This window comes from Colwellia sp. MB3u-45 (genome assembly GCF_014077005.1).
Classification (GTDB): Bacteria; Pseudomonadota; Gammaproteobacteria; order Enterobacterales; family Alteromonadaceae; genus Cognaticolwellia.
This window is the reverse complement of the sequence record NZ_JACGVC010000043.1, coordinates 57,672-115,342: the sequence shown is the minus strand read 5'-3', so window position 1 is coordinate 115,342 and position 57,671 is coordinate 57,672. Positions and strand designations below refer to the sequence as shown.

The window sequence follows — 57,671 nt, the reverse complement described above, 5'->3', positions numbered from 1 at the left end:
GTTTGCTGATGGGTTGCAGCAACAAACGAAGGTTTCTAGCCAAGCTTCCAAATAGTAAATATCAACAATAGGTGGTTCTGTGGTCATTTTATTTCTCCGCGCTTTTTAAGTTAGTCGTTAAATTAGTTGTTGAATTAATACTTAAGTTCAGCAACGACTGCCATAAGGTACTACGGGCATTGTTGTCTAGGCATCTACAGTTATGGCCTGTTAAGGCGCCTGAGCTAATTAATTTTGCTAACAATAAAGCTGAAATTTCAACTTTGACTTTACCTCTACAGCCTTCATTTATCTGTCTTGATCCCATTATTCATCCTTAATATTTTTGATAAAACAGCTTTGTTAAAAACAATAATTGAAAACACAATTAAATGCAAATGATAATTATTATCATTTGAAGGTATCTCTGTTTTGGTATTAATAGGTTAAGTGAACGGTTAGAAAACAAGCTAGGTTATATTGAGGCGTGCCCTGCAATAAGTTATTCGCGTGAGCACTTAACCAAGCGTTATAAAGATGTTGTTGCAGTAAACAATATAAACTTTGTGATTCAAAAAGGTCATTGTTTTGGCTTGCTCGGACTCAAGGGTGTTGGCAAAACTACTGCCATAGAAATCATGAAAGGTATTATCAAAGCGAGCAAAGGCCAGTGTTTTATTATGCTAAGCCCATTGATGAGTCAATATCGCAAAAAGTTGGCATTGTATTTCAGCATACCGCCTTACAGACTTTGTTACGATGAAAGAAACCTTAAATCTATTTAGTGGCTAGTGCGCGTAAAATGATCACTGAAGCGGCAATATTAGCGGATATCAGTTACCATGTAGCCATTTTGATGCTAATGAACGCGGTCTTTTTAATCTTAGGGGCTTATTTGTTTGGCTGAAATACTGAGCGCTAGTTAATTGAAGATTAACGGCGGATTTTAACTCAAGTCTGAGGGTACTATAACGTTATGTTGTTAAAGATAGTGGGAATATTTTTTGTGGCATTAGCTTTTATTGGCGCTTTTTTACCTTTATTGCCCACCACACCTTTTTTATTGGTTGCCGCCGCCTGTTTTGCTAAGTCGTCGCCGCGATTGTATAACATGCTATTAGCCAATAAAGTGTTTGGGCCATTGATTTATCATTGGCAGCAATCTCGTTGCATTCCAAAACGCGCAAAAGTGCTAGCCTTAAGTTCAATGGTTGTTGCTGTATTGTGGTCGGGTTATATTTTGCCTACGATTTGGTTAAAAGTGTTAGTGGTTGCCTTGGTTGTCTGGCCATTTATTTTTCTTTGGCGTTTACCTACTTCTAATAGCAATCTGTGAATGCCATTAAATGACCATAGGCCAGCAGGTAAATCGCCTGAAAAAGCTACCCCTGAACAAGTAGCCAAAAGCTCAGGGGGAAGTAAATGTTGAATATTGCAGGTTAAAGCACTAAGCCAGTGCTTTAACCACCAGCTGCGCTAAATGGGGCGGTAAGGTTAAGCTTAAGGCAATTTCTTGGCCTTGCGTTGACATTTTTCGCCAGGTCAGCTGTAAAATACGAATGATTTTTTCTTCTTTATGTTTAGCGGCCAAGGCATCAAAATAGTATTGTAAAAACACTAAGCAGGCTACGTCTTCCAAGGTTTGGCTTTCACTGTTCGATTTTAAGTTTTCTTTACGAATAATCGTCGCGCTGGTTTCAGCGGCCTCTTCACTATAGCCATGCTCAAGCATTATGGCTTTAGCGGTAGCCGCATGAAAAATACCTAATTCTTTACGCCAGGTTAAATACCCTTTTTTGCCAATGGCGAAGTCGGTACGTTTTAAGTGCCAGCGTTTTACGTGTTGTGCACGAACCGCAACCTGTAAATTTTCACTGGCATCTGGCCAATATTTTTCAAGGCAAGCTGTCATGTATTGACCGTACAAAAGCTCTTTAGGTTGGCTAATGCCGTCAACAATCGTGGTGTTGATATCGGCTTTATTTATGGTGTCGATAGCATCTAATACTTTTTGTAGTTGAGTCATAATGATTAATTTTTATTTTTTGCAAAGGAAAACACCAGTTTACCCCGTTTTTTAATATATACAATCATGCTTTAAGGCCAATATTGAGTATTTAAATGAAATTTTGTGCAACTAGATGCCTTGATCATATTGTTGTGTACACGGCTTTTCAGTATAATGTTTTCCCGTCCTACTAAATTTATTTGTTAACCAAACATCAAATCAATTTAGTGCAAAATTTCTGTTTTTCCTGACTCTGGGTATCGCATGACAACTAGATATATTTTTGTTACTGGCGGCGTTGTATCGTCTCTTGGTAAAGGTATTGCTGCAGCATCACTAGCCGCAATTCTCGAAGCACGTGGTTTAAAAGTTACCATGCTTAAGCTTGACCCTTATATTAATGTTGATCCGGGTACAATGAGCCCAATTCAGCATGGTGAGGTTTTTGTTACCGAAGACGGAGCAGAAACCGATCTAGATTTAGGTCACTACGAACGTTTCATTCGAACCAAAATGACCAAGCGTAATAACTTCACTACGGGCCGTATCTATCAAGATATTCTAGCGCGCGAGCGTAAAGGTGAGTTTTTAGGTGCCACTATTCAAGTTATTCCTCATATTACTAACGACATTAAACGTCGAGTGATTGAAGGTGCTGAAGGCTACGATATTGCCATGGTTGAAATTGGCGGCACTGTGGGTGACATTGAATCACAACCCTTCTTAGAAGCTATCCGTCAGTTAGGGGTAGAATTAGGCCGAGAACGTGCGATGTTTATGCACTTAACCTTAGTGCCTTATATTGCTACCGCCGGTGAAATCAAGACTAAACCTACCCAGCATTCTGTGAAAGAATTACGTTCAATCGGTATTTTTCCAGATATTTTAGTTTGTCGAAGTGAGCGTGCTATTCCCGCTAATGAACGCGCTAAAATTTCACTATTTACTAATGTCGAAGCAAAAGCGGTTATTTCATTGCGCGATGTTGACTCTATTTATAAAGTGCCCGCCTTACTTAAAGCGCAAGGCGCTGACGAGTTAGTGGTTAAGCGTTTTGGCCTTGATGTTCCCGAAGCTGACTTATCTGATTGGGAGCAAGTACTTTATAAAGAAGCTAACCCATCAGGTGAAGTGGTTGTTGGTATGGTCGGTAAATATACCGAATTACCTGATGCATATAAATCAGTTAATGAAGCGTTAAAGCATGCCGGCATTAAAAACCAAGTAAAAGTTAAAATTCAATATATTGATTCACAAGATGTTGAGTCTAAAGGGGTTGAGCTTTTTAAAGGTTTGGACGCTATTTTAGTCCCTGGTGGCTTTGGCGAACGTGGTGTTGAAGGTAAAATTTTAACCGCACAATATGCGCGTGAAAATAAAATACCTTATTTGGGTATTTGTTTAGGTATGCAAGTGGCATTGATTGAGTATGCCCGTAATGTTGCCGGTTTAACTGACGCACACAGTACCGAATTTAATACCAAAACACCTTACCCAGTTGTTGGCTTAATCAACGAATGGTTAGATGAAGAAGGTAAAGTTGAATACCGTAATGCTGAATCTGACTTAGGCGGAACCATGCGCTTAGGCTCACAATTGTGTCACATTATGAAAGGTACCAAGGCATATGACGTATATGGTAGTGAAACAATTTATGAGAGACACCGTCATCGTTTTGAGGTAAATAATAACTACCGTGAACAATTAAGCAAAGCAGGTTTAGTGTTCTCGGGATTATCTGCGGATAAAACATTAGTTGAGGTGATTGAAAATCCTAATCACCCTTGGTTTATTGCTGGGCAATTCCATCCTGAGTTTAATTCAACTCCTCGTGATGGTCACCCGCTTTTTGCTGGCTTTATTGCCGCCGCTTTTGAACATCAAAAGCAGCAAGCAAGTTAAATCAAACTCATGAAAACCGTAGCTTATTGCTACGGTTTTTTTTAAGCAATTTTAACCTTTAATTTAACGTTTATAACCTGCCTAGTCTAGCTAGTAAGGAATAAGGAACATAATGTCTAATATTAGTAAAATTATCGCACGCGAAATCATGGATTCTCGTGGCAACCCAACAGTTGAAGCTGACGTGTATTTAGAGTCGGGTGCTTGGGGTCGAGCTGCTGCTCCTTCTGGCGCATCAACTGGCTCTCGTGAAGCACTTGAATTACGTGACGGCGACAAATCACGTTACTTAGGTAAAGGTGTATTAAAAGCCGTTGCTGCGGTTAACAATCCGATTGCTAACGCATTGAAAGGCAAAAGTGCTTTAGAGCAAGCAAACATAGATCAAATCATGATTGATTTAGACGGCACAGAGAATAAAGAAACCTTCGGTGCTAATGCTATTCTTGCTGTTTCTTTAGCGAATGCAAAAGCGGCTGCAATGGAAAAGAAAGTACAATTATTTGAGCACATTGCCGATCTCAACGGTACGCCAGGTCAATACTCACTACCTTTACCTATGATGAACATTATCAATGGCGGCGAGCATGCTGACAATAACGTTGATATCCAAGAATTTATGGTACAACCGGTTGGCGCGAAAAGCTTTAAAGAAGCGCTACGTATGGGCGCTGAAATTTTCCATGCTTTGAAAAAAGTATTGTCTGCAAAAGGTTTAAATACCGCTGTGGGTGATGAAGGTGGTTTTGCCCCTGATTTAGCCTCAAATGCTGATGCCTTAGCAGTCATTAAAGAAGCGGTTGCCGCGGCAGGTTACGAATTAGGTAAAGACGTCACCTTAGCGATGGATTGTGCTGCTTCTGAATTTTATGATGCAGAAAAAGGCATTTATGACCTAAAAGGTGAAGGCAAGCAATTTACGGCCAACGAATTCTCTGATTTTTTAGCAAGTCTTTGTGAGCAATACCCGATCATTTCAATTGAAGACGGCTTGGACGAGTCAGACTGGGATGGCTTTAAATACCAAACCGATCTACTTGGCGATAAAGTGCAAATTGTTGGTGATGATTTATTTGTCACTAATACTAAAATATTAGCCCGTGGTATTGAGCAAGGTATTGGTAACTCTATCTTAATCAAATTCAACCAAATTGGTACATTAACAGAAACCTTAGCAGCGATTAGAATGGCGAAAGACGCTGGTTTTACCGCCGTGATCTCACATCGCTCAGGCGAGACTGAAGACTCAACTATTGCTGATTTAGCCGTAGGCACAGCCGCAGGACAAATCAAAACCGGTTCTTTATGTCGTTCAGACCGTGTTGCTAAATACAATCAGTTATTACGCATTGAAGAGTTTTTAGGTGATAAAGCTATATTTAACGGCTTGTCTGAAGTCAAAGGCCAATAATCATAAACTTTTTGTGTGATGACGCTTATGTTTGCCAGTTGGGTTATTACGTGTGGTAGCAAAATCCCGCGGCTAATTTAAGCGATATTGAATATTAAAAAACCACTCAAATGAGTGGTTTTTTTGTGACCATCAGGCTTTAAGCCGACTCTTAATTTTGGTACGACTTACCTTGCCTGCACCACAGTGTTCAAATATAGCGCCTTTACTGAATGTTATACTTGTGAATAAGTCGTCGGATTTGCCAGTATTTATGATTTTAGCACAATCATCATTATGATCTAAAAATAAAGCTCATGAAATCAGTTTGTTATGTTTGGCCTGTATCTTGCTGATGCTGATGTTGTATTTTAAGCCATAGAGCTAAACCATGAAAAAAGCTGTCCTTATTATTTTGTTATTGCCACTGCTTTGGTATCTCTTGCCTAAGCAGAAAGCGCTGAGCGATGAGATAGAAAATATTGAAAAATATATCCCTGCTTTGATGCAAGAAGCCGCTATTCCCGGTTTAGCCATAGCTAAAATTTCAAACGCTAAAGTCACTTTTTTACAAGTGTATGGTAAAGCTAATGTCGAATTGAACACAGCAGTGACACAAAATACGTTATTTAATATAGCCTCTATTAGTAAGCCGATTATGGGCTTGGTGTTGTTGCAGTTGGTAGAACAAGGAACATTAGCTTTAGACCGAGACATTAACGACTATCTGCCATTTAAAATCGATAATCCTCATATAACTCATGAAAAAATAACCCTAAGACATTTGGTTACCCACACCTCAGGTATCGCGGATTATTATGATGTTGACAGTTATGCCATTAATAAAGATGCTGATATTTCATTAGAACAACACCTTAAATCCTTGTTAACCCCAACAGGAAAAAACTATAACCAAGGGCAATATTTTTTAAATAATGCCCCAGGTGCTAAAAGGAAATACAGTAATTTAGCCGCCGGCCTAGCCGGATATTTAGTCGAAGTAACAACCGGTATCACCTTAGCCGAATATAGTCAGCAACATATCTTTCAGCCATTAGGTATGCAGGATACCCGTTGGTTATTACATGATTTGTCACTAGCACAAATTGCTGTGCCCTATGAGGTTGAACAGTGTATTCCATTTCTGGCTATTTGCAGTGACACTGAATCGGCCGAGTTAAACTTGTTTATTAGTGGTTATTTTAATCCAGCTTCAGAAAGTAAGCGTTTTGTCGCTTATCCTCACTTTGGTAACCCACAATATCCAGATGGTGGTATACGTAGCAGTATTAAAGATTTGAGTAGGCTGTTAGTTGCTGTGCTAGAAAATAAAGACCCATTGGGTAATAAGCTGCTGTCAGATGCTATGTATGAAGAAATGCTAAGGTTACAATTACCTAAGGATATTTCTGATAAACAACGTTTTTTTTGGCGAGATAATAGCATGGGATTAATCGGGCATATGGGCGCTGATTTAGGGGTTTTTACTGCCTTATATTTTGACCCTAATAAGAAAGATGGTTTTATTATTTTGATGAATAGAGGTATGGACAATAATGCTGCGATAGCGATGAAAAAAATAGCTAATAAACTGGTCGCAATGCCGTAGTTAACGAATAAACAGGGTTACCAATCGCACACTTGAGTTTTTTCGACCACTTTTTAAATACTATATTCGATGTTTGTTATCGCAACAAAAATTGAGCTAAACACCTTAAAGATGCTGCAGATAGCACCTTTAAGTCGCTGAGTTATAGTAACTACTTAGTGCCAAAAATTTTATCACCCGCATCACCTAAACCTGGCAATATATAACCTGCATCATCTAAGTAGTCATCAATAGCTGCGGTATAAAGCTCAACATCAGGGTGTGCTTTTTCTAACGCGGCTATACCTTCTGGCGCAGCCACTAAAACTAGGGCTTTGATATGGTTTGAACCACGCTCTTTTAATAAGTCGATTGTGGCTATCATAGAGCCGCCTGTCGCTAGCATGGGGTCAATCACTAGGGCGAGACGTTCTTCAATTTGCCCCGCTAATTTTTCAAAATAAAACACTGGCTCTAGTGTTTCTTCGTTACGATACATACCAACAACAGAGATACGTGCGCTAGGAATCAGCTCTAAAACGCCGTCCATCATGCCTAAACCTGCACGTAAAATAGGGACAACGGTGACTTTTTTACCTTTAATTTGTTCTACTTGAATTTCACCATTCCAACTATTGATGGTTCTAGTTTCTAATTCAAGGTGCTTAGTGGCTTCATAGGTTAATAGACAGCCAACTTCCGAGGCAAGTTCGCGAAAACGCTTGGTACTTATATCGGCTTCACGCATTATGCCGAGTTTGTGTTTAATTAGGGGATGCTTTACTTCAATTACGCTCATTATTTACTCCAAAACTGGCGGGGAAACTATTTTTATATTATACCCAAACCACTTGTAAATGCTCGTTTGGTCTAAAATTTAAACTCATGTTGGTGCAGATTTGTTTAACCGCTGTCGTACATCTTTAAAAAATACCGTTAAAAATAATAGCCCTGTATAAGTCGTTAGTACCCGTCATGCTATAGGTAAAACAATGCGCAGATCAGCTTTAGCGATTTTATCTTTAACCACAATCAAGTATGCTTAAATTATCAGCGTTAATTCAAGTAGTCATTAAATTCATGGTCATTCAATCATTATTATGGCAATCACAGCAGCAGTCATCAGACTTTGCTGAGCTGTGTAATGCCCTTTATGAACGAGAGTTAATCACCTTAGCCCGCAATGAATGTTTAGCGCTAGCAAGTTTACAAGGCAGAATTAAAAGCTTACCTCATTATGTTAAACGTACAGCATTCGCGTTATTAAAGGCACAAACACCACTGGCATTAGATATTCAAAATGCCAGTTGGTTAGCTAAGCAAGTGGCTAGGTCACCTGAAATAAGCCAATTGTCGGCTTATGATGAAACTGTTACTGCTTGGTATAAGAGCCAAGAGTTAGTGCATGGTTTAGTAGTGCCTATCGCGTTAAATGGCCATATTGTGCTCGATTGTATCGACCGAATTGATTTAGAAAAACAGCGATTTCGAACCAATGTTTATGGCTGGTTTTACTTAATGGATAACGAAACGGTCAGCGCTGCAAGTAACAGGGCAAAAAATGAGGGTGACAGAGCAAGTGAGGCAGACATTGAAGCAGATAGTGAGGCAGAGAGCGAAGTAACTCGTCATAAAGTGAATTTACTCAAGCCAACGAAAAAAGTAATGAGCGCAGCCTGCGCTGGGCATCGTTGGAAAGATGGTCAAAAACTGCAGCCCATTATGCCTTCATTGCGAGAATTATTATTGTCTTGCACCATTAATTGGCGTAATTTCAAACAACCTAGGGTAAATTTGCCTGACAATTGATTTTAAATCTTGTTGGGTGTTTACAGCAGACGGTACGTATTTATAATAGCGTATCAATATTATCTCTTCGATATCAACTTTAGATACATTATGCGGCTGATCACGACAGTTTTACTACTTTTTCTGGTACTTTTGCAATACCGACTTTGGTTTGGTAAAAACAGTGTGCCTGATTATCTAGTATTAGAAGAAGAAGTAACTCGCCAGCTCGCCAATAACAATAAGCTAAAGCAACGTAACAAATTACTTTATGCTGATACTGACGATTTAAAATCTGGCACGGAAGCGATTGAAGAACGTGCTCGCCATGAATTAGGTCTGATCAAACAGGGCGAGACATTTTTCCGCGTCATTCCTAATGATGACGATGCCGACAAGAAGGAACGATTGCGATAATGAGTAACTTATTAGGGCATTTTACTGTCGTAGTGCCCGCTGCAGGTGTTGGCAAACGCATGCGTTCGTCTTGTCCAAAACAATATTTAACCATTGAAAACATAACTATTTTAGAACATACCGTTCAGCGTTTACTCAGCCACGAGGCAATTTCTCATGTCATTATTGCCCTAGGTGAAAACGATGAATATTTTCCTAGTACCAGTTTAGTTAATCATAAAAATATTACCTGTGTTACGGGTGGCAAAGAGCGTGTTGATTCGGTACTTGCCGGTTTAAAATATTTACATGCTGGTCAAGAACAATGGGTGTTGGTGCATGATGCCGCCAGGCCTTGTGTTCGACATCAAGACTTAACTCGCTTAATTAACTACTGTCTTAAAAACGATCATGGCGGCTTATTAGCAAGCCCTGTTCGCGATACCATGAAGCAAGCGAATACCGAGCAATTAGTAGCAAGCAGCTTAGATCGTAGTCAAATGTGGCATGCGCTGACGCCACAAATGTACAAAACGCTTGAACTAACCGCAGCTATTACTGCGGCTTTAGCAAAAGGGATCAGTATTACCGATGAATCATCAGCGATGGAAGCATCGGGTTTTGCAAGCGGTTTAGTCAATGGCAGCAGTGACAATATAAAAATTACCCAGCCAGAAGATTTGTTTTTAGCTGAATTTATTCTTAACCAACAAAAAATAATTTACAATCAGAGGTAGTATGCGAATAGGTCACGGGTTTGATGTTCATCAATTTGGTGGTGCAGGGCCATTAGTTTTAGCGGGTGTTGTTATTCCGTATGAATTTGGTTTTATTGCTCACTCTGATGGTGATGTGGCTATTCATGCCTTATGTGATGCCATTTTAGGGGCATTATGTTTAGCCGATATTGGTAACCATTTTCCTGATACTGATGACCAATACGAGAATATATCGAGCCGTATTTTATTGCGCCATGTGGTTGGCTTAATGCAAGGAAAAGGCTACGGCTTAGGTAATGCGGACATTACTGTTTGTGCGCAAGCACCAAAAATAGCACCGCATCTTTTAGCCATGCGTGAATGTTTAGCACAAGATTTACAAGCAGATATCGAACAAGTCAATGTCAAAGCAACTACCACTGAAAAGTTAGGCTATGTGGGTCGCAAAGAAGGCATTAGCGTGCATGCTGTTGTCCTATTGATCAAAACTGAACCTAACAGTAAGTTAAATACAGTTGCAGAGCCGATTAAGCAAGACAAAAGAAAAGTACCAAAGCCCGCTGTTCAAAGTGAATTGAAAGCACCAGAGCCAGCCGTTCAAAGCGATAAGCCAGTAGCTGAGCCAAGCCAATCTCCCTTGCCTGAATTTTCCTATTTATATGGTAAACCAAAATCGACCGGCTTGTTGCGTCGTCATAGGTCAGACTTTAAAGTATTTGAACAAATTCCCTTTGAACCTTGTGGTGAAGGTGAACATCTTTTTATTCATATTCGAAAAACTGGCGCCAATACCGCTTTTGTTGCCAAGCAACTAGCGCAATATTTTTCCGTGAAAGAATCGTTAGTTTCCTATGCGGGTTTAAAAGATCGCTTTGCGGTCACTGAGCAATGGTTTGGTGTGCATGTGCCCGGTAAGCAAAGTTATGATTTAAGTGACTTAAACATCGAAGGTGTTGAAGTTTTATCCTATAAACGCCATAACAAAAAATTGCGTATTGGCGGTTTAGACGGTAATCGTTTTGAAATCACCTTACGTGACGTGACTGAAATTGACGAGCTAATAAGACGTTGGCACGTAGTGACTAATTTTGGCGTACCAAACTATTTTGGTGAACAACGCTTTGGTATCAATGGCGGCAATATTGAAAAAGCCTTAGGCTTATTCTCCGGTCAAAAAGTTAAAGACAAGAAAAAACGTGGTATGTATTTATCGGCTGCACGTTCATTGATTTTCAACCAAATGGTTGGCCAACGCATCGAACAACAAAAATTCGACCGCTTAATGAATGGTGACGTCTTGATGTTAGCGGGAACACAGTCGGTATTTCTCGCTGATGTCATCGATGAAAGTCTACAAGCACGATTAGTTGAACATGACCTAGATATTACGGCCTCTATGTGGGGAGCGGGCGAATTAATGACCACAGGCGATGCGCGTATTTTTGAGCAAAGCATCGGCGATGGCCAGCCAGAATTTTGCGAAGGTTTACCGCGTTTTGGTTTGAAGCAAGAACGTCGACGTATTCGCTTAACGATTAAAGACACTAACATTAGTGTAGATAACGATGTTGTAACCTTGTCATTTTTCTTGCCATCAGGTGCTTATGCCACCACCATTATGCGTGAGTTAATCGACTATAAAGATATGACCGAGCGGGTTGATGTTAGTGCAGCCAGGCACACAGCGGCTGCAACTAAAACCCAGACTAGCGCAGTAGATAACAACAAGGAGTTAAAAAGCTAACATGAGAATATTACTGAGTAATGATGACGGTGTTCATGCTGATGGCATTAAAGTGCTTTTTGACGAATTAGCCAAAATATTTGATGTAACCGTAGTTGCGCCCGATAGAAATTGCAGTGGCGCAAGCAATTCGTTAACACTACTGAATCCATTACGAGCGCAGACATTAGAAAATGGCTTTATTTCTGTCAATGGTACACCCACTGATGCCGTGCATTTAGGTGCCGCCCAATTAATGCAGCCAAAACCTGATTTAGTGGTGGCGGGTATTAATCACGGTGCTAATTTAGGTGACGATACCATTTATTCTGGCACGGTAGCCGCGGCAACAGAAGGGCGCCATTTAGGTATGCCTGCAATAGCGGTATCACTAGTGTCTTCAGATCCCAAACACTTTCAAACTGCTGCCGTTGTTACCGCCAAGTTTATTGAGCGCTTGCAGTTGCACCCGCTGCCAAGTGATCAAATTATTAATATTAATGTACCTGATGTGCCGCTAGATGAATTAAAAGGTATTCAAGTCACACGGTTAGGTAACCGCCATAAAGCGGAAACCATGAAAAAGGTGCAAGACCCTTGGCAACGTGATATTTATTGGTATGGCCCATTAGGAAAAGAACTTGATGCTGGCGTGGGGACTGATTTTCATGCCATAGCCAATGGTTATGCATCAATTACCCCATTAACCATAGATATGACCGCTTATAAAAGCCTGGCAAAAATGACCGAATGGATTAATGAACTTTCACTATGAGACAAAGTAATATCAATACCCGAGTAGGCAGTAATATCGGCGGAAAGTCGAGTCGAAGTGGAGAATTACTGGCACAAAAACTATTGGCTGAAGGCATCAAAAATCAACAAGTATTACAGGCGATTGCCCGTTCGCCTCGGCATATTTTTGTGCCTGAAATTCTAGCGCATAAAGCCTATGACAATACGGCATTACCGATTGGCCAAGGGCAAACCATATCACAACCCTATATAGTGGCAAAAATGTCAGAGCTGCTACTTGCTGATGGCGTGCCAGACAGCATTCTAGAAATAGGTACGGGCTCTGGCTATCAAACCTCCATATTGGCGCAGTTATCAGCCAAGGTGTTTACTGTTGAACGTATTAAGTCGTTGCAATGGCAAGCAAAACGAAGATTACGCACGATGGATTTACATAATGTGGCAATGAAACATGGTGATGGTTGGCAAGGTTGGCACAGTAAATCCCCGTTTCAAGCCATTATAGTGACGGCGGCACCCAAAGAAGTGCCAGCGGCATTACTAGCCCAGCTAGCTGATGGCGGTCGCTTGATCATTCCTGTTGGTGAACAAAACCAAGTTTTAAAATTAATTACTCGTCATGGCGATGAATACAAAGAGCAGCAAATTGAAGCTGTTCGTTTTGTTCCTCTGGTACCTGGCGCTTTAGGATAATTTGTGAAAATATTTTCTGCATTATATGAATGGACACTTAAGTGGGCTGAGCATAAGTTTGCCCCTAGAATTTTAGCGATACTGACCTTCGCTGAGTCGGTTTTTTTCCCTATTCCACCCGACGTTTTATTAGCCCCTATGGTACTGGCGCAGCGCGATAAAGCCTGGCGTTTTGCCACCATAACTACCGTTGCTTCAGTGCTTGGCGGAATGGTAGGTTACGGCTTAGGTTATTTGATGTTTGAACCTTGGATCCAACCCTTAATTACTGAGTTTGGTTATCAGGCGCGCTTTGATAAAGCCATGTTGTGGTTTAGTGAATGGGGTGTGTGGGTGGTATTTATTGCTGGTTTTTCTCCTATCCCTTATAAGTTATTTACCGTGAGTGCTGGCTTTTTAAATATGGCATTTTTACCCTTCTTATTAGCGTCATCGATTGGTCGCGGCATGCGATTTTTCCTGGTAGCTGGTGTTATTCGTTGGGGCGGAGCGCCGATGGAACAAAAAATTAGACAATGGGTTGATGTCTTAGGTTGGTCGGTTGTTAGCGCTATTATTATTGCCTATATTGCGACACGATAAGGACGTTATTTTTGTTATGACGAGATGGATGCAAGGTAACTTATTTAGCACTAATAACCTACTAACGCTAATAATGATATTAGCGTTAAACGGCTGTTCAAGTCGTAATAAACCTGCACCTGTTGTTGACGTACAAGGCTCTCTTCCTCTTAGTCAAAGACTCAAAAATAGCGTCAGTGGCACTGAGTATATCGTTAAGAAAGGTGAAACTTTATATTCAATAGCATGGCGTGCAGATGTCGATATTCGTACCTTAGCGAAGATCAATAATATCAAAGCGCCATACAATATTTATCCGCAACAAAAATTAAAGTTAACAAAAAGTAAATCTAATGCTAACTTAAAAAGTCAAAAAAATAAGACCTTCAATACGTCAAAACAAAAAGTTATAAAAAAACCTATTGCACAGAAGAAAAAGCAGGAGTATGGTAAAAATGTAGCTGATCAAAAAAGCATCAAAAAAGTTCAGCAACACACTGCATTTTCACAAAAAATTAGAAAATGGCGGTGGCCTGCGAAAGGAAAAGTTATTCATAATTTTTCCACCGCAAAGCAAGGAAATAAAGGAATCGACATTGCGGGGCGACGCGGTGATTCGGTGAAAGCAACTGCAGATGGAAAGGTAGTTTATGCCGGTGATGCGCTACAAGGATACGGCAAGTTAGTCATCGTTAAACATAACGAAGATTATCTCAGCGCTTATGCTCATAACGATCACATTCTAGTCAAAGAACAGCAAGTTGTAAAAGCCGGTCAAGTGATTGCCAAAATGGGTGATACTGACGCTGAAAGAGTCATGCTTCATTTTGAAGTTCGCTTTCGCGGGAAATCAGTTAATCCTATGAAGTATTTGCCGAAACAATAATAATAAAAATTTACCAATAATAACTCGAGGTTAATGTGAATAATTAGTCAGTAAATTTAGCTAATGCTAAATAGGGAGATATAACATGGGCATAAAAAAACAAATAGAATGTTCTGATCTTGCAGTGAAAGAAAAGCCAAAAAGCACTGGGGTAGAAGTACCTGAAGAGAGCCCGTCTAATTTAGATGCAACACAAATATATTTAAGTGAAATAGGATTTTCACCATTATTAACCGCCGAAGAAGAAGTCTACTTTTCTCGCCTTGCCTTAAAAGGTGATGAACGCTCTCGCAAACGTATGATAGAAAGTAATCTTCGTTTAGTGGTAAAAATTGCTCGCCGTTATAACAATCGTGGCTTACCTTTATTAGATTTAATTGAAGAAGGTAACCTAGGCCTAATACGTGCTGTTGAAAAATTTGATCCGGAACGAGGCTTCAGATTTTCAACCTATGCGACTTGGTGGATTCGACAAACCATTGAACGCGCCATTATGAATCAAACTCGCACTATTCGATTACCTATTCATGTGGTCAAAGAACTTAATATTTACTTACGCACAGCCCGTGAGTTAGTGCAAAAGCTTGATCATGAGCCAACGGCTGAAGACATTGCTTCTGAGCTTAACGTACCCGTGGAAAGTGTTAGTAAAATGCTGCGCTTGAACGAACGTATTGCTTCAGTTGACTCGCCATTTGGCGGTGAAGGTGAAAAAGTTTTATTAGATGTTATTCCAGATGAAACAGCTGGTAGCCCGGAAACAAAATTACAAACCAATGATATTAAACATAGCATTGTCGATTGGCTGAATGAACTTAACTCTAAACAACGAGAAGTACTAGCAAGAAGATTTGGCTTGCTAGGCTATGAAGCCGCAACATTAGAAGATGTAGGTGTCGAAATAGGCTTAACACGCGAACGTGTGCGCCAAATTCAAGTTGAAGCATTAAAACGTCTGCGTGATATTTTAAGTCAACAAGACTTGTCGATTGAAGCGCTATTTCGAGAGTAGTGCGATAGTCAAAAGTTCAGTGAATAAAAAAAAACCAGCGATAGCTGGTTTTTTTTAAGGTTACATTTCATGAGTAATGTAGCTGCCTATGCACTTACATCAGGAGGTCATTTTAAGACCTAATTACCATCGGCAGCCGATGTTTTTTGTAGGTCGGACTTCAGTCCGTCAACCGTGTAGCGAGTAATTAACTCGATGGGCCAACAATATTAGCAGCAGCTGTTTTTTGTAGGTCGGACTTCAGTCCGTCAACCGTGTAGAAAGCAATTAACCCGATGGGCCAACAAATATCAGCAGCAGCTGTTTTTTGTAGGTCGGACTTCAGTCCGTCAAACGTTTAGCGAGCAATTAACTCAAAGGACCAACAAATATCAGCAGCAGCTGTTTTTTGTAGGTCGAACTTCAGTCCGTCAAACGTTTAGCGAGCAATTAACTCAAAGGACCAACAAATATCAGCAGCAGCTATTTTTTGTAGGTCGGACTTCAGTCCGTCAAACATTTAGCAAGCAATTAACTCGAAAGACCAAAAAATATCGGCAGCAGCTTTTTTTTGTAGGTCGGACTTCAGTCCGTCAACCGTTTAGCGAGCAATTAATTCGATGGGCCAACAATATCGGCAGCAAATATTTTTCGTAGGTCGGAATTTTGCCAACAACGCTTAAATTTTATTTAACTTGATGAACTAAAGTCCAAGATTGAAGCTACATAGTGCCAAGAGTGACAATATAGGGTGAGTAATCCTTCTTCTAAGTCGGTATTGATGCTGTCAGCTCGCACAGATTAAAGCCGATCTACACTTTAATCTGTGCCGCCAAAAATAGGCATGCTAATGTAAATAGTCCCCTTTTTTAAATTAATTCTTTTAATTTATATAATAAATCTAAGGCCATTTTAGGGCTTAAGTCGTTCACCTCTGTTGCACTTAGCTGTTCAACAACCGGGTGTTGGCTATCCATGAGAGACAGTTGTTCAAAAGCTTGGGGAACAGCACTCATCACCGAAGGTGCTTGCATATTTTCAAGTTCAGCTAAACGTTGTTTTGCCCGCACAATGACACTTTTTGGTACGCCAGCAAGTTGCGCCACCTGTAAACCAAAACTCTTACTTGCAGCACCTTCTTGCACTGTGTGCATAAAGACAATGCTGTCACCATGTTCAACAGCGTCTAGATGAACATTCGCTAAAGTATCAATTTGTTCAGCCAGTAAGGTTAACTCAAAATAATGGCTAGCAAAAAGCGTGAAAGCTTTCGTTTTTATCGCTAGCATTTCAGCACAGGCCCAAGCCAGTGATAAACCGTCATAGGTACTAGTGCCTCGACCAATTTCATCTAACAAGACTAAACTTTTATTGGTGGCATTATGCAAAATGTTAGCGGTTTCTGTCATTTCTACCATAAAAGTTGAACGACCACTGGCTAGGTCATCAGAAGCGCCAATACGGGTGAAAATTCTATCTACCATGCCTATTTGGGCGGCACTTGCTGGTACATAACAGCCTATATGTGCCAGTAGCACAATTAACGCTGTTTGGCGCATATAGGTAGATTTACCGCCCATGTTAGGGCCAGTAATAATCAGCATTTCTCGGCTGCTGTTTAGCACTACTGGATTAGCAATAAAGGGCTCAGCGGTCATTTGTTCTACAACAGCATGACGTCCAGCTTCGATATTAATACCGCTGGCTTCTTGCAGTATAGGTTTAACATAATTTAAGCTTTCGGCCCGTTCGGCAAAAGTATTTAAGACATCAATTTCAGATAGCGATTGCGCAAGGAGCTGCAATTTTTCTAACTCAGGTAATATTTGCTCAAATAACGCTTCATACAAGCGCTTTTCAAGGGCAAGAAATTTACTTTGCGCGGAGAGCACTTTCTCTTCATGTTGCTTCAATTCGTTAGTAATAAAGCGTTCGTTATTTTTTAAGGTTTGTCGACGAATATAATCATCAGGTACATCAATGGCAGAGGTGCGACTCATTTCTATATAGAAACCATGGACTCTATTATAGCCAACTTTGAGTGATTGAATGCCGGTACGTTCTTTTTCGCGTGCTTCAAGTTGGGCTAAAAACTCGGTTGCACCATCGCTTAAATCTCGCAGCACATCTAATTCGTCATTATAACCTGGGGCGATAACGCCACCGTCACGAATTAATACCGGTGGGTTTTCCACAATAGCTCTTTCTAATAGTGCTTGTGTTGTCGGTATAGGCTGACACTGTTCAACCAATGTCGCTAAATGCGGTTGAGTACAGCTATTCATAAGTGTTTGCAAATCAGGTAAATGCATTAAGGCATTGCGTAAACGTGCAAAGTCGCGCGGGCGAGCTGATCGCAAAGCAATACGGGAAACAATACGTTCAATGTCACCAAATTGCTTTAAGTTAGCGTTGAGTTCAAAGGGTAAGTCTTGCTGTAAGATCTCTTCAATTGCATTTTGACGATTATTTAGTGTATTTAGCTCGCGCAGTGGAAAGTGTAACCAACGCTTTAGTAATCTAGAACCCATGGGGGTAGCGGCTTTATCAAGAATTGCGGCTAGGGTATTTTCATTACCACCTTGCAGGTTTTGGGTTAATTCCAAATTACGGCGAGTGGCGGCGTCAAGGATAACGGCAGTCGATGAGCTTTCACCAATAATGGCTCTAATATGCGGTAGTGCAGTACGCTGACTATCTTTAACATATTGAAATAAACAACCTGCAGCAGCGATACCTAGCGGTTTATCTTCAACGCCGAAGCCCGACAATGACTGAGTACCAAATTGTTTATTGAGTAAGGTTTTACTGGTGTCTAAATCAAACTCCCAATCGGGGCGTCGACGCAAACCTTTGCGACCAGCAATAATGCTAGTGGCGACTAATGATTCGGGATATAACAATTCTGCCGGTGATAAACGTTGTAGCTCGGCTTGAACTTGCTCTTCAGTTTTAGGCTCAACCAGCACAAAACGGCCACTGGTCATATCTAAATAAGCTAGGCCAAAACCTTGAAGTGTTTGATGAACAGCAACAATCAAATTGTCTTGTCGGTCGCTAAGCAGCGCTTCATCACTGACTGTGCCAGGTGTAACCACACGTACTACCTTTCGCTCTACTGGGCCTTTGCTAGTCGCCGGATCGCCAATTTGTTCACAAATAGCGACTGACTCACCTAATTTGACTAACTTAGCTAAATAGCCTTCCACCGCATGATAAGGCACGCCAGCCATTGGAATAGCATTACCGCCAGTTTTTCCACGTGCAGTTAATGAGATATCAAGCAAATCAGATGCCTTTTTAGCATCATCAAAAAAAAGTTCATAAAAATCCCCCATACGATAAAAAATTAAAATATTAGGAAATTCCGCCTTAATAGTCAGGTACTGACGCATCATAGGGGTGTGAGAGGAAAGGTCTTTTGTTATTGTTGTCATTGAACTGCCGTAACTAAAATTGATGAAGGTATTAAGGGCATAGATTATGCCATAATGCAGGCGATCAAATCTTTCTATTTTTGAGAAAAATGCTCAGTAAGCTAATCATATAAAACCACTATTTAACGACTAATAACTGTATTAGTAACTTTTCAAGTTAAAAATTTATAAAGTTACTTATGTTAATAAAACCGTTATTTTTCAATAGTTAAAATTTATAAATTATTTTATTTTTATATCTAAATAAAATAATTTAATAAAAACCTTGATACTGTACGACTATACAGTATACTTTGCTTCATCAAAACGAATTAAGCACCTAAACCCCTCGTGGAGTAGTAAATGGACGATAACAAAGAAAAAGCATTATCAGCTGCCTTAAGCCAAATCGAACGTCAATTTGGTAAAGGCTCCATCATGAAGTTAGGTGACAATAACACCATGGACGTTGAAACAATTTCTACCGGTTCATTAGGATTAGATATTGCTTTAGGTGCTGGTGGCTTACCTCTAGGTCGTGTTGTTGAGATTTATGGTCCAGAGTCAAGTGGTAAAACAACGCTGACCCTTGAAGTTATTGCTGAAGCACAACGTAATGGTAAAATTTGTGCATTTGTTGATGCTGAGCATGCACTTGACCCTGTTTATGCGGCAAAATTGGGCGTAGATATTAACGAATTGTTGGTTTCTCAACCGGATACCGGTGAGCAAGCGCTTGAAATTTGTGACATGTTAACTCGCTCAGGTGCTATTGACATTATTGTAGTCGACTCGGTGGCTGCGTTAACACCAAAAGCTGAGATTGAAGGCGATATGGGTGATTCACACATGGGCTTACAGGCTCGTATGTTATCGCAAGCCATGCGTAAATTAACCGGTAATTTGAAAAAATCAAATACCATGATTATTTTTATCAACCAAATTCGTATGAAAATTGGTGTAATGTTTGGCAGCCCAGAAACCACAACAGGTGGTAACGCCTTAAAATTTTATGCTTCTGTGCGTTTAGATATACGCCGTATTGGCGCCGTTAAAAATGGTGACGAAATTATTGGCAATGAAACACGTGTTAAAGTGGTTAAAAATAAAATAGCGCCACCTTTTAAGCAAGCTGAGTTTCAAATACTATATGGTGAAGGTATTAATAGTTTAGGCGAGTTAGTTGACCTTGGCGTTAAAAATGAAATGGTTGAAAAAGCCGGCGCTTGGTATAGTTATAAAGGCGACAAAATTGGTCAAGGTAAAGCAAACGCAGCTAAGTATTTGAAAGAAAACCCTAAAATAGCAAAAGAAATTGATACACGTTTACGTGAAGCGTTATTATCAAAAAATAAACTGCCTGAAGAGGCTGAAACAGATAAACCAGCTAAAGCAGCTAAAACAACTAAAGCCACTGAAGAAGTTGTTAAATAATTCTTAGCGAGTTTTACTTTTAATGAAAAGCCACTGTAAAGTGGCTTTTTTTTAATATAAAAAGTGGTGTATGATCAGAAAACTGCCAATCTTAGCCATCTTGTTAGTTACTCCAGCATTACTCTAATGACATGTTTTCATCTAAACATATGACTGCACAGCATATTCACCGGCATGTCAGTCGATGTTAAAAGCTACGATTTTGACCGATACACTGAGTAAACAGATACAAATTTGACGTTTTTTAACTTTGCCTAACTTGTTATAATAAATTAAAGACCCGTGACCAGCTCTCAATAACTTTAAGGTTTACCATTGCTTAATAATCACTCTCATTATTCCCTGCTTGAACATTACTTAAATCATAGCGAAAAACTTGAGTGGGTAATTGCCACTATAGTAAATAAAGCGGGCTCAAGTTATCGCTCCCCCGGTGCTATTATGCTGGTTAATAGCGTGGGACAATCGCTTGGTTTAGTCAGTGGCGGCTGCTTAGAGGCCAATATTGTTTTACATGCGAAAAAAGTATTTGATAGCAAGCAAGCCCATTACGTTGTATACGATATGCTAGAAGAAGATGGTTATGCAGCAGAGCTAGGCGTAGGCTGCAAAGGTAAAATAGGCGTATTATTACAATATGTCACAGCTGCACATCAAGTATTATTTGCCGAGCTTTTTAAGCGCATGCAAGAGGGGCAAGCAAGCTATTTACAACAAACATTTTTAACTGATGAATCAACACCGCAGGCGTTAAATAACATCAGTTTGTTTGATAATATTGGCCAGTTATTAATAACAACAGCTCAGGGGCAAGAAAGCGTTAAGCATGATGTCCTAAGGCAGATGATAAAACAGGATACAGCGCACAGCAATATCACCATTGGCGAAGATCAGCTGTCGATAACCAAAATATCGGCACCAACTAATTTATGGATTTTTGGTGGTGGCTCAGATGCCATTCCTTTAGTGTCGATGGCGGCGCAGATGGGCTGGCGGGTAACGGTTGTTGATCATCGCTCTAGCTATGCCCGCAGCAGCAGCTTTAAGCAGGCCTCAGAAATCTTTAGAATTCATCCCAACGACTTTTCTCAAATAGCGCAATTTCGCCAACTTGATGCCGCCGTGTTGATGACGCACAATTTGAATTTGGACGCTGCTTGGTTAAGTTTGCTGCATGAAAATAACGTTGCAAAATATATTGGTTTATTAGGCCCGACTGAACGAAGAGGTAATGTTGAAATGCTTGCTAATATTGAAGACAGAGCTTGGTTAATGCGTCATGTTAATGGCCCGGTTGGCCTTGATATTGGTGGTGAGTTGCCTGAGTCAATTGCCTTGTCTATTTTAGCGCAATGTCACAGTGTTTTGCATCATCGCAGCGGTTTAGCCTTGTCAGGTAAATTTATTAATACTTAAGTTTATTAATACGTAAGCTCATTTTCTATCAACTTTCTATCAACTTTATATCAAGGCCTAATGGCTAATTTATTCAGGCTAGGTTATGTTCCTGATAGGAAGTATCCCTGTCGCATGGCATAAGGCGAATATGTATTTATCTCAACCATCGGATGAAAACTTAACTGAACTGATGTCGTGGTTTTCCAGCGAAGAAGAATTAAGTCTTTGGTCAGGACCTAATTTTAGCTTCCCATTTGACTTTAATTCTTTTAAGAGTGATTTGAAATTAGAGTCCTTGCCGTCATTTGCCTTACTTTCTGCGCAAGCAGAGTTGTTAGGGTTTGGGCAGTATTATTTGAGACTAGGTAAGTGCCACCTTTGCAGACTGGTGATTAACCCTAGCTTTCGTGGCCATGGTATTGCCACGCATTTAGTTCAGCAATTAAGTGTTAGAGGAAAAGCTGATTTAAACACCAATTCGTGTTCATTATTTGTTGTGCAAAATAATGGCAGTGCAATTAAAACTTATGAAAAAAGTGGATTTACTTTTGCGTGCTACCCCGAAAAAATAACCTTGAAAAATTGCTTATATATGATTAGTGATTAGCTGTATTTGACATGCAATACCAATTTCATTAATTAGGTGGTCTACTTTATATGCAGGAAAAATGGCCAAATATAAGGCATTTATTTAATAACTAGTTGTTCTAATTATTAAATAAATAACGCAGTAGTTGGTTATTTTAACCAATAGAAATGATCAGATAATTAGTGAGATTGGTATAAATAGCGCTAGGTGAACTTAGTCAGTTTAATTGTTGAGTAGCTAATATGTCGGTGTTTTGTGCATTCACCTAACCAAGGCTAGTTATCGTGTATCCTTCTATACTGTCCAATGTAATGCAATCCAAGCTAGTGCTAGTGAATTTTTTTGTAATGCTTGTACACGCTAGCCTTGCTAAAAATATTCAAATAGCGATAATAGCGGCGCCTTTATTTCATTACCTTTTAGCGATATTACTGACTATGCGTCTCGACAAATTTATTTGCAAAAGCACTGAACTTACCCGCACTGAAGCTAAAAAATTGCTTAAAATGAGCAAAGTAACGGTGAATGATGTGGTAATTAAAGACCCTGCCACACAGGTGGATGAAGATGATTATATTTGCATTGAAGACGAAGCACTTACTGCGCGTAGTTTTCGGTATATCATTTTGCATAAACCCCTTGCTACCATTTGCTCTAATGTTGATGAAATTTATCCCTCGTTATTACATTTAATTGCTGTTGATAAGGCATTTGATATGCACATTGCTGGCCGCCTAGACGCTGACACTACAGGGTTAGTGCTAATTACTGACGATGGTCTCTGGTCGCATAATATTATTTCACCTAAGAAACAGTGCGAAAAAGTTTATCGTGTGTGGCTACGTGACCCGCTGAAAAATACTACGGCAGAGAAGTTTACTCATGGCGTGCAGTTGCAAGGTGAAGATGGTTTAACTCGTCCTGCAACGTTAGAGCAAGTTGCTGAGAAAGAAGTCTTATTGACCATAACCGAAGGTAAATATCATCAAGTTAAACGCATGTTTGCAGCGGTTGGTAATCAGGTGCTGGGTTTGCATCGCGAGCAAATAGGGCCAGTAAAACTGGCTGATTTACCCTTAGGTGAGTGGCGTTATTTAAATACCGGGGAAGTCAGTGCCTTTCTATAAACGCTTAGCTTTAGTTATTGCAGATGATTACTATTGGTTATTTGCATAAATTTTTTCTTACCCTGCCGGTTGATAAAAGCACAGTGGTAGCTTGTTTTTTAATTGCAATGGTTAGCGGCTAGCTAATCAAGCGCCTTACTCTTACTGCCCTTCACTCATCTGCTTCACAAACCTCTTATAGCAAAGTTTTATAAATAACTTTTCAGTAGCAATTACTTCTTTAGCCTTGCTGCGCTCGACTCTTCTTAAAACTAAAACTAAAACTTCAGCAAGGATCTATTGTGGCTTAAAAAAGATTAAACTTTTACCACTAACTGCCGATTAATTAACCAGAGGGTTGTAACTACTATTAATAAGGGAGTTGAGAATAGTTATGGATGTTTTTGCAAGTTTATTGCCGGCCAGTTTTACAGCCAAAGCAGAGCGTTTGGAAAAAGACAGCCGTGAGAAACAACAACAGCAGAGAAAAAAAACGCCTAATTCTTTGACTGAGCAGTTGAAAATTACAATAGCTTGTTCAACGCTATCTGAAGATGAGCGCCGCTCTGGCGGCGATCGGCGTCAACAACGATTTAAACGAGGGCGTTGGTTGGAGTCACGTAACCGAAATGATCGCAGAGCTACAGCATTGAACGTGATCGTTTAAATTTGGCTTTAACCTAAACCTAAGCCCGAACCTTAAACCAAGCATTAAGTACCTAGCGGTGATCATTTATTCGCTTAAAGACCAGGCTGTAGTGCTTCTACTTAGCGTAATATTGTCTGTTTATGCTGATACTTTTACATACCACTGACAATAACTAAGTACTGCAAGATACAGCCCGACAGATTTCATTCTTGTAATAGGCCAGGGTAGCGTATTAATCGCCTAGAAAAATCGAGCTAAAATTATTTCTTTGCGTTTAACTGGTTAAATTTCGCTAGCTGTTCATCTGTTGCCGGCAGTTGATGTTTCTCTTTCCACTCATTATATGGCATGCCATAAACCTGTTCGCGTGCCGTATCAATATCGACGTTAACACCCAACTTTTCAGCTTCAGCCACTGTCCATTTAGAAAAACAGTTACGACAAAAGCCGGCAAGGTTCATTAATTCGATATTTTGTACGTCTTTACGATCATCTAAATGCGCGAGTAAACGACGAAATACCGCCGCTTGAATTTCAATTTCTTTATCCATAGTATCCTCGAAAGTGTTATTGGTAAAAATATAATGAAGCCATTAATCAGTCTCTAAAGACTTTCTTTAGGCGCAGGCTCTTGTTCTGGTTCGGGCTCTGGTTTTGTATAAGGTCTAATTTGCACTATCATGCCCATGTAGGGGTGGTCGAAATAATGCACTTCGCCACTTATAACACGTCGGTTTTGTTGAAAACGAATAGCTTTGGCCTGTATTGGTGTCGACGTATTTGCTGCGCTATTTAGATTTACATCAGTGGGTAACGTTGGGGCTAATCTTGCTGTGGCCAGTTCTGCTAAGCTTTTATCTAAAATATTAAAATCAGCGGTAATAAATAAATAATGTTTTAAATGAATATTGAAAAACCCCTCAATAAACCATTGTTGAATAGGCGCTATTGGTGGCGTATTTTCTGTTACCGCTAAGGGCATTTCATCAGTAAGTTTTAGCGATAAGTCTTGTTGGTCAAGTGCTGCTAATAGTTCGTCGGTGTTTTCGTTTACCTGTGCTATTTGCGCAATAATTTGTTCGAGACGCGCTTTTTTAGCTTGTTGTAGCTGTTCAGTTTGGTTTTGCACAGGTGAAGGCTCAAGCAGATTTTTCTTGCTAGTTTCTGTAAGCAAGTGGCTTCTTTGCTGATTTTTTTGCTCGTTGAATTTAGTTAATTGTTTTTGGTAAGGGATAACAAAATTATCACCGGCATACACTTTCACGGGCACAGATTGTTTTTCAGGTCGAGCAACTTGTCGCCAGCCCATATGCAACATAGGGCGAAAGTTTTTGCTATACCTTAAGTCTTGAATAATATCATTAAGCTGTAATGAGTTTTTGCTCAGCAAATGTGTTTTATTGTTGTCGATATGTTCTGGGCCATCAATCAATAATGGCACTTTATCAACAGAAAAGCCGTGATAGTCAAAGTCAGGATTTTCGACTTGATAGTCAGCAAAGTATGCTGGGTCAATTCGGCATAATAATATGGGCTCAGTTTTGGCTGGATACTGAAATTTAAGCGCTTGAAATTCTTGTTCAGCTGCTAGTACTAAACGTTGAATATTTGCCTGCTCTTCATCAGACAAGGTGGTTGGTAAGGCTATGGCATTGATGTAACTGTTGCTGGTGGTCTTATTATTATTGATAATCGCGTTATTAATGGTAGCGTCACTAATAGCAGGATTATTCTCTGGGTCGGCACGAGCAATTTCACGGTTTAGCCCTGCATTATTTAGTCCGGTATTGTCGGTAAAAATATGTCGACTAGCCGTGTCATTATCTGCTGAAAGCTGTGTCACATTGTTGTTAGAATCAAGCAGGTTGGTGCTATCTTGCCCTAAACCTATAACTTGGTTTGACACCGAAAGCTCTGGCGTTAATTGTGCTATTTGCACTAATGATTTTTCATTAAAAAGCGCAGGGAGTTTGGCATTTTTTTTCGCTAAATCCCCGACATAGTGTGGTGAATCACATTGGGGTAATAGTTGCTTTAACGTGCGAATGTCAGGGTTTAAATAGCGGTTGAGTAAATCTTCCACACGTTGATGTTTTGGTAATTCACTGCTGTCTGGAAAGTTTTCTTTTAACTGGCTTTTATCACCTAATTGGCTAAAAAGAATAATTTCGACATCAAACCATCGGTCATTATTTTCTTGTGTCGTCGCATTTAAGGTTAGTGGAAATGTTAAGACGGCAGAACATAAAAATAGTTGAGTTAATTTCATTCAGTATCCAGTTAATGTTTATTTTACCCAGTGATAATAGCAAAGGTTGATCAATACTTATATTGTCAATCCGTTCTCAATTAGTTATCAATTACTTATCAATCAATTCTCAATCAGTTATCTGTTAAATATAAAAGATAACTAGGCTAGCTTTACGTATTGATCATTGCGGTGTTTAAGCACACAGGTGATTTGCCAATTCGTTCAGCATGGTAGCGATTAAAATAAAGCGAGATTTTGCATCTTCGGTCACTTGCTTAAATTTCAATTTATTCGCACCTTCCATTTTATATATTTTCGGTTGTTGTTGAATTAAGCCGATGATAAACATAGGGTCTACTTTAGTTTCGCTGCTAAATTCAAATGAACCACCAGCAGGGCCTGCATCAATGCGGGTAATACCCATTTTTTGTGCTTTAAGTTTCAGCTTGGCGATATGCACTAAATTTTTTGCTGCTTGTGGTAATAAGCCAAAACGGTCTATCAGCTCAACTTGCACGTCGTCGAGTGCTTGTTTATTTTTACAACTGGCAATACGTTTATATAAACTTAAGCGTAAACTTACATCGAAAATATAGTCATCGGGTAATAGTGCCGCTACGCGTAAATCTACTTCAGTTTGAGTTTTTGTCACTTGGTCGAGCGACAATTCTTTACCTTCTTTTAGTGCGGTAACGGCGGCATCAAGCATTTCCATGTATAAGGTATAACCCACTTGGCTCATTGAACCACTTTGATCTTCGCCTAATAGCTCACCGGCGCCACGAATTTCTAAATCGTGAGTCGCCAAAGTAAAGCCGGCCCCTAAGTCTTCTAATGAGGCGATGGCTTCAAGGCGTTTTTTTGCATCTTTGGTCATACGTTTTTCATGCGGGGTTAATAAATAGGCATAAGCTTGATGATGTGATCGCCCAACACGGCCACGTAATTGGTGTAGTTGTGCTAAACCTAAGTGGTCAGCTCGATCCATAATGATGGTATTAGCGGTGGGCACATCGATGCCAGTTTCAATAATGGTGGTACAAACCAGCACATTATAACGTTGGTGATAAAAGTCGTTCATCACACGTTCAAGTTCGCGCTCACGCATTTGTCCATGAGCGGTAATAATTTTCGCTTCGGGTAATAATACTTGAATGTCTGCAGCGGTTTTATCTATGGTGTCGACATTGTTATGTAAGAAGTAGACTTGACCACCACGCAATACTTCCCGCAGGATTGACTCGCGAATTAAGGCGTCATCGCGCTCTCGTACAAAGGTTTTTACCGCTAATCTTTTTGCTGGTGGTGTGGCTATTATTGATAAGTCGCGCATGCCGCCCATGGCCATATTTAAGGTGCGTGGGATTGGGGTTGCGGTTAGTGTTAAAATATCTACGTTTGCCCGCAGCTGTTTTATTTTTTCTTTTTGTTTAACACCAAACCTATGCTCTTCATCAACCACTAAAAGCCCTAGATCTTTATATTTTATGCTATTTTGTAAAAGCTTATGTGTACCAATTAAAATATCTATTTGGCCAGATTCAACTTCTTTGACAATAGCGTTTTGTTCTTTAGCGGTTTTAAAGCGTGATAAAACTTCAATGTTAACAGGCCAATTGGCGAAACGGTCACGAAAACTTTCATGGTGTTGTTGAGCAAGCAGGGTAGTTGGCACTAATATCGCTACTTGTTTGCCATCGTTGACCGCAATAAAGGCCGCGCGCATGGCGACTTCGGTTTTGCCAAAACCGACATCACCACAGACTAATCTGTCCATCGCTTTTGGCGATAACATGTCGCTAATGACCGCATTGATGGCTTGTGCTTGATCAAAGGTTTCTTCAAAACTAAAACTGTCTGCAAAAGCGCGATAATCATCTTTATTTCGTTTAAAGCTATAACCATGGTTGCTGGCGCGTTTGGCATAAATATCTAACAGTTCAACGGCTACGTCACGTACTTTTTCTGCCGCTTTTTGCTTGGCTTTACTCCAACTATCGTTACCCAGTTTATGTAACGGTGCGTGGTCAGCATCGGCGCCTGAGTAGCGGCTAATTAAATGTAGTGAGGCAACCGGCACATATAATTTGGCTTCTTTTGCGTAACTGAGCATTAAAAATTCTGTGGTAATACCACTATTTTCAATGGTTTGTAAGCCCATATAGCGACCAATACCGTGATCAATATGCACCACAGGTTGGCCAATACTTAACTCGGCTAAATTTTTAAATATTGCGTCGTTTTGAATTTCTTGTTGTTTATTTCGACGGCGAGTTTGACGGACGCGATCGCCGAGTAATTCAGCTTCTGTTATTAAGGCAATGGCATTTTTTTTCGCACTGCCTTTGGCTTGAAAAATAAAGCCGGCACTTAAAGCGTTAACCGTAATACCAATGAGCGCGTCACTGTTAACAAAGTCTTCAATACTCTTAAAGATACTTGGCTTGGTTTGATTACGCTCTAGTAGCTCTAATACACTTTCACGTCGACCTTGGCTTTCTGCAACAAATAAGAGTTTGCTTGGTGTTTCTTTGCTGTTAACAAAATTATTGAGTAATTCAAATGGCTGCTTTAATTTATGATCTATGGTCAGATCTGGCAAGGTGTGTACGTCAAATTGCACTTGTGATGCTTTTAATTCGTCTTCGATGACTTCGGGTTTTAAATTGATGCGATCAAAAGGTTTTAAGGCACTGTAGAGCTCTTCACTATTGAGAAATAAATGCTTTGGTGGCAATAGTGGCCGAGTGGGATCATAGCGTCTGTCTTCATAGCGATAGTCAATATCGGTCCAGTAATGGGCTAAGGCTTTATCAATATCGCCACTGATAATTACTAAGGTATTATCAGCAAGGTAATCACATAAGGTATTGGTTTGCTGAAAAAACAAAGGCAAATAATATTCTATGCCTGCGGGCATAATGCCATTACTGACTTGGTGGTAAATAGATGCTTTGTCAATGGTGCTGGTAAATTGTTCGCGGTATTGGCTGCGAAATAAGTTAGTGCCGTCAGTATCGGTTGGGAACTCATGCGCGGGCAATAAATTTATGCCCTCTATTTTGTCGCTAGAACGTTGATTTTCTGGATCAAATAAGCGGATTTCGTCAATTTCATCATCAAAAAAGTCTAAACGGAACGGTGTTTTACTGCCCATAGGAAAGATATCAAGAATGGCACCACGAGCAGAAAACTCACCGTGTTCCATTACTTGTTCAACACAGCGATATCCGCTGGCTTCTAGGCTTTGTCTTAACTGATGTAAATCTTTTTTATCGCCTTTTTGGATGATTAAACTATTGGCTTCAATGTATTGTTTTGGTGCTAAACGTTGCATTAAAGTAGAAATGGGCACAATAACAATGCCTTTATCCATACGCGATAATTGATACAAGGTGGCTAAACGCTGGGAAATAATATCTTGGTGTGGCGAAAAAGTATCGTACGGCAAGGTTTCCCAATCAGGAAATAAACAAATAGGTAATTGAGCTTGTTGATTTAAGCTGGTTAGTTCTTGCTCTAAGCGCAATGCCGATGGCGTATCATGAGTAAGTAGTAATATGGGCTGTTGCGTTGATAACGCGCCGTGAAAAATAGCGACAGTGGCACTACTACCGGGTAGGTTTTGCCAAACTTTTTTATCGGCACTTTTACCCCGGCCTTTAGCTAATACCGGATTGAAGAGATTAACATTTTTGCTCATGACTGCTCGTAATTTAATTGCGTTGAAAAGAAACCTAGTGAAGCATTTTACTGAACCGTGACCTTGGTGTTTTTAAACTTTAGTATTTGCACCAGTAAATGCAGTTTACATTAAAATTACTAGTATCTTAACATGAGTTTTACCTGATCTTTAACCGCTAAATTTAACGCCTTAATGCTTTTACATTATTCAATTAATAAATAGCGCATGCAGGTAAAGATCTGCTTATTTAAAGCGTGTATAATATCGTGTAATTGAATCACTAGAGTTTTGCTAGTCGCTCATAGGCTAATGTCAGCCTGTTTAGCCTGAAAGTAAAACTAACCAGCGACACTCGTTGGATTTTTGGAGAAGTTTGTGACTAACAACGATGTTTTACGTCGCCTGAGATATACCTTTAATTTTAACGATCAAAAGGTTATTGCTATTTTTGCTGCCGGTGATTTAACCGTGACCCGAGATCAAATAAGTAACTGGCTAAAGCAAGAAGAAGACCCTGCTTATGTCAATTGCCCTGATACGACGTTTGCTGCATTTTTAAATGGCTTTATTAATGAACGCCGCGGTAAAAAAGAAGGTGAACCAGCCAAGGTTGAAAAGCGTTTAAACAATAATATTATTCTCACTAAATTGAAAATTGCTTTTAATTTAAAAGCAGAAGATATTATCGAGATGTTGGAATCAGCAAACTTTCGTTTAAATAAGCCAGAGCTAAGTGCGTTTTCGCGTAAGCCAGATCATAAAAATTATCGTGAATGTAAAGATCAGGTATTACGCAACTTTTTACAGGGCGTTGACAAGAAATTTCATGTGCAACGTCGCGCGAAAGAACAGGTAAAAAAGCCAGTAGTTGAAGAGGTTAAAGATAAGTTAGAAGAGGTTTTAGCGGATAAAAATTATAATTCAGCTAATGCTAAGGCCAGTAAAATTTATGTTAACCCGAATAAAACTAAAGTTGAACGCAAACCCGGTGAACGTAAAGTGCTAAAACTTAAACCTAAAGATATTTGGGGTGAATAGTAACACTTAACAAACTGATATCTGTGCTATAAATAACCTAAGGCTTTTAGCGGTTTTAAATGATCATTAAGTTATATTATGACGAACGGTAAGCCAAACCTAGAAAGTATTGTGATACCTTATTGTGATAGCTAGCTGGTTCTATACTGCTGATATCGTCTTCGGGCTTGGCGGTAAATAATGCCGATTAGTATTACTTTGATACTATTGCTTTGATACTGTTGCTTTAATATTACTGCGCTTTGCGGCTAAAGGTAATAACAATAACGGGTTTAGTTAGTCGCTATTATGTTTGATTTTCAAACCCTATAATTTGTTATATTTTAAGCCTGCACTTGCAGGCTTTTTAATGCTTAGTATGAGAAAAATCAATATAAGTGTTACCACTAGTGGTACAATTTACAACCTCTTTTTTAGCAACAAAATCTTACGGTTAAACTAAAAATGCTGATAAATTTACAAGCTAAATTATTAGGTATTGCCTTATGTGGATTGGTTGGCATTATTGCCACAATCGTTGCCACGCGTTATCAAGCACCCATTATACTCTTTGCTTTATTAATGGGCTTGAGTCTGCATTCATTTTACAGCAAGGTAAATATTCAAGCGGGTGTTAACTTTTGCTCACGAGAGCTATTACGTTTGTGTGTGGGGTTATTGGGTGTGCGTATTGCTTTTGCTGATATTGTCTCGCTCGGTATTACTCCGCCCTTAATTGTGATGGTGAGCATGGCGTTGACCATGGTTTTTGGGGTGTTGTTTGCGCGAGCTTTAGGCTTGTCGAAAGTTTTTGGGGTATTGTCTGGTGGCGCGGTGGCGGTTTGTGGTGTCTCAGCGGCAGCCGCGATTTCAACCGTGCTGCCAAACGATAAATATCAAGAAAAGTACTTTGCTTTTACCGTGATAGGTATTACCACCTTTAGCACTTTATCAATGATATTTTATCCTGTTGTTGCCAGTTATTTAGGTTTCTCAGATGAATTGGCCGGAGTTTTTATTGGTGGCGCCATTCATGATGTGGCTCAAGTGGTTGGTGCGGGTTATACCATATCGCCTGAAGCAGGCGATGTAGCAACTTATATTAAGCTGCTCAGAGTCGCGTTGTTAATGCCAATAGTCATGATGGTGTTTTTTGCTTTTAAAGAAAAAAATAGCAAAATGTCGGGGGGTGTTAGTGCCTTTATTCCAGGCTTTTTGATTATGTTTTTTGTGCTGGCATTTTTAAAAAATGTCGGTGTCTTGCCCGTTTGGCTCATTGATTTTATTCGCAGTCTGTCGAGTCATTTATTAGTGATTGCTATTGCGGCAATCGGTGTTAAAACTTCATTAAAACAAGTGCTTTCTCTTGGCTGGCGACCGGTGATGTTAATGGGCTGTGAAACGATATTTTTAGCGAGTTTGATTATTGCGGGTATCATGTTTTTTTATTAGCAGTATTTCTCTAGTAAGGCGATTTCACATAACTTAATCAGACTCAGCTTTACTTTATTCAATTTGATTTAGCTTTATTTAGTTTTATTTAGTTTGATTAAGCCGAACAAACAAGTTGGGTTTAATCAAACTAAATCAAAAAAAAAGTGACCATTTATCAGCAATATTAATAGTCACTATCAACCGCATTAGCGTCACTAATACGTTCTATTCTGGCTTCTTCTTCTTCAAAGGCAGCTTTAATTTCTTCTAATACCGTATCAACGTCTGCACTGGCTGTGTCTTCTTTGAATAAGCCGGTCAGTGTTAATTCTGGTGTTAGCTCACCACTTTCAAACAGTGCCCACATTTCCTGGCCATACTTGCTTTGTTTTAACGCCGGGCTAAATTGACCATAATAGTTAGTCATATTGGTAACATCACGCATTAACATAGCTTTGGCATTGTTATTGGCTGATGCATCTACCGCTTGTGGTAGATCAATAATGACTGGGCCATAATCATCAACTAAAACATTAAATTCTGATAAATCGCCATGAATAATACCGGCACAAAGCATTAACTGGACATAATGCATAACCAGCGTGTGATCTTCTTGTGCTTGTTCCGCTGACATTACCACGTCATTTAAGCGCGGTGCTACATCACCAGTATCATTGGTGACAAGTTCCATTAATAAAACACCGTCGAAACAGCCAAAAGGTTGCGGTACACGAACGCCAGCTTCTGCTAATTGGTAAAGTGCATCAACTTCAGCATTTTGCCAAGCAGACTCTTGTTGGTCGCGACCATACTTTGAACCTTTTTCCATCGCTCGGGCACGACGGCTATTTCTACTTTTTCTCCCCTCTTGATATTGCGCTGCTTTTTTAAAGCTACGCTTAATGGCTTCTTTGTAAACTTTAGCGCAGCGAACTTCGTCGCCGCAACGAACCATATAAACGGTGGCTTCTTTTCCACTCATTAATTGGCTTATTACTTCATCTATTAAGCCATCATTAACAAGTGGCTGTATGCGTTTAGGTACTTTCATAGCGCCGTTATACCTTAGTTGGGCGTTGGATGCCAGAGCAAAAGTATAACTTTTTATTTATCAAAAAATTAAAACATTGTCTGGTTTAGGTAAATCTTGGGTAATATAATAAAATCTCTTCAACATAAACGCAAAGCCATATGATCCCATTTATTAGTCAATTACCTAAAGATGAAGAAATTACTTGGATAACAGCACTTAATCAGGCCTTGCCTGATGAAAATATTGTTGCTTGTTCTGACGTTAAGCCAGCAGAAAAAAAACACTGTCAGCTGGCGATTGTTGCCAACCCAAATACTGAATTATTGGCTGAATTTGAAAATTTAACATGGCTACATAGTGTTTGGGCCGGTGTTGAACATTTGATGATGTCATTGGCTAACTCGCCGATTGACGTGGTGCGTTTAATTGACCCAACCCTAAGTAGAGCTATGTCTGAAGCGGTGTTAGCCTGGAGTTTATATCTTCATCGAGACATGCCACGATATGCTAAGCAGCAGAAAAATAAGCACTGGCAGCAACATCAACTTGTACCAGCAAGTGAGCGGCGTATTGGTATTCTTGGCTTAGGCGCATTAGGCCAAGCCAGCGCAAAGCAATTACACCAAAATGGTTTTAAGGTCATGGGTTGGAGCCGCACTGCTAAAAAAATAGCAAATATTAGCAGTTACAGTGGAAATAAGGGCTTGGCTGAAATGGTAGCACAAAGTGATATTTTAGTGTGTTTACTACCATTAACGCCTGCAACACGCGGTATGGTGAATAAAGAATTATTAGCGCAATTACCTCAAGGTAGTGCGGTAATTAATTTTGCCCGTGGCGGTGTCATTAATACCGATGAACTGTTAAATGCGCTAAACAGTCATCACCTTAGACATGCCGTGCTTGATGTTTTTGAACATGAGCCATTAAACGCTAATAGCGAACTTTGGCATCACCCTGACATCACTATTTTGCCTCATATATCGGCGCCAACAAACCTGAACAGTGCTTGTAAGATTGTCGCTAAAAACATTATGAGTTTTCGGGCGACTGGCCAAATACCCAAAGCGGTCAGTAAAGTTAATGGTTATTAATCTATGTAGTTAAGTAGACTTTGTTCCTTAAAATCAAATTTTTTTTTGCTGATTTTTTGCTGATTTTTTGCTGATCTTTTTGTTGGATTAGCATTGCGTTGACTGGATTTTACCCGGCACTAAAGCCATTATTTTAGGTTTAATAAAATCACTTGCTCGTCACTTACAATCTACTTGAGCCTTTATTATTAGCAGAACAGGCTTAGCTACCCTAAACTATTGGCTAACCAGGCCTTGCTGTAATTGATTAAACTGCCAGCATTACACGGGCAGTTTGTCTTTCTTTGTCTTACTTTGCGTTTACTGCCTTAACCTTTGGTAATGATTAACCCCCCTGTAGGTAGTCGCATTTTAAAGGAAATGCCTAATTCACCTTCAACCATATTAGTATCAACGATGGTGGTATCATTTTCTAAACTACCACTGACTTCAACACCGGCTTTTACCGTAGAAATAAAAGGTATACTGCCTTCTGCTTCGGCATATATTTTTCCGCCTTTAGTGACTTTTTCACTATTACTTACCGCTTGAATTGCCGCTTGCTTGCTCGATGAAATAATGGTGTATTCTATCGATTTAGGAACGATATTAAATACTAGCGCTTGGCCATCGTTAGTAATAGTAAAGCTAACACTGCCTTTAAATGGGTTGTTTAAGTCAATATCTGCCGACGTATTAGCGGCTTGATAAGGATTAAATGCGGAGAAAAACTTCACATGTAACTGACCTTTAACGCCTGACTTCACTGGCATTTCTGCTGTCACGCTGGTTAAACCAGCATCGACAATTAAATCACCTATTAATACTGGTTCTGCATCAGGTAGTAATAATAGGATGTCAGCTCTTAATAAACCATTCATTGGTAGGGAACTATCATCAGAAAGATTAAAACCTATCACAACTTTTTGTTGTTCGGCTGCACTAACTCTTGGTTTACTCCGATTAGATTTTGTTTTAATTTTACCCGATTTTTTATCAACCTCGACATCAACTTTATTGGCATCAGACGCTTTCGCGACTTCTTCAATTTCTTTGGTCGTAATCGGGTCGTCTTCTTTTTTAGTGACACTTTTAGCTGCGTCAGTAAATGAATCAAGCACCTTGGTGATCTGGTCGTGAGTTTCGTCATCGGTTAAATAACCATCCTTGTTAAGCTTCTTAATTTGTTCAATTAATTTAGCACCATCTTTTTTCTGATTCGCCATGACTGATAAACCGGCAAAGTCTTTTGAAATACTGGCTAAATCAGTCACACTTTTTGAGGTGGTTTGCAGCGCCGCTAGTGCGTTTTGTTGTGTGCCTGTTAGGCCAGTAATATCTTTAAAGACATCAGCTTTTGACAATAGCTCAAAAGCACTGCCCAAGCTGGTAGGATCTGGCGCTGTGGGTGCATTTTGCATATTGATGATACTGGCGGGGAAATCTTTTGCTTGTAAATTACCTGGGTCACTGCGTCGACTTCCGGTATCAATAGGATTAATTGCTGTGGGTGTTGTGCCACAAGGTTCATCATTAAAGCGCCAATGGCGTGATTCATCAATTTTTTCACAGCTATTACACTGACCCATTACCGACTCAGCATACACGCCTTTTGTTGGCACACTGACTCTAAAGGGATCGGGTGCCGTGGTGGGTTGATAATAGGCCAGTAAGTCGTCAACGCCCCTAAAGGTCGGGTCTAAACGCTCACCAGGCACAACTTTTAACACTAAATTATTACCGACAATACCCATGATTTTATTCTCAACCACACTCGCGACACTTTTACCACCACTGTAGGGAGCAATAAAACCATCTAGTAAGCCAAATAAACGGCTTGCATCCATACTTGACCAAATCACCTTATGTGCCATCTCTAAATGTTCATTGAGAAAGCTAATTAATGCTGAAGCAGCCGCTTTGTCTTCTTTTTTAGGATTACGTAATTCATTAGTATTAGCAGGAACATACATTAAGGCTGCATCAGTTACGGTAATAATGTCAAACAAGTTCTGTATCTGCATTGAATTAATGATGTCGTTATTAACCCTATGATTGCGAACAATATATTCACTTAAATATTTTGTTTTATAATGTAAATAAAGCGAGCGAAGAATAATCTTAGATGATGAATTTACATTAGTATTGGCCCGTAACCTTAAGTGATTGATTTGTGCCCGCGTAATTGTCGGAATAGACTTACTGGCAATATTGACTTTTAAGGGGGCACCTTTGCGATAATTCGATAAAATTGTCATATCTAAATCGAGTTGCAGCTCACTGCCATCATCAGCAATGGCGTCAAATTGCAGTGTATCAATGAATTTTTTTATAATTTTTGGTGCGTATTCCTGCTCAAAAATGGTGTCTTTTTCAGCTTCAGTTAAGGGAACTTCTCGCTCTAAATTTAGTACCATGCGACCAGGAAACCAAGGGAATAATATCAACAGATCATACTCTTCAGTTTTCGTCGCTTCTTCTATTATTCTGATAAAGGGACGGGCTAATTCAAATGACAAAGTAAAGTAACCGGAGAAGTTTTGAATTACTTCATCAACGTAGCGCCCATCAGGTAAATCAGCATTAATATATTCATCTTCAATACGTTCTATAGCGCTAAAGCCTCTATGTAAGGTTTTACCGTAAACCGCTCTTTTTAAGGTGTTTCTCCAGCGTAATACTTTTTGATTATCGAAAAGGCTCATGGGTAGAGGGACATAAAGACATTCTTGAACATCAACTAATTTTTGTTCAATGGCATAATGCTTTAAAACCTCAAAATATTCGATGGTGACTGCATGACAGTGATTGTTATTTTTAATTACTTCAGTTTGTACATTAACCGATTCATTTTGACCTATTGTTTGTACCACTGTACTGCGTTGGCTTCGCACGCTAGAAGCTGATTGTGAGGTGGAATCTTTTAATCGGTTTAAAGCACTACCAGAAACATTTCGTGCTGAATTTTGTGATGCGTTTGATTTTGAAGAAGCGCCAGAATGCGAGATACCACCGGCGACACCAAACACTACAGGCGCAATAAAACCACCAATACCACCACCAATGCCTGCGCTGGTTGAGCTGGTACTATTACTCGAGTTTGCGACAAGTGACTCATTTAGCGATGAATGCATAATTTCGGTAATATCTCGATCGCGAATAATATCTGCGGTTATTTCTTCACTCACAATTTGAGCTTCGGTGCGGGCGGAGGTTTCCTTTCGATCCCAATCGACTATGGCAATTTGTTTCTCCTGACATGGCGCTAGTGGCATGCTATATAAGCAATCGCCTAAAGAAAACCCCGCCGCTTTCCAAATTTGTTTTATATGTAAAATATGGCCATTGGCTATAGTGGTATTTTCATGAATAGTAATGTTTTCATCCCAATTAATACTACTTTCTACCGTTAAATTAACTCGACCGGGATGGTTGACAATATAAGCCTGTTCAATGTTTTCAATTTGGCTAATGCCCGAACTAATTTGTTTCATTAAACCCAATAATCGACTTCTTATTTCATCATAATGGCGGTAAAAGTAATCATCGACTAGCTCGTTCACAAAAGTGCTGCCATTACGGTAGAAGTTATAATACTCGTCCAATAAGTCAATAAAGGCGGTGATGCTATCTTGAAATATAAGGTAATATTCGCGAATCATGGTTATTTCAGGTAAGGAAAGTAACACACTGTTTTTTAATGTGGTTTTTATTTTTTCAAACTCTATGGTTAAACACATAATACCCATAGTGGTTGGTTTAGTTGCAGTAGGGCAAGGCTCAAACCCTAGTTGAGTTGTCTCACTGGCATTGGCAAGCTCGATCATTAAGCGCCTTAAGTCACCTAACATTCTTTCTTGGTTAACTGAATTTGGTACATCATCGATTAACAGGATTGTTTGCTCGACCACTTTAATGGCGTTGTTTAACATTTGTGCCGTTACTTGTGTGTTATTAACAAGCTTTTCAAGCTCTAAAATAGCTTTAGTAAAGTGTTTTTTATTGGCAGGTGAAAGCGCTAACAAACCGAGGTTCTTTTCAATATGGCCTAATAATGCTCGAACTTCTTCGCGATTTAAAGTGTCTTTTGCTGTCAGGGTTTCACAAAAGGTTTTGGCACTTTCCACGCCATTTTTTCCACAATAAGCAGCGGCAAGTTTATGTTGTAAACTCGATAGTTTTTTTCTGCGTTGCTCTTGTTGTTTAAGAATGCTTAAAAGATCTGAAAATACTAAGTTTTTATTAATGCTCTGTAAGTCATGAGTGTGAATTTTTAATTGTTGCGTATCAGCAAAGTTCATTTTTAGCATATAATTTGGCAGGGCAGGGGCTGTTTTTTCACCTAGCCGCGATGCCATAACTCTTGTCATATTTACGGTGTCATCTTTCATCGCAACTTCTTCTATAACTAACGGCTGCATTGATAATGAAGAAAACGAATCATTTAATTTATTGATGGTAGTAAAAATATTTTTTGATATTTCAAATAATTCAAATTTAAATTTTTTGCTGTCTTTGACTGTGATAGTAAAACCTCTAATTTCAGGCTCTGTTGTTCTAACGGTATGATAAAAGCTAGTCTCTTCTAATGTTCTATTAGGCACGGTAAAGTCAACACATTTGCCGCCTATGTCTTGAGAAAAAGCGCCTGAATTGACTAGGTCATCACTGTCGGGTAAAAGGGGTACAGCTTCATTACAGGCGCAGTCATTGTCTGGCTCTAAAGCTGATAAATCAGAGACTAATAAAATATTTTTGGGTAGCCTATTGTCGTCTAATCCAATGACAATAGGCTGAGTTAAATTACCGGCAATAACACCGAAAGCTTGCTGAATGCTTTTATTTGGCACTTGACCATAAAAGTAGCCTTGGTTATCAGTGGTAGCAGAAAACACCGCATGAAAACTACTACTATCAAGCAAAGCAACAGGGTCATCACTGACCATAATCACAACTTGTAAACCGCCTGTTGCCTGCTCCGCTGTGCTATCAATGACTTTACCGGTAATTTTTTTTATGGCTTTCTCTACCGGTGACTCAATATTAAAAGCAATAACTTTAGGATTGATTTTGATGTTGAAGACTGGACTTTCATCAACAACATTAATAGGGACATTGCTTGGTTTTAAGCTGGTGTAACTATAATTTTGTTGGCCTAGCATTTCGCCATCAGGTGCAAAAATGGCTATTTTAACGGCTTCATTAATCACTAGGTTTTTGAGCGGTAAATAAAATCTAAAAATACCGTCTAGCTCGACATCTACCCTGTCCTTACTAAATACTGGGTGGCCAGAAATTTCTTGGCTATAGCTGATTTTTAGAAAATGACCTAGATATTGGTCAGTGATACTTTCATTATCGTTGGTAGGAATTAATTTTCCATTAACACTCATTGTTTCCATGATCCTTCCTCTTAGACACTGATTGTGTAAAAGTAATTATCGTGGCGGTGATAAACAATGAACAACTACCCGATAATGTACTAGGTACAAATACGGTAGGCTAACAACCAGTCTTTCTTGTCTGATTCAATACTGAGGTTAATTTAGCATTAATACGCTCAACAAGACCTTTTAACAATACCTTTCAGGGATCTTTTAACAGTACCTTTCAAGGCTTGTTATGAATCAGATTTCAAAAAAAATATGACTTACTTCGCTACATTAATTAAGTAAAAATAGTCGAACAAACGCGGCAATGCAAACTGATATAGTGTAAAAACACCCTTTGCAGCCCCTAATTTTGTTGCCTGTTTAGTCTTTGTTTCGCTATTAATTAGACTTTTAATAACTTGGCGTAATAACTAAAAGCTAAACGGTAACCAGAGCGGTAAAGTCAGCAAAATAATAAAAATGTCAGGGGCTTTAAGTGCTTAGTATAAGTTTTGTTGTGTGGTTTTTGATTGATAAACCCCTTAAAGTGCAACGGGTATGTTTGATTTTTCAGCAAAGTGTCTCTGTTATTAAAGCAGTCTATTAAAACTGTATATTGACGCTGTTTTGGTTATTTTCAGCTATTGAAGTTTACTGGAGATAAAGTTTAATTCAGTGCTTGTTACTTACTTAAATGGCATTAGATTAAGTCATTATTTAAAAGCGAGCTAGTTGCAAACAACAAAGCGCAATTCTGCTACTTCCTGAGTAAGACGTTAAGATTTATTTTTATCATTGTTGACAAGTAATTGATGGGCTTGTGACCAAAATTTGCTCGATATTTTGTTAATCACATTTGACTCTGCATTAATTAAAATCGCAAAGCCGATGTCTAACTCTGGCGAGTAACCAATATCGGCCCGAAAGCCAGCAACCCAGCCAGAATGATAAATAATAGGATGACCGTCAAATTGATAAATACGCCAGCCGTATCCGTAGTGGGCATCAGTTAAATGCTTACGCCAATATCGGCGGCGCAAATCTTTTTTTGTTTTAATACGTGGTGTAGTAAGTTCAGCCAGTAGTGCAGGAGAAAGTGTTTCAGGGTTATGACCTAAATTGGCAATTAACCACTTTGATAAGTCAGCAATACTGGCGTTAATACCTGCAGCGGGAGCCACTTTATAATAGTCAGGCTCAACATCTACTGTACGCCAAATATAGCGTGTGATATTTCTGCCTGCTCTATTTTTTTTGCTTGTTTTTATCCGTTTTCTGAGAATGTGAGGCTTGGCGGTGTTTTGCTGTTGTAAAAACACCTCAATACCCACTGAGGCATTGGCCATTTTTAAGGGCGAAAAAATTCTTTCTTGTAGCAAAGTGGCGTAGCTTTTAGCACTAACCGCTTCAATGGCCGGTTGTAAAAATCCGTAGGCAATATTTTGATAGCCGTAACATTTTGCCGGCTGGCAAATCGGTGTAATACGATCAAAGCGGCTAATTATTTTTTCCATACTCCAATTTTCATGTAGTAAATTATCGTAGGAATTTGGCATCAAGCCACTTGAATGGCTGAGCAGGTGTTTTAATTGAATATTGTCTGCAGCGCCTTTGGTGGCTAAAGCAAAGTTAGGCACATACTTAGTAACTGGGTCTGATAATTTTAGCTGCTGCTCTTGTGCCAACATCGCGGTAATAGTGGCGGCAAAAGGCTTAGATACTGAGGCTAGGCGAAACACCGTATTATGATCTACTTTTTGGCTTTTCGCTTTATCAGTATAGCCAAAACTTTGCATGGCAAAAACTTGATTGTTTTTAACAATGGCATACGCTGCGCCTGGAATACTAAATTTTTTTAATTCGCTGGCGATATTAGCCGATAACTTTTTATTTAAGCTATTTAGGTCAGTAGCATAGGAGGTTAATGTTAAAAACAAGGTAAAAAAAAGCGCGATAAAGCGGAAAAACATGCAGACAACCCATTTGAAAAACAAGTCAGTCTAACCAGTTAACGCGCAAATAAGAAGTCATATTAATTCGCTATAAGGGCTGAACTAGCTAAGGTATTGATTTTTATAGCGCAGCACATCTTGATCTGACTTTCTCGTTTAGCGCTTATTTTTAAAAACATAGTCATTAGTTATGACTTTTTGCACTAAACCAAAAGTTCATGAAATCAGCGGTGAGTTTGTTTTCAATTTCCATTGCGCGCTCGGTTGGGCAAAAAATAGTGAAAATAATCTGGGTATCACCAAGCTCTGACGTGGCGACTTCAATATGAGGATCAGGTCCGGCAATTTTTATATCTAATCGACTTTCAATCACTTGGTTATATCTTACGGCAACATCATTAAAGTCGGCACAATAGGTGTCAGCTTTGATTTTTAGCGCATCAATAAATTCAAATGGGTTAACGCTACCATCTCGGGTAATAGTAAAGTGATGAACGGCGTAACGTTTAAGGAAATTTAAGTTTTTAATTGCCGATGTCACCAATTGATTATTGGGCATGTAAAGTGTTTTACCGGTAAATTGATAATTACTGATGTTAACTTCTAATAGCGTTAAATTGATCCAGTCAATAGAGTTTACTTCACCGCAATAATTACCCACTTGTATCCAATCACCAATACGAAAGGGACGATTTGATACCACATAAATAAAGCCAATAAGGCATTGAATAAACTCGCGTGTAACAAGCACTATTGCCACAACAAATGCAGCAATTGAAAAAGCAAACTTTTGAATCTCAACAGACCAGATATTAAACACGACACAAATGAGTGCAAAATTGAAAAGATTATTCAGTAAATTAACGCTTAAGCGTTTATCTAATTTTTTCTTTTTTGCGCGATGTTTAATTAAGCGTGTAATAACTAACTTTACCGTAATAATAGCGATAGCTAATACAGCGGTGACTAAAGATTTATTTTCTAAAAGAGATTCGATCATGTTTTGCCCGGTAGATTACTACAATAACGACTTACTTTGGCGCTAAAACGTGCACGGTAGATGATTTCACCCAACAAATCGAGTGAAATATGACTTTAATTATTGATTATTTATTTGTCATGATGAAACCAAAAATTATTTTGTTCAGCTAAAGTTCATTTATATTGTCATAAAATAGTGTGTGGTTACAAGAAACTACCAATAATTTAGAAACGTAAATTTAGAAACTTAAGTTTAGAAACGTAGTCACCGAACTTGTGTTTACTGTGCAAGTATAAAGGTCTTTTTAATAGGATATGTTATGAAATTATTTATTTGTGTTGTGCTGTTTATCTTTTCTACCTTAGCTTTTTCAAATACCAGTTTACCCAGTAACCGGCATATTAGCGTGACGGGCAGTGCACAAATGCTGGCGATGCCAGATATTGCTGTGGTATATCTACATGTTGAAAGTGAACAAAAAAGCAGTTTAGCGGCCAAAAAAGAAGTCGATGAACGGGTAAACAATTTACTGAACGGATTAACTGACTTTGACGTTGATGAAAAAAATGTCTCGGCGTCAAATATTTCAACCGAAGTGCGTTACGCTTATAACCGTGATGAGCGCGATAAAATTGAAGGTTATGTTGCCCGGCGAACCTTAACAGTAACATTAAAAAATATAGCGAAGTTGAATGCCTTTATGGACTTTGCTTTAAGGGTGAAAATTAATGCTATTCGCAATATCGAATTAAAATCTTCCAACGAAAAGCAACTACAGCAAGAAGTTAATGCGCTTGCGGTTGAAGATGCGAAAAGCAGAGGCCAATCACTGGCAAAAGCCTTTGGCGTAAATTTAGGGGCAATTTACAGTATCAATGCGAACTCAACTCAAATTCAGCAGCGGTATGGTGCTAATAATGAAGGTTATAAAACCAGTGTTCGTATGTCTGATAGCTCGGCAAAACCTGGACGTTACTTACAAGAGAGTATGGTTTTTTCAGCGTCAATTAGTGTGGTATTTGATCTTGAGCTATAAAGCATTTTTTTGTTGAGATTAAATGTCCATGGATGGAGTAAATACCGACTGACAACAATCTAGCGTGAAGCGCTATTGTGCCTTTTTTGTCGCTGGCTTTTAGTTAATCAGCTTATATTAAGTGTTTTATTGGCTCAGCTAACTTCACCGCGTTGAACTGATCTATAACAGAATTATGCCATGAAAGTTATTGCTTGATTCAAGGCATAGTTAGGTTTAATTACTTATTAACTTATTAACAAGACAGAGAGTGTGACTTACTCATTAATAAACTGTTTAATCAGCAAGTAAGTTTGCTGGTATTGCTCTGGTATCAGTTTTGACAGCAACATATAGGCGTGGATCAGTTCATCAAATTGATAATGTTCAACACTTACGCCCGCTTGTTTGGCTTTATCAGCATATAAAATACCTTCATCTCGCAAGGGGTCACAACCTGCGGTTATGACTAAGGTTTTGGGCATTCGGCGATCAAACACGCCAAGTAAAGGCGATGCCTTGGTTATCAGTGCCTTTGTTTGCTTAGTTATTTTCTCGTCAACATTTTGATTTTTAAGATTGAAATATTGCATAAAGTACCAATACATTTTATCTGCCTCTAGCAGAAAACCATGGCCATTTTCGGTAACTGACGGGCAACTCATGGTGTAATCAACACTGGGATAGATCAATATCTGTTTATCAATCTTGATATTAGGCTGGTCAATGTTGTTCATCACTAAACTGGTGCAAATTGCGCCACCGGCACTATCGCCAGCAATATAGAGTTGGTCGCTATGGCGGTGATCTTTTAGTAGCGCGGGGTAATTTTCTAACAAATATTGACAGTCGTTTAAACCACAAGGGTAAGGGTGCTCTGGTGCTAAGCGATAATCAATGCAAATAACAATGGCATTGGTGGCAATAGCCAGTTCACGACTAATGGGGTCATATAAATTAATGCTACCGCACATATGGCCGCCGCCATGAAAGTGCAGTAAAACCGGTAGTGCTTTTTCTGGGTTTGGATGATAGATGCGCGCGGCAATACTATGCTCATTTATCGTCATGATTTTGTCTTCTATCAGCGCCAGTTCAGGACCTGGTATCATATAGGCGGATAAATTCTCCAAATTTTGCCTAATAACTGCGGGCTCAAATGCTGCACCACTTGCTTTAGCTTGCTCAATAGCGATATTAACTTGCTCAAGTAACGGCATTAAATTTTTCGATACATTTCCTCGCATATTAACTTCCTTGTTGTTGTATTTTAGTTTTATGGCCGGTTTCAGGTAAAAAGTAACTACCTATAAATAAGGTTGAACTCAGTACTGTGATTAAAATAAACGATCCGGTGTAATCACCTTGATTAATATCGACCAAGCGCCCGAATACCCAGAGAATTATCGTCGATATTATGTAACTAATTGAGTAAAACATACTAAAGATAATGGTGATACGAGCGGAAGTCATCTTTGGCAGCTCATGTGGAATTGAAACAAGTGCGGTGACGGGCAAAAATATAAAAAAACCTAACACCATAGCCGCAAAGGTTTGTAGCCAATATAAATCACTAAACGAAAATACGGCGGTGCTAATAATAACCACTAAGCCCGACCAACGTATAACCGGCAAGCGTAATGGCACTTTTTTACTATAAATAATGCCAAAGATAGTACCGACAATACCAAAGCCAATCACCCATTTACTTTGCACAATACCGGCCTTGGGATAAAAGGTGAACAAACAAATATAAAAGGCTAAAATGCCTGAATAGGCTAAACCGTATAACCAATTAAAACGGTCTGTTAAGCCTTGGCGGTAAGTGTAACTTTCTGATAAGGCATTTTGATCTCTGCTAGCTCTTGATGGTTGCTCAAATTTAACCAACAGCCAAAGTAGGGCAACAGCCAAGCTAAGCACAGAAAATAGCGTTAAACTATTCTGCCAACTACCGGTAAGTTGATTAATACTCTGCATTTGCCACAAAATTATTGCCGTACCCATATTAAAAGCCACGGCGTTAATGCCATTAATGGTTGAGCGTTCTTCTGCTTTGAAAAACTGTAATACGATAGGATTAAAATACACCACCATAAAAGCGCCCCCCAGCCCCATTAAAAATCGACTGAGTAACAGCCATTCATAATTTGGTGCGTAAGGGGTTAATAAGCCGATGGTGATTAATAAACTGGCCACAAAAAAAGCATATTTAATACCAAGTTTAATCGCTATCCAAGCCGCAATGAAAGTACCAACAATTTTAGCTAAGGTGACTGCACCACTAATAAAACTTGCTGACGCTAAGCTATGCACGTCAAGTGTAAGCATAATGCTTTGCATGCTAGCGGTGCCACCGACCCAAGCCATGGCAAATAATACATAACTAAAGAAAACAATAGCTTCTACTAAATATTTGTTAGTGATTTTCATCTATAATAACTTTCAAATTGATTAATAATGAAGGGTTAGATTACCCTAGGATGTTAGGGAAATAAGTACTACCTTAGTGCACTAACATCAACAAACGAGCATGATATGCTAGATGAGATAAGTGGTTATGCGAGTATACAATCGTTAAAACAAAGGAATGAATTTGCTAGCTTGGTTATCTATTGATACGTGGTTGATCACCGCTCTTTCTATTGGCTACTTGTGCTTATTGTTTTTAGTTGCTCATAAAGGCCAAAATCAATCACCTGAACAATGGCGCTGCAAGCCGTGGGTATATAGCTTATCTTTAGCGGTTAGCTGCACCTCATGGGCTTTTTACGGCACAGTGGGTCAAGCCGCCACCACTGGCGCTTGGCTTGCACCGATTTATATTGGCTCCATGCTTTGTCTGGTATTAGCTTGGCCAATGTTGCTGAAAATGTTAAACATTATTAAGCGACAAAACCTGACCTCAATTGCCGACTTTATTGCCTTTCGTTATGACCGTTCGCCTAAAATAGCGATTAGTGTAGCGCTAATCGCTTTAGTTGGCACCATACCTTATATAGCCTTGCAATTACGCGCTATTAGCACCAGCTTTGATTTACTCACCGGCACTTTTCAATCAGGTATTAGTACCGCTTTTGTCGTTACCCTCGTATTAATTGTATTCAGTATCTTATTTGGTACTCGGCAAATTGCTGCTAGTAAGCAAAATCAAGGTTTAGTTTTAGCCATTGCCTTTAGCTCAGTGGTGAAATTATTAGCATTAACTGCCGTGGGTATTTTCGCGACGTTTTTTGTTTTTGATGGTTTTGCCGACTTAGCTGCTCAGCAACAAAGTCAGGGCTTATTTACTGACGGTAATTCGGTTTATCTTGCGGTGACTCAGGCGATATTGGGCGCAATAACCATTTTTGTTTTACCACAGCAATTTCATATGATGATGATAGAAAACCATCATCCACAAGAGCTAAAAACGGCCCGTTGGTTGTTCCCACTGTATTTTATTTTAATTAACATTTTTGTTTTACCCATAGCAATCGCGGGCTTAATTACTTTTCCTGGCGGCGGTGTTGATGCCGACACTTATGTGCTTACCTTGCCAATGTTTTTTCAGCAAGCTTGGTTAGGTATTGTGGTTTATATTGGTGGTTTAGCAGCAGCAACCAGTATGGTGATTGTTTCTGCTATTGTGCTTAGTACCATGATTTCAACCGAAGTTATAACGCCAATAACCTTAAAATTTAACTATTTCAGTAAGGAAGGTGCACCGCAATTTTCTAGCTTGTTGTTAAAGCAGCGCCGACTGACCATTATCACCATATTGTTACTTGCCTTTGCCTTTGAACGTAGTATTAATCAGCAAAGTCATTTAGCCAGTATTGGCTTACTATCCTTTGTGTTGCTATCACAGTTTGCGCCGGCGATTATCGGCGCTTTGTACTGGCGCAAAGCGAATGCTAAAGGCGCATTAACCGGCTTAATTATTGGTAGTTTGATGTGGTTTTTCACCCTACTTTTACCCATCATAGCTCCTAATTTAGTGTGGGTACAAGATGGCGTTTTTGGCCTTGCTTGGTTAAAGCCGACTGCGCTGTTTGGCGTCAACTTTTTAGACTTAACCAGTCATGGCGTATTCTATAGCTTAATGAGCAATATTGTTTGTTTTGTCGGTGTTTCATTATTGACCCAACGCAGTCTAGGTGAAAAATTACAAGCAGATATTTTCATTAGTAAAGCTCAACAGCAAGTTGAGAGTAAGTTAAGTACAGAAGATCTTTACAGTTTATTAATGCGTTTTATCGATAAAAACGCCGCTGATGCCTTTAAGTTGATCGCCAAGACTAATCAAGCCAATCAAATATCTTCTAACGCTGAGCCCGTAAATCTGGTTGAATATACCCGTGTGCAACTTTCTGGTGTACTGGGCTCAGCCTCAACACGTATGGTCATGAAAGCGGTATCAAGGTCAGCACAAATGCCCTTTGAAGATGTGGTGAGTATTGTGGATGAAGCAAACCAACTGTTTCGTTTTAACCGCGAGTTATTACAGTCGGGTGTTGAAAATATTGAACAAGGCATCAGTGTGGTTGATGCGGATATGAGATTAGTGGCGTGGAATCAGCGTTATATTCAATTGCTTGATTATCCTGAAGGTTTTGTTCAAGCCGGCCTACCGATTGAAACCTTGTTAAATTTTAATATTGCGCGAGGCATTATTGCCGGTGGTGTTAATAATGAGCAGATGATCACCAAACGTATCGCGCATATGAAAAAAGGTGATAGCCATCATTTTCAACGAAAAATGCCTAATGGCATGGTATTAGAAATTCGTGGACAGTCGATGCCTGCTGGCGGATTTGTCAGTACATTTTCAGATATTACCGCCCATATAGAAGCTGAAAAGTCCTTACAGAAAGCCAACGAAAATCTTGAAAAACGTGTGGCAAGCCGAACCCAAGAATTACAAAACGCCAAAGCCGAAGCGGAAGCGGCCAACAGCAGTAAAAGTCGATTTTTAGCGGCAGCAAGTCACGACCTTATGCAGCCTTTTAATGCCTTATCTTTATTCACCTCGATGTTAAAAAACAAAGTACAAGGTGAGGAACTCACCGCACTTGCTCAGCATATTGATGACTCATTGAACGTGGTCGAAGCCTTGTTGTCAGACTTAGTTGAAATTTCTCGCTTAGATAGTAGCTCTGAAAAAATAGTAAAAAGTCAATTCGCCCTTGATGACTTATTACAGCCACTCAAGAATGAATTTGCGGCCTTATCCGCGCAAGCCGGCATACGTTTCTCATATCAAGTTAGCCAATGTGTTGTGCATTCTGACAAACGCATGCTAAGGCGAATAGTACAAAATTTTTTATCGAACGCCGTACATTATTGCAATGATAAACAGGGGGTAAAAGCGGGGGTTAAAAATCGCATTTTATTAGGGATACGACGCAGTAAAACAATGATAAGGCTTGAGGTTTGGGATAACGGCCCAGGGATCGCGTTAGCACAGCAAAAAGCCATCTTTCGTGAATTTGAACGTTTAGCGCAAAACCGTGAAATACCAGGATTAGGTTTAGGCTTGGCGATATCAGAGCGCATAGCAAAATTGCTCGGTTTGTCAATTTCGGTTAAATCGCAACTCGGTAAAGGTACGTGTTTTAGTATTGAAATACCGCGCGTCAGTGCTAGTGAGGCCGCCATCGTTAAGGCAAAAATACACCATAAAGGTAAGTTAAATAAAAATTTGGAGGCTATAGCCGAAAGTTCACTCGAAAAATCCTTTAATAACATGGTGGTATTGTTGATCGATAATGACCAACTGATGCTAACCGCAATGGCCTCACAGCTTAGTGATTGGGGTTGTTGTGTGTTAACTGCCTATGATCAACCGTCATGCCAGCAAACATTAGCCAATGGCGAGATTATCCCTAATATTATTATTGCTGACTATCACCTTGAACATGGCACCAATGGCGTTGATTTAGTGCGAGCTATGTTGCGAGCACAACAATGGCAACTACCAGTGATAATTTGTTCTGCTGACCCATCAGAAAGTGTTCGACAACATACCAGTGATGCTGAGTTTTTGTTTTTACGCAAACCCGTTAAGTCATTAGCATTAAAGCGCATGATGCGGCAATTACTGGTATAAGCTGAGTTGTTTTTCTTATTCTGTGCTTATTCTGTATTGTGACTAAGCAAGCTTTCTACATAATGTTTTTATAGCCTTTGTGCTAGTTAACGTAGTCACTATGTAGATTTTATCGCCGAGGTAATCTTAATTACAGAGATAAAATTGATGAGTAAAAAGTCTGCTATTGCTGAGCGTATATTTTGTCCTAAAAATAAAAGGGCAAAGTTAGTTGGCATCAAGATTAATCATCTTGCTGTACTTTGTTTTAAGAGCATATTTCTGCTTGCGTTGAAAAGATGAACTCAGTCACAAAAAACCTTTCAATTAACTATTTATTTTAAATGTTATGTTTTATATAATTATGATTATTCAAATAACTAGCGTTTAAATAACTAGCGTTTAAATAACTAGCGTTTAAATAATCAGTGTTCAAATAAGAAAAGCCTACTTAATTGTATTAAGCAGGCTTTTATCGCGGGTCTAATTAATATTAATCATTAATGATTAATATCTCTACTCGTCTGTTTTCAGCGCGACCTTCTACGGTTTCATTTGACGCCACAGGTTTGTTTTTACCAAAGCCACTAGAATCTACTTTATCTTTGCGAATAAGGCCCACTTGGGTAATAAAATTAGCAACCGTTTGGGCCCGTGCTTGCGACAGCGCCATATTCAACTCCTCGCTACCAAGGTTATCGGTATGTCCTGAAACCATGATGTTAGCACCAGGGAAGTTCTTAATGGCTTCAATAATCTTATTCAGTAAAACAAAATTACTCGACTCTATTTCACTACTACCTGATTTAAAGGCAAAGCCTTGGGCGCGAATAAGCACATTGTTTAACTGACGATATACATTAGCCTCTTCAGGGTTATACATTGACTGTACTCTGGAGAAACGTTCATCATCCGCTCTTTTTTGCGCCTGTTCCCGCTCGAATTCCATCTTAGCTTCTGCTTTATCTTTTGCTAACTGAGTTTGTTTTGTTTCAGCAGATTCCATCCCCGTTAACAAGGTTTTACGTTCTTCAACAACGTTTGCTACTGCTGCACTTAGATTATTCACCACTTCTTTGTTTGGCCGGTTGAAGCCAACATCAGTATCAATAGATTTAACGACTTGGCTAAGTTGATCTTGATACCAAAGAATTCTTTGTTCGGCATCAAAGTTGGCATTTTTAAAGGCCGTTTCAATATCGACTATGCCCTTAGCCTTTTGTACCAACCATATTGCCCGGTTAGAATGCACGTTGGCTTTTTGAGTATCAGTTCGATCGGCTTCTATTGTCGCTAAAGCAAGGCGGTATTCATCTTCTGCCATCGCCATAGTGCTAGGTGCTATATCGGCTAGATCATTTTTCTTGGCGTTAGTTAGCGCTTGTTCAGCAACACTGAGCATATTACGCTTTAACGAATTTAGCTCTATGTCTAAATATTGATTGCGCAAGGCATTGACATCGCGTGTGGCTTTTTCATCCTCTCCAACTTCAAGTAAGGCTAATACTTTTGCCAGTTCCGTTTCAGCTTTTTTAAAAGCAGCGGGTGCAGCTGAGCTAGCATTGACACTTATCGCTCGGTCTCGGGCATTGAAAACCTCTTCAAAAACATATTTTGCTTTTACGGCTTGTTTCTTCGCCGTTTCAATACGCGCTATAACTTCGCTGGCACTATCATTTACTTTTGGGCTACTATTTTGAGCTTGTTCAAGTGCGTTTTGATAAATATTTTCGGCATTTTTCAACTGTACGGGCGAGTAGAGTGCTAAGTTTTCACGCTCGGCTGCCTCAATGCTAGTTTTAGCCTGAGCCAATGTCGGGTGTTGTACGAACATTTCCTGCTCAGTCATGAGTTTTTGTGTAGCACAACCACTTAAAATGGTGATAAGTAAGGCTACCGCTGTGTATTTTACTTTCATGTCATTATCCTTTTAACAGTGAATTTATTGCAGCGCTTATCTTGCGCTAAGTAACGAATAAAAATGGCTAAACCTCTACTTTGGCTCACGGCTACAATATGGCTGTAAGCCTGTTCAATTTACAGCCAAGCGGCAGGTGTTATTATTTCCTTGTACTGTCTTTTTTATCTAGATTAACACTAGCACCGCCAGAGATTTAAACCAGTAAAAATCGCCGAAAGAGCATGAAAATTTTGAGAAAAACTTTGTTGTTAAACGCGAGAGGTTTATAAGCTTTGCCGCTGTTTTAGGGAGATTAAGACACATTCAAATGCTGTGAAGGGCTAAGCATTAATTGTTGATAAGCAAGCCCAGCTAATGTTCGGTTATTCACTTCTAGTTTTAATAATATTGCGGAAACATGCTTTTTAACCGTAGTTTCTTTAATGTCGAGATCATAGGCAATTTGCTTATTTAACTGACCATCGGCTATTTGAGTTAATACTATGTATTGCTGAGGGGTAAGTTGGCTTAATTGTTTGGCCAGTTTCTGGTGTGCTAAATCTATTTTTTGGTCGGCATTAAATTCGATATTTTTTGGTAACCAAATCCCCCCGGCTAAAACGCTATCAATGGCTTGTGCTATGGTGGCTAAATCAGCCGATTTAGGAATAAATGCCGCTGCGCCAAAGTTAATCGCTTTTTGCATGGTTTCAGAATTGTCGTCTGACGAGACCATGATCACCACAATATCAGGAAAATGGTTTTGCAGTTGTGTTAAGCCAGTAAAGCCATCATTACCTGGCATATGTAAATCTAGAAAAACGATTTCTAAGCTGTTGTTAAGGGTAACCGCTTTGAGTAGATCGTCAAAGTTGTCTACTTCTAAGCTTTCGTGATCCTCAATACATTCGACTATGGCTTGTTTTAATGCGGTGCGAAACAAGGGGTGATCGTCGGCGATAATTACTTTTGCTTGCTTCATTACAGCAGCCTTTTATATGATGACAACACTAGGAGGTCGCCCAATACACTGAAAATAATGGGCGTATTATCAAGTCTATTAGCTTTATTCCCTCAGCGGGAACTAATTTAACAGACGGCTTAATTTTTTATTATTAAAAAAAACGCCAGTAAAAACCAGCGCTTTCTATGCGTTGAAAACAGCATGATTTTTAGAAACTATAACCTATGGTCAATGCAAGGGTTTCAGGATCCCCGTAATAACCAATCAGTGTCGTATCTCCACCTAAACCAGGTTGATAACTGCCATCATTATTTTGTGCGCCTAAGAAGGCGTAGTTACCGACTAAGTACTCTTTGTCGGTAATATTTTTCCAATGCAGTGCTGCAGTCCAATCTCCGTTGTTGCTATACCAGTTAACACCAAAGTTAAGTAGACCATAGCCGTCTTGAGTTAATAAGTTTTCGGTAACGTTTAAGTCATACTCACTACGGTAATAGTAGTTACTATTAACAACAAAACTACCAACCGATGTGTCGATGTTATAAGTAAAACCAAGGTTAGCGGTAGTTTCAGGCGTATTCGTAATAGTGAAGCTATCGCTAATATCTATCTGGTTACCGTCATTGTCAAATGATGTTACTTCGTCAAAAGATGAGTCAATCAAGCCTAAACTGGCAAAAACATTTAAGTTATCTGCTACGGCATATTCAATTTCTAATTCTAAACCTGATGCCGTCGAGGTGCCTATATTGCCTAAACGTTGACTTAATGCACTGTTGTCTGCTGTGGGTAATACCGTAACAAATTGTCTGTCTTTATGATCAAGATAGAAGGCTGTCGCATTAACCCTCAAATTATTATTCCACTCACTTTTTAGGCCAACTTCAAATGAATCTACCACTTCTGGATCTACCGCTGGCTCTGGACCACTGGCTCTTGGATTAAAAGTACCTGATTTGAAGCCTTGTGAATAACTGGCAAAAAACATCATGTCGTCTGAGTATTGATACTCTGCGCCTACACGCGGGGTAAAGCGCGACCAATCTTCTTTATCATTAAGCACTTCAGGGAATTGAACATCACCACGTTCATAACCGTTTACCCAGCCACTTTCTGGATAAACTGTTTCAAATACCACACCATTATTAACCTTAGCTATTTTTTCTTCTTTGGTATAACGCGCACCTAAGGTCATGGAGAATTTATCGGTAATATTGAAGGAACCTTGAGCATAAACAGCATAGCTTTCACTGTTATTACAACCCGTTACTTCTCGAGTTAGCCCAGGTAAAGCCAAAGACTTGCCGAAATTCTCTAAAATAGCGTCGAAGTGGCCACATGATTCACCATCAAAGTAGTACAGACCAGAGACAAAGTTTAAATTATCTGAGTTATAGTTTAGTTGAAATTCTTGCGTAAATTGTTCATCATCATAAATGGCAGGTACATCAAAAATACGTTCGGCGGTATTATCAAAATCAATATTTGTTTTTGAATAATTATCTCGGCTTGAGGTGATTGATTTAACTGACCAAGTATCATTGATCATATATTCAGCCGTTAGGCTAAAGCCTTCTGACTCAACACTATTCCACGTAGGCATACTGGTGTAAGAATCATAAACACTATTGGGTACTGGCGCATTAGTTACTATGCTTGGCAATAAACGATAGCCACCTTTAGCATTTGAGTCGTCGATGGTTTTATCATAATTAAAACGTAAGAATAAATCTTCTGTCGGTTCGAACTCAATGGTAAGTCGACCAGCAAAAATATCTTTATTGTAGTTCTCTAAGTTTTGACCCGGTAAGGAAGATTGTAAAAACTCCCCATAACCACCTCTTTTTAGATCAGCCAAAGCAAAGCCAAGATATAATTTATCAGCTATCACTGGAACTTTACCCGCAACTTTATAATCTTTACGATCGTAAGTACCAAAGGTTCCTTTAAGATCAAGTTCTACATCACCAGACATTTTTTTAGTGACATATTTAATCGCACCACCAATCGTGTTTTTACCATATAAACTACCTTGAGGACCGCGTAATACTTCAATACGTTCAACATCAAGAATATCTAATACGGCTCCTTGTGGACGGGCAATATAAACATCATCAACATAAATGCCAACACCAGGTTCATAGCCCCAAAGTGGATCATCTTGACCAACACCACGAATAAAAGCCGTTAAGGTTGAGTTAGTACCACGACTGGCCTGTAAAGTCGTATTCGGTGAGAACTGTTGAACTTCTGTCATCACACTAATGCCATTTTGTGCTAATTGTTCAGCGCCAATAGAAGTGATTGCGACAGGTACAGATTGTAAACTTTCCAATGATTTTCGAGCGGTGACTTCAATCCGCTCCAATGTTGGATCATTGTTTAGCTGTTCATTCGCTGCTGCGGCCAAGATACTTTGACTGGTCAGTGCGGCTGAAATGGTGATGGCCAAAACACTTAGCCTTAGGTTGCAATGCTTCATAATATTTCCCTGTGTTTTAAATCTAATTAATCGCTAATGTGCGCGGTTTTTATTTCTTCATTAGTGTGCTTAAAACTTTATAGTAAATTTTCCAGATGACAATTTGTACTATAGTAGTATGTCGTCAGTATTCGTATTTAAGTGACTGTAATTAAAGCTGTTAAATATAATTTTATTTATTGCTACAGCCTAGTGTTAGCGAAATAGCTAAGCATTTATAGCTCCCAAGCCTCGAGTAAGTACAATACGGTGCTAATAGGGGTGTTAATGACAAACGGCGCTTCACTGCCGCCATCAATTTTTTGTGGCGCTACCGCAATGCCATGGCCCATATTTTCAATCTCAATCAGTTCGACATTCACTTGCTTGTTCTGCCCTTGCCATTGGCTAACTTTATAGCCCGGGTGCTTTGAGATAATGGGCTGTTTTGACGACTGAGTTAACTCGGCCCAATGGATAGCAAGTTGTTGTGAATTTTTTGGGTTAACAACTGTGTCTTGAGAGCCGGTCCAAATTGACAGCTTAGGCCAATGATTTGTTGAGCTGTTTATTTGATGCACTAATTGGGTTAATTGCTCAGGGTCTTGTGAGGGGCCGCTGCGCATACAGGCAATAGCCGTGGTTAAATTATGGGCGCAAGGGTAGGGGATGCCAGAAATAATGGCGCCAGCAGTAAATAGCTGTGGGTAATTAACTAACATCGAACTTGCCATCGCACCACCGGCTGACAATCCTATAATATAAATTTTGTTAAAATGATGTTCAGCATTAACGCTCGTGATCATGTTTTTTATTGACAGGCTTTCACCTTGGTTTTGCTCTATATCTTGTGAAGAAAACCAATTGAAGCAGCCTTGAATATTATTGTCTTGGCTTTGCTGTGGAATAAGTAGCGAAAATTGTTTTTTGTCTGCTAAAGCCATTAAGCCACTTTGCTGTGCGAGCACTTGCCCTTGTTGAGCACAACCGTGTAACAAGACAATAAGGTTTGTATTGTCTTTAGCGCCTTGAAAATAACTGGCGCTTAGCTCACCAGGATTAAGGCCAAATCCAATTAATGTCGTTGGCTTAGCTAGGCTGCTAGCACTTAACAAGCTGATGGCAATGATGATAAACATCGATAAATACTTAGTCATGTTAAATTTCCTCCATAGTAAAAAATCAAAAATCAAAGCTAACAATTAAGAGGCCAATAAAATCACTTCAGCTTAGCAGCATGGCTTATAAAACCAAGTTGTAAAATGCTACTTTAGGTCCAGAAAAAGGGCTGATAATTATGGTAAATAATAAAACTAGTGGTTTGAGTCTGCGGGCAAAAACGTTAAGCTGTCGAGATAATCACACTAGGCTATGACTGTGTGGCTAATCACATGAACCTAATATGAAAGTGACATGAAAGTTAAGTGAAATTTAATTGAAATTTAATTAAATTGACATTAAAACTAAGTTAAAGAGGCATAAAGTATGACAGTTAAAAAGTTGGCGCAGCGTTTGTTTATTATCAAGCCGTTATTAAATTTTGCCTTTGTTGCCTGTCTGGTATTTATTGTGATTTTATTTCTTAATGGCTCGATTGCTGAGCAAAATAGCTATGGTGTACCGAGTTTGTTATTAGCCACATGGAGCTTGTTATTAAGTGCGATATTAGGGTTATTAGTTAATACGCCAAATATTGACGATATGCCCAAAGGTTGGTTTGCCCGGATGAAACATTGGCTAGCAAAAATTATATTTAAATTGGCCACAATCGTGTTCATTTTTATCAGCTTAGCACTGCTCTATGCAACGATAAAACTCTTGAGTGTGTGAGATTTAATAAGCTATTTATTATGATGAACCTACCTACCTAGCACTTACCCACCAAGCGCTCTGTTAAAGCTGTTTACTGATGTTCAATCAAATATCAAGAGTTACTCTGTGCAATATATTGCTGCTGAATACTGAACAGTTGTGTCATAAATTTAGGCAAATAATAGCCCTATTTAATCGCAATATTTATTTTCCAATCGGGCGTTTTTAGCCTGTTTTAAAAGGAATTTATCGCTTGAAGCTAAATGGAGTTGTAGGTAAATCATCCTTAATTAGTATAGTATCTTTGCTCGTCAGTAAATTACTCCTTCAGAAAAAGAGCACTAAATAATGGAACATGAACAGCACCTAGCCTTACTTGGCGCTATAGCTCAAGGCGATAAAAAGGCGTTTTCAGCGCTTTACCAAACCACCAGTAAACAGCTTTATGCGGTTAGCTTGAAAATGTTAGCGCGTAAAGAATTAGCTGAAGAAGCTTTGCAAGAGGCTTATGTGCGTATTTGGCATAACGCATCAGAATACCGAGTGGGCAAGGGCACAGTGTTGACTTGGATGATCAGCATAGTGCGTTATCGGGCGCTAGATATTTTGCGCTATAACAAAATTAGAAAAGAAGATGAATTACTTGAGACAGACAGCGTTGACCTAGATACGCCCGAG

The 57,671-nt window shown here is 39.3% G+C and carries 43 protein-coding genes and 2 pseudogenes (2 of these 45 cut by a window edge); 27 read left to right on the top strand and 18 right to left on the bottom strand.

What is annotated here, in order from left to right; translation table 11 throughout:
- On the bottom strand, nt 1-87 hold the 5' end (the start) of the coding sequence (locus tag H4J41_RS05260) for a hypothetical protein (protein ID WP_182136169.1). It extends 135 nt beyond the left edge of the window; only the first 87 of its 222 coding nucleotides appear in the window; the start codon lies at nt 85-87; its stop codon lies beyond the left edge, outside the window.
- Nucleotide 88: 1 nt separating this feature from the next.
- Nucleotides 89-307, bottom strand: a complete 219-nt coding sequence (locus H4J41_RS05255; RefSeq protein ID WP_182136168.1) for a hypothetical protein — start codon at nt 305-307, stop codon at nt 89-91.
- A gap of 238 nt (nt 308-545) precedes the next feature.
- Here H4J41_RS05255 and H4J41_RS17810 point away from each other — a divergent pair, with 238 nt between their 5' ends.
- Nucleotides 546-764: a hypothetical protein gene (locus H4J41_RS17810; RefSeq protein WP_182136167.1), complete on the top strand. Its 219-nt coding sequence runs from the start codon at nt 546-548 to the stop codon at nt 762-764.
- Nucleotides 765-955: 191 nt separating this feature from the next.
- A complete protein-coding gene (locus H4J41_RS05245) occupies nt 956-1,315 on the top strand; it encodes a YbaN family protein (protein ID WP_182136166.1) in 360 nt (119 codons plus the stop codon).
- Nucleotides 1,316-1,426: 111 nt separating this feature from the next.
- Here H4J41_RS05245 and H4J41_RS05240 read toward each other — a convergent pair whose 3' ends face one another.
- Complete coding sequence (locus tag H4J41_RS05240; protein WP_182136165.1) at nt 1,427-2,005, bottom strand: DUF4202 domain-containing protein; 579 nt, start codon at nt 2,003-2,005, stop codon at nt 1,427-1,429.
- A 246-nt stretch (nt 2,006-2,251) separates the two neighbouring features.
- On the opposite strand from H4J41_RS05240, the gene H4J41_RS05235 reads away from it, so the two are divergent.
- The 3 genes from H4J41_RS05235 to H4J41_RS05225 all read left to right on the top strand — a co-directional run bounded on the left by H4J41_RS05235 (nt 2,252) and on the right by H4J41_RS05225 (nt 6,888).
- The gene (locus H4J41_RS05235) at nt 2,252-3,889 is read left to right on the top strand and encodes a CTP synthase (RefSeq protein ID WP_182136164.1); all 1,638 of its coding nucleotides are present in this window, start codon (nt 2,252-2,254) and stop codon (nt 3,887-3,889) included.
- Between the two features lie 112 nt (nt 3,890-4,001).
- The gene (gene eno, locus H4J41_RS05230; RefSeq protein ID WP_182136163.1) at nt 4,002-5,300 is read left to right on the top strand and encodes a phosphopyruvate hydratase; all 1,299 of its coding nucleotides are present in this window, start codon (nt 4,002-4,004) and stop codon (nt 5,298-5,300) included.
- A gap of 370 nt (nt 5,301-5,670) precedes the next feature.
- Nucleotides 5,671-6,888 (top strand): serine hydrolase, encoded by a 1,218-nt coding sequence (locus H4J41_RS05225; protein ID WP_182136162.1) that lies wholly within the window; start codon nt 5,671-5,673, stop codon nt 6,886-6,888.
- Nucleotides 6,889-7,039: 151 nt separating this feature from the next.
- On the opposite strand, the gene upp is transcribed toward H4J41_RS05225, so the two are convergent.
- Nucleotides 7,040-7,666 carry a uracil phosphoribosyltransferase gene (gene upp, locus H4J41_RS05220; protein ID WP_182136161.1) on the bottom strand — a complete coding sequence of 209 codons (627 nt, stop codon included), beginning with the start codon at nt 7,664-7,666 and terminating at the stop codon, nt 7,040-7,042.
- Nucleotides 7,667-7,947: 281 nt separating this feature from the next.
- On the opposite strand from upp, the gene H4J41_RS05215 reads away from it, so the two are divergent.
- The 10 genes and pseudogenes from H4J41_RS05215 to rpoS all read left to right on the top strand — a co-directional run bounded on the left by H4J41_RS05215 (nt 7,948) and on the right by rpoS (nt 15,401).
- The gene (locus H4J41_RS05215) at nt 7,948-8,676 is read left to right on the top strand and encodes a hypothetical protein (RefSeq protein WP_182136160.1); all 729 of its coding nucleotides are present in this window, start codon (nt 7,948-7,950) and stop codon (nt 8,674-8,676) included.
- Nucleotides 8,677-8,766: 90 nt separating this feature from the next.
- Nucleotides 8,767-9,072, top strand: coding sequence for a cell division protein FtsB (gene ftsB / locus H4J41_RS05210; protein WP_182136159.1), 306 nt, complete (start codon nt 8,767-8,769; stop codon nt 9,070-9,072).
- A complete protein-coding gene (ispD, locus tag H4J41_RS05205) occupies nt 9,072-9,788 on the top strand; it encodes a 2-C-methyl-D-erythritol 4-phosphate cytidylyltransferase (protein WP_182136158.1) in 717 nt (238 codons plus the stop codon). Before ftsB ends, ispD begins: the two co-directional genes overlap by 1 nt.
- A gap of 1 nt (nt 9,789) precedes the next feature.
- Nucleotides 9,790-10,263, top strand: a pseudogene (gene ispF, locus H4J41_RS05200) (2-C-methyl-D-erythritol 2,4-cyclodiphosphate synthase); the annotation flags it as partial.
- The gene (gene truD, locus H4J41_RS05195; RefSeq protein WP_259365555.1) at nt 10,249-11,514 is read left to right on the top strand and encodes a tRNA pseudouridine(13) synthase TruD; all 1,266 of its coding nucleotides are present in this window, start codon (nt 10,249-10,251) and stop codon (nt 11,512-11,514) included. The pseudogene ispF and the gene truD, both read left to right, overlap by 15 nt.
- A 1-nt stretch (nt 11,515) precedes the next feature.
- A complete protein-coding gene (surE, locus tag H4J41_RS05190) occupies nt 11,516-12,268 on the top strand; it encodes a 5'/3'-nucleotidase SurE (protein WP_182136157.1) in 753 nt (250 codons plus the stop codon).
- Nucleotides 12,265-12,942, top strand: a complete 678-nt coding sequence (locus H4J41_RS05185) for a protein-L-isoaspartate(D-aspartate) O-methyltransferase (RefSeq protein WP_182136156.1) — start codon at nt 12,265-12,267, stop codon at nt 12,940-12,942. Before surE ends, H4J41_RS05185 begins: the two co-directional genes overlap by 4 nt.
- A 3-nt stretch (nt 12,943-12,945) precedes the next feature.
- Complete coding sequence (locus H4J41_RS05180) at nt 12,946-13,524, top strand: YqaA family protein (RefSeq protein ID WP_182136155.1); 579 nt, start codon at nt 12,946-12,948, stop codon at nt 13,522-13,524.
- 28 nt (nt 13,525-13,552) lie between these two features.
- Complete coding sequence (locus H4J41_RS05175; RefSeq protein ID WP_182136154.1) at nt 13,553-14,389, top strand: peptidoglycan DD-metalloendopeptidase family protein; 837 nt, start codon at nt 13,553-13,555, stop codon at nt 14,387-14,389.
- An 85-nt stretch (nt 14,390-14,474) separates the two neighbouring features.
- Nucleotides 14,475-15,401, top strand: a complete 927-nt coding sequence (gene rpoS, locus H4J41_RS05170) for an RNA polymerase sigma factor RpoS (RefSeq protein WP_182136153.1) — start codon at nt 14,475-14,477, stop codon at nt 15,399-15,401.
- Between the two features lie 848 nt (nt 15,402-16,249).
- Here rpoS and mutS read toward each other — a convergent pair.
- On the bottom strand, nt 16,250-18,817 hold the full coding sequence (gene mutS / locus H4J41_RS05165) for a DNA mismatch repair protein MutS (RefSeq protein ID WP_182136152.1): 2,568 nt from the start codon (nt 18,815-18,817) through the stop codon (nt 16,250-16,252).
- A gap of 342 nt (nt 18,818-19,159) precedes the next feature.
- Between mutS and recA the strand changes: the two genes are divergently transcribed.
- From recA to H4J41_RS05140, 5 genes are all read left to right on the top strand, one after another.
- Nucleotides 19,160-20,230, top strand: a complete 1,071-nt coding sequence (recA, locus tag H4J41_RS05160; protein ID WP_182136151.1) for a recombinase RecA — start codon at nt 19,160-19,162, stop codon at nt 20,228-20,230.
- A 315-nt stretch (nt 20,231-20,545) separates the two neighbouring features.
- Complete coding sequence (locus tag H4J41_RS05155) at nt 20,546-21,646, top strand: XdhC family protein (RefSeq protein ID WP_182136150.1); 1,101 nt, start codon at nt 20,546-20,548, stop codon at nt 21,644-21,646.
- Nucleotides 21,647-21,731: 85 nt separating this feature from the next.
- Entirely contained in the window at nt 21,732-22,235 is a 504-nt protein-coding gene (locus tag H4J41_RS05150) for a GNAT family N-acetyltransferase (protein ID WP_259364588.1), read from the top strand.
- Between the two features lie 419 nt (nt 22,236-22,654).
- Nucleotides 22,655-23,344 (top strand): pseudouridine synthase, encoded by a 690-nt coding sequence (locus tag H4J41_RS05145; protein WP_182136179.1) that lies wholly within the window; start codon nt 22,655-22,657, stop codon nt 23,342-23,344.
- Nucleotides 23,345-23,717: 373 nt separating this feature from the next.
- Complete coding sequence (locus H4J41_RS05140) at nt 23,718-23,990, top strand: hypothetical protein (RefSeq protein WP_182136149.1); 273 nt, start codon at nt 23,718-23,720, stop codon at nt 23,988-23,990.
- Between the two features lie 242 nt (nt 23,991-24,232).
- Here H4J41_RS05140 and H4J41_RS05135 read toward each other — a convergent pair whose 3' ends face one another.
- The 3 genes from H4J41_RS05135 to mfd form a co-directional block, all read right to left on the bottom strand.
- Nucleotides 24,233-24,523: a DUF1244 domain-containing protein gene (locus H4J41_RS05135; RefSeq protein WP_182136148.1), complete on the bottom strand. Its 291-nt coding sequence runs from the start codon at nt 24,521-24,523 to the stop codon at nt 24,233-24,235.
- A gap of 53 nt (nt 24,524-24,576) precedes the next feature.
- Entirely contained in the window at nt 24,577-26,241 is a 1,665-nt protein-coding gene (locus H4J41_RS05130; RefSeq protein ID WP_182136147.1) for a CsiV family protein, read from the bottom strand.
- A 175-nt stretch (nt 26,242-26,416) separates the two neighbouring features.
- Nucleotides 26,417-29,926, bottom strand: a complete 3,510-nt coding sequence (gene mfd / locus H4J41_RS05125) for a transcription-repair coupling factor (protein WP_182136146.1) — start codon at nt 29,924-29,926, stop codon at nt 26,417-26,419.
- Nucleotides 29,927-30,283: 357 nt separating this feature from the next.
- Here mfd and H4J41_RS05120 point away from each other — a divergent pair.
- Together H4J41_RS05120 and H4J41_RS05115 are read left to right on the top strand one after the other, a co-directional pair.
- Nucleotides 30,284-30,733 (top strand): annotated as a pseudogene (locus H4J41_RS05120) (DUF1456 family protein); the annotation flags it as partial.
- 657 nt (nt 30,734-31,390) lie between these two features.
- The gene (locus tag H4J41_RS05115) at nt 31,391-32,377 is read left to right on the top strand and encodes a YeiH family protein (RefSeq protein ID WP_182136144.1); all 987 of its coding nucleotides are present in this window, start codon (nt 31,391-31,393) and stop codon (nt 32,375-32,377) included.
- A gap of 166 nt (nt 32,378-32,543) precedes the next feature.
- Here the strand turns inward: H4J41_RS05115 and H4J41_RS05110 are convergent, their stop codons facing one another.
- Nucleotides 32,544-33,410, bottom strand: a complete 867-nt coding sequence (locus H4J41_RS05110; protein WP_182136143.1) for a PA4780 family RIO1-like protein kinase — start codon at nt 33,408-33,410, stop codon at nt 32,544-32,546.
- Between the two features lie 140 nt (nt 33,411-33,550).
- On the opposite strand from H4J41_RS05110, the gene H4J41_RS05105 reads away from it, so the two are divergent.
- A complete protein-coding gene (locus H4J41_RS05105) occupies nt 33,551-34,486 on the top strand; it encodes a glyoxylate/hydroxypyruvate reductase A (protein WP_182136142.1) in 936 nt (311 codons plus the stop codon).
- Nucleotides 34,487-34,794: 308 nt separating this feature from the next.
- Here the strand turns inward: H4J41_RS05105 and H4J41_RS05100 are convergent, their stop codons facing one another.
- The 3 genes from H4J41_RS05100 to H4J41_RS05090 form a co-directional block, all read right to left on the bottom strand.
- On the bottom strand, nt 34,795-39,867 hold the full coding sequence (locus tag H4J41_RS05100) for a hypothetical protein (RefSeq protein WP_182136141.1): 5,073 nt from the start codon (nt 39,865-39,867) through the stop codon (nt 34,795-34,797).
- A gap of 746 nt (nt 39,868-40,613) precedes the next feature.
- Nucleotides 40,614-41,807, bottom strand: coding sequence for a serine hydrolase (locus H4J41_RS05095; RefSeq protein ID WP_182136140.1), 1,194 nt, complete (start codon nt 41,805-41,807; stop codon nt 40,614-40,616).
- A gap of 166 nt (nt 41,808-41,973) precedes the next feature.
- A complete protein-coding gene (locus H4J41_RS05090) occupies nt 41,974-42,789 on the bottom strand; it encodes a mechanosensitive ion channel family protein (RefSeq protein ID WP_182136139.1) in 816 nt (271 codons plus the stop codon).
- 301 nt (nt 42,790-43,090) lie between these two features.
- On the opposite strand from H4J41_RS05090, the gene H4J41_RS05085 reads away from it, so the two are divergent.
- Entirely contained in the window at nt 43,091-43,807 is a 717-nt protein-coding gene (locus tag H4J41_RS05085) for an SIMPL domain-containing protein (RefSeq protein WP_182136138.1), read from the top strand.
- Nucleotides 43,808-44,064: 257 nt separating this feature from the next.
- On the opposite strand, the gene H4J41_RS05080 is transcribed toward H4J41_RS05085, so the two are convergent.
- Both H4J41_RS05080 and H4J41_RS05075 read right to left on the bottom strand, forming a co-directional pair.
- Entirely contained in the window at nt 44,065-45,033 is a 969-nt protein-coding gene (locus H4J41_RS05080; protein WP_182136137.1) for an alpha/beta hydrolase, read from the bottom strand.
- 1 nt (nt 45,034) lies between these two features.
- A complete protein-coding gene (locus H4J41_RS05075; RefSeq protein ID WP_182136136.1) occupies nt 45,035-46,219 on the bottom strand; it encodes an MFS transporter in 1,185 nt (394 codons plus the stop codon).
- 157 nt (nt 46,220-46,376) lie between these two features.
- Here H4J41_RS05075 and H4J41_RS05070 point away from each other — a divergent pair, with 157 nt between their 5' ends.
- Nucleotides 46,377-49,877, top strand: coding sequence for a PAS-domain containing protein (locus H4J41_RS05070; RefSeq protein WP_404842463.1), 3,501 nt, complete (start codon nt 46,377-46,379; stop codon nt 49,875-49,877).
- Nucleotides 49,878-50,349: 472 nt separating this feature from the next.
- Here the strand turns inward: H4J41_RS05070 and H4J41_RS05065 are convergent, their stop codons facing one another.
- The 4 genes from H4J41_RS05065 to H4J41_RS05050 form a co-directional block, all read right to left on the bottom strand.
- Entirely contained in the window at nt 50,350-51,774 is a 1,425-nt protein-coding gene (locus H4J41_RS05065) for an OmpA family protein (protein WP_182136134.1), read from the bottom strand.
- 295 nt (nt 51,775-52,069) lie between these two features.
- Nucleotides 52,070-52,738 (bottom strand): response regulator transcription factor, encoded by a 669-nt coding sequence (locus H4J41_RS05060; protein ID WP_182136133.1) that lies wholly within the window; start codon nt 52,736-52,738, stop codon nt 52,070-52,072.
- 190 nt (nt 52,739-52,928) lie between these two features.
- Entirely contained in the window at nt 52,929-55,202 is a 2,274-nt protein-coding gene (locus H4J41_RS05055) for a TonB-dependent receptor (protein WP_182136132.1), read from the bottom strand.
- Nucleotides 55,203-55,417: 215 nt separating this feature from the next.
- Nucleotides 55,418-56,338 carry a PHB depolymerase family esterase gene (locus H4J41_RS05050; protein ID WP_182136131.1) on the bottom strand — a complete coding sequence of 307 codons (921 nt, stop codon included), beginning with the start codon at nt 56,336-56,338 and terminating at the stop codon, nt 55,418-55,420.
- Nucleotides 56,339-56,666: 328 nt separating this feature from the next.
- Here H4J41_RS05050 and H4J41_RS05045 point away from each other — a divergent pair, with 328 nt between their 5' ends.
- A complete protein-coding gene (locus H4J41_RS05045) occupies nt 56,667-57,011 on the top strand; it encodes a hypothetical protein (protein WP_182136130.1) in 345 nt (114 codons plus the stop codon).
- Nucleotides 57,012-57,341: 330 nt separating this feature from the next.
- Nucleotides 57,342-57,671 carry the 5' portion of a sigma-70 family RNA polymerase sigma factor gene (locus H4J41_RS05040; protein ID WP_182136129.1) on the top strand. 201 nt of this gene lie beyond the right edge of the window, so only the first 330 of its 531 coding nucleotides appear in the window; it begins with the start codon at nt 57,342-57,344; its stop codon lies beyond the right edge, outside the window.

Coding starts and splice junctions, on each gene's coding strand:
- H4J41_RS05045 (WP_182136130.1), top strand. CDS start 56,667: ATGACAGTTAAAAAGTTGGCGCAGCGTTTGTTTATTATCAAGCCGTTA.
- surE (WP_182136157.1), top strand. CDS start 11,516: ATGAGAATATTACTGAGTAATGATGACGGTGTTCATGCTGATGGCATT.
- H4J41_RS05140 (WP_182136149.1), top strand. CDS start 23,718: ATGGATGTTTTTGCAAGTTTATTGCCGGCCAGTTTTACAGCCAAAGCA.
- H4J41_RS05240 (WP_182136165.1), bottom strand. CDS start 2,005: ATGACTCAACTACAAAAAGTATTAGATGCTATCGACACCATAAATAAA.
- H4J41_RS05175 (WP_182136154.1), top strand. CDS start 13,553: ATGCAAGGTAACTTATTTAGCACTAATAACCTACTAACGCTAATAATG.
- H4J41_RS05255 (WP_182136168.1), bottom strand. CDS start 307: ATGGGATCAAGACAGATAAATGAAGGCTGTAGAGGTAAAGTCAAAGTT.
- H4J41_RS05235 (WP_182136164.1), top strand. CDS start 2,252: ATGACAACTAGATATATTTTTGTTACTGGCGGCGTTGTATCGTCTCTT.
- H4J41_RS05070 (WP_404842463.1), top strand. CDS start 46,377: ATGAATTTGCTAGCTTGGTTATCTATTGATACGTGGTTGATCACCGCT.
- H4J41_RS05245 (WP_182136166.1), top strand. CDS start 956: ATGTTGTTAAAGATAGTGGGAATATTTTTTGTGGCATTAGCTTTTATT.
- H4J41_RS05050 (WP_182136131.1), bottom strand. CDS start 56,338: ATGACTAAGTATTTATCGATGTTTATCATCATTGCCATCAGCTTGTTA.
- H4J41_RS05185 (WP_182136156.1), top strand. CDS start 12,265: ATGAGACAAAGTAATATCAATACCCGAGTAGGCAGTAATATCGGCGGA.
- H4J41_RS05080 (WP_182136137.1), bottom strand. CDS start 45,033: ATGCGAGGAAATGTATCGAAAAATTTAATGCCGTTACTTGAGCAAGTT.
- H4J41_RS05150 (WP_259364588.1), top strand. CDS start 21,732: ATGTTCCTGATAGGAAGTATCCCTGTCGCATGGCATAAGGCGAATATG.
- eno (WP_182136163.1), top strand. CDS start 4,002: ATGTCTAATATTAGTAAAATTATCGCACGCGAAATCATGGATTCTCGT.
- H4J41_RS05215 (WP_182136160.1), top strand. CDS start 7,948: ATGGTCATTCAATCATTATTATGGCAATCACAGCAGCAGTCATCAGAC.
- H4J41_RS05130 (WP_182136147.1), bottom strand. CDS start 26,241: ATGAAATTAACTCAACTATTTTTATGTTCTGCCGTCTTAACATTTCCA.
- H4J41_RS05095 (WP_182136140.1), bottom strand. CDS start 41,807: ATGTTTTTCCGCTTTATCGCGCTTTTTTTTACCTTGTTTTTAACATTA.
- recA (WP_182136151.1), top strand. CDS start 19,160: ATGGACGATAACAAAGAAAAAGCATTATCAGCTGCCTTAAGCCAAATC.
- upp (WP_182136161.1), bottom strand. CDS start 7,666: ATGAGCGTAATTGAAGTAAAGCATCCCCTAATTAAACACAAACTCGGC.
- H4J41_RS05110 (WP_182136143.1), bottom strand. CDS start 33,410: ATGAAAGTACCTAAACGCATACAGCCACTTGTTAATGATGGCTTAATA.
- H4J41_RS05145 (WP_182136179.1), top strand. CDS start 22,655: ATGCGTCTCGACAAATTTATTTGCAAAAGCACTGAACTTACCCGCACT.
- rpoS (WP_182136153.1), top strand. CDS start 14,475: ATGGGCATAAAAAAACAAATAGAATGTTCTGATCTTGCAGTGAAAGAA.
- H4J41_RS05060 (WP_182136133.1), bottom strand. CDS start 52,738: ATGAAGCAAGCAAAAGTAATTATCGCCGACGATCACCCCTTGTTTCGC.
- H4J41_RS05135 (WP_182136148.1), bottom strand. CDS start 24,523: ATGGATAAAGAAATTGAAATTCAAGCGGCGGTATTTCGTCGTTTACTC.
- H4J41_RS05225 (WP_182136162.1), top strand. CDS start 5,671: ATGAAAAAAGCTGTCCTTATTATTTTGTTATTGCCACTGCTTTGGTAT.
- H4J41_RS05100 (WP_182136141.1), bottom strand. CDS start 39,867: ATGGAAACAATGAGTGTTAATGGAAAATTAATTCCTACCAACGATAAT.
- H4J41_RS05105 (WP_182136142.1), top strand. CDS start 33,551: ATGATCCCATTTATTAGTCAATTACCTAAAGATGAAGAAATTACTTGG.
- mutS (WP_182136152.1), bottom strand. CDS start 18,817: ATGACAACAATAACAAAAGACCTTTCCTCTCACACCCCTATGATGCGT.
- H4J41_RS05075 (WP_182136136.1), bottom strand. CDS start 46,219: ATGAAAATCACTAACAAATATTTAGTAGAAGCTATTGTTTTCTTTAGT.
- ispD (WP_182136158.1), top strand. CDS start 9,072: ATGAGTAACTTATTAGGGCATTTTACTGTCGTAGTGCCCGCTGCAGGT.
- H4J41_RS05115 (WP_182136144.1), top strand. CDS start 31,391: ATGCTGATAAATTTACAAGCTAAATTATTAGGTATTGCCTTATGTGGA.
- mfd (WP_182136146.1), bottom strand. CDS start 29,926: ATGAGCAAAAATGTTAATCTCTTCAATCCGGTATTAGCTAAAGGCCGG.
- ftsB (WP_182136159.1), top strand. CDS start 8,767: ATGCGGCTGATCACGACAGTTTTACTACTTTTTCTGGTACTTTTGCAA.
- H4J41_RS05090 (WP_182136139.1), bottom strand. CDS start 42,789: ATGATCGAATCTCTTTTAGAAAATAAATCTTTAGTCACCGCTGTATTA.
- H4J41_RS05085 (WP_182136138.1), top strand. CDS start 43,091: ATGAAATTATTTATTTGTGTTGTGCTGTTTATCTTTTCTACCTTAGCT.
- H4J41_RS05065 (WP_182136134.1), bottom strand. CDS start 51,774: ATGAAAGTAAAATACACAGCGGTAGCCTTACTTATCACCATTTTAAGT.
- H4J41_RS05055 (WP_182136132.1), bottom strand. CDS start 55,202: ATGAAGCATTGCAACCTAAGGCTAAGTGTTTTGGCCATCACCATTTCA.